Source organism: Kangiella shandongensis, assembly GCF_020005365.1.
Lineage (GTDB): Bacteria > Pseudomonadota > Gammaproteobacteria > Enterobacterales > Kangiellaceae > Kangiella > Kangiella shandongensis.
This window is the reverse complement of record NZ_JACNML010000003.1, coordinates 173015-230685: the sequence shown is the minus strand read 5'-3', so window position 1 is coordinate 230685 and position 57671 is coordinate 173015. Positions and strand designations below refer to the sequence as shown.

Sequence of the window (57671 nt, the reverse complement as noted above, 5' to 3'; positions counted from 1 at the left end):
ATGTGAAACGATAGCTCCAGTACTTAAAAGAGGTGATTTGATTATTTTAGAATCTACTTCTCCAGTAGGGGCTACGGAACAAGTATCACACTGGCTAGCCGAATATAGGACTGATTTATCCTTTCCTCATCAAATAGGAGAAGAAACAGATATATTCGTTGCACATTGTCCAGAGAGGGTGCTACCAGGCCAAGTTGTTAGAGAGTTAGTTGAAAATGATAGAGTTATTGGTGGTTTAACACCTAAGTGTTCAGAAAAAGCCGTAGAACTCTATAAAGTTTTTGTTCAAGGTGACTGTATTGTCACCAATGCTAGAACAGCTGAAATGGCTAAACTAACAGAAAATAGTTTCCGTGATGTGAACATTGCTTTTGCGAACGAGTTATCAATAATATGTGATAAGTTAGATATTGATGTGTGGGAGTTAATCAGTTTAGCTAATAGGCATCCACGGGTTAATATTTTACAGCCAGGACCTGGGGTAGGGGGGCACTGCATTGCTGTAGATCCTTGGTTTATAGTGTCTAAAACTCCTAGTGAAGCAAAGCTTATCAAAATGGCTCGGGATATAAATGACTATAAACCTGACTGGGTAATTGAAAAAGTTAAATCAAAAGTGGCTGACCACCTGTCAAATAATCCAGATATCAGTATAAAAGACATATCTATAGCTTGTTACGGAATTACTTTTAAGCCAGATATCGACGATTTAAGGGAAAGCCCTTCTCTTGATATAGCGAGAGAGTTAACAGACTGGCACAAAGGGGATGTATTAATTGTTGAGCCTAATATTAAGGAGCTCCCCTCCAGCTTTAAAGGCGGGACTCTTGTTAGTCAGGAAGAGGCAGTTAAAACTGCTGATATCCATTTAATCCTCGTAGACCATAAAGAGTTCGACATGTTGGCAAGCAGCCAAATCCCTATATCAAAAATAATTGACACTAAGGGGTTGCTAAACCAGTAAATTAATTATAGCTTCACCTAACCTAGATGGAAGCGATACAACTTTATGATTGGAATAAACAATGATTGCAGAGTATACAGTTCAACCTAGACATAGCCGCTTAAAAAGGTTTATACCAAATAAACAAAAGAAACTTTATTCTTCTCTTATTAATGTACAGGTAGGCAATGGGGTTGATTCAAAGGTATGGAATAATTGGTACTCGCTGTTAACCAATAAAAGTGATGTAGCTGTTAACTATAAAGAAAAGACAATCATTGATAAGAGTGACAGTAAAATCAACTATTATATTGTTGCTAACGGTAGTGAGCGAGATTTTTACAATATCTCTATGGTTAACGGGATTGCTGCCGAGTCTAAATCTATAGAGATAGAAGTCTCATGTGAAATGCATGGTTCAACTAAAGTAGAGGTTGGAGTTCTCGAGTTTGGCGCTGATTTAAAGCGTATAAACCTAATCCAAAAGAGTCAACTTCAAGGTTTTATTTATACACCATCGGAAAGGTGCCGTCGCTATTTACCATTTGTTAAAATATCTGGAACTGGCCGTTGTGTCATTAACGCTATATACGTTAATGAAGTTGTAACAGATAATAAGCCAATAGCTGAAGGTAATAGTAAGGAGGCTATTAAAACTACCACTGTACCCATAACTAATACAGAGCCTACAGCTCCCTCAGCTGTAAAAAGTAATTTAACCATGGATATTGCTTCTAAACTAGCTTCAAATCTGGATACGTCGAATGGAGTGAAGTTATATAAAAAGCAACCTTACTCAGTGGGTATAGTTACTGATGAATACATGTATAACTATTACAAAGATGTATTTGAGGAAGTCTTTTATTTGAGTCCCAGTAATTATAAGACTGTCCTAAGTGAAAATAAATTAGATATTATTATTTATGTAACTTGCTGGAAAGGACTTAACGAGGAAGAATGGAGGGGTGTTAAGTTTAGGGAGTCTCCGCAAAGCGCTTTAGATAATATACTTATCCATGCTAGAGAAACTGGCGCTAAAACTATTTTTCAATCAATTGAGGACCCAAGTAATTTTGAATACTTCTTACCCATAGCTAAAAAGTTTGATGCAATCTTTACTTCAGACATAGATATGGTCGATAAGTACAAGAAAGAGTGTCAGCATGAAGAGGTTTATTACGGTGAGTATGGTGTAAATACTGAGTTAAACAACCCGATTGATTGTAGGAAATATGTTTTTAACCATCCATTTTTTGCGGGGTCTTATGCAAGGCGATATGAAGAGCGCTGCAATGACGCTGACATCATTCTTGACTCAATAGTGGACTCAAATGTTGAGCCTGTTATTTTAGACCGAAATTACGGGCTTAATGCTAAAGAGTTACAGTTTCCTGATAGGTTTAAAAGCTATTTATATAAGCCTGTATCACATGAAGTCCTTCAGAAGCTTCATAAACTTTTCCGATTTAGTATTAATCTTAATTCGATCAAACATAGTCCAACAATGTGTGCGATGCGTGTATATGAACTGCAGGCGCAGTGCACTAATATAATTTCGAACTATGCAAAATCAACTTTAAATAATTTTCCTAATGTCAGGATTTTGCCTACTTTGCAAAACCTAGAGTATGACTTTGATACGAGTGAAGCAAGAGAGTTTAACGAATATCAGTTATCTAATGACGCAGCACGAAATATAATAAGCAATAAGTGCAGTTATAAGATTGTAGGGAAGATGCTAAGCGCTCTTGGATTTGAAGATAACTCTGATGATATTGGTAATATTGCTATCTTTTACGACTCTGAAGATATGCTACAGCAAATAGAATTACAGAGTTTGAATAATGTTGTTCCAATGTCTATGAGTTTAATCCAGGACTACAAGACTGTTTTTAAAGATAAAGATATCCGCTATTTTACTTTCTTTAAAAATGGGGTTTTCTATAAGCCTGACTATTTAGAGAATTTGTTAAACGGATTTGCATACACGAATTCGCAATTTACTACCAAACCTGAAATTAAAGGTAATGAGACATTAGCTGAAGTTTCGAAGTTGGGACATTACTATGTTAATCAGGCTGCATCCAAGTACTTAACACTTTTTAGTTATGATTTTATTGCTCCAGTTCAGGTTGATGAACTAGAGGACAGTGGCGGTGTAACTGGTTCTGGGTATATGGTTGATCCGTTTAGTTACAATGAGGACTACTTTACAAGCCTGCTTAAAGAGAGCATTTCCCACAAAGAGCCCATCTATAGCATTATTGTACCAACTTACAATAATGGGAAGTATCTGGTAAATAAATGTTTGGCCTCACTTAGGAGGCATGCCAACTGGGAAAAGATGGAAGTTATCTTTGTAGATGATGGTTCAACAGATGGTATTACTAAAGAAATCATTACCGAACTAGCAAGCCAATATAACAATATTAAAGCTTGTCTACTTGATGCTCCGGCAAGTGGCAGTGCATCAAGAGCTCGTAATAAAGGTGTAGTGCTAGCGAGTACAGAGTATATCGGCTTCCTCGACCCAGATAATGAAATAAGTCCTGGTGGTTACGACATTCTCTACAATTATTTACAGGATGAGAAATATAAAGACTTAGATTTTATCTCTGGGTATCATGCAAAAATACATAGTGAGGTAGGTATTATCGGTAAACATACCTCATCAGAAATCTATGTTATTGACGATCCTATGGCTAGTTACTTTGAACAGGGAAAATTCCCTGTGGTTGCTACGCAGCCAGCCTTGATTAAGAGAGGTTTTCTTCTGAGCAATAATATCAAATATGTTGAAGGTGCTGCAGGACAAGACACTTTATATGGCTGGGAAGTTCTGATTAATTCTAAAATGTGTGCATTTACAAGTAAGGTTCACCTTATCTATTATGCGCAAAGAAGCGACTCAATTACGAATGTCATAGACAAGTCATACTTTGACAAAAAGCTAGTTATGGAAAAGGCTCAAGTAAACTTCTTAAAAGACCATGAACTTTTGGATTTATATAAACAACATCATTTTGATAACTTTATGAATAATTGGTATTTGCCGAAAGTAGAGATGTGTGAAGACAAGGCACATGCTGAAAATACTATTGAAGCTATTACTGATCTCTATAATCCTTAATGGCTTGTTAGATGATAGGTAAGAAATTTGCAATTAACTTAGGCTTTGCTCGTTCAGGGACTACAACGCTGCATAGACATTTCACCAATAATGATATGTGCTGCGTTCCAGAGGAAGAAAAAGAAATCAAGGCCTTCATGGATGATTCAATTACCTTGGATAAGTACCTAAGCAAGTTTAATCATGACGGTAAGCGAGTTATTTTTGAGTCCTCTCCACCTTATTGCCACACAGGTATACAAGGCTACACTAAGGTGCTTCAAAATATAAAGTCTATACTTGGAGAGCAAGACTTAATACTTATTTTTAATATTAGAGAACCAATTGAGAGAGCCTTTTCGCATTATTGGTATAATATAGGTAAGCACCATTCTATATTTGGTAAAAGATGGAATGTGAAGTCTTACGATCACGAAAGACGGTTTAAAGATGTTTTTGATAGTTCTTTTTATGATTGCTTAAAAATCCAAAAACAAAGAGAGGGCTTATTTCCACCTTATCACCTGATAATAAGATATGCGGTCGAGTTATTGGGAGTTGATAGAGTTAAAATTATCCATGTTAATGAACTCAATCAAGCTGTTCCTGAGATCTTCAAAGAACTGGGTGTCCCCTATGATGGTGATCCGGCCCTGAAAGTTAATCAATATGTTCAACCAAGTTACTACCACTCTAAAAATAACAATATTTTTGAGGTTACAACCATTAATAACAAATACCTCATTAAAATTCCGTCCAACAAACTACTGATACTTTCAGGAGTTGGGGCAGAGTTACTGGACGGAGAACAGTATGACTTATGGAAAATAGCTGGTGCAGCAAATCATTGGACACGAACCTTAGATTCACGGTTGGTTCAAAAGCGGCTGATTAAATACTATAAAAAACTATATGAAGGATTCTCTAAGATCGAAGACTCCTGTTTTGTGGGCGACAGTAAGGCACTTTTTCTTGAGTCATTGTTCACTCATAAGGTTCACAAGTCAAAAACTGGCTCCTTTAATCACAAAATAGAAGACATTGATGGCATCGAGATTATGCACAAGGTCTGATGAGGTCGTATGACTGTATCAGGTATTGTCTGAATAGAGCGGCAGGAGACTTCTGCCGGTCATTAAACGCTTATTGTAAATTGTATTTATGCTCCAAGAGGAAATAATGGTAAAAGAATTAATAGAACCGCTAATAATGAACCCTACCAAGAGAGCCGTGTATTATCGCTTTACCCATGTGGTATTAAAGTTATTAGAAAAGCATAATATCGAATATTTCGCACACTCAGGAACATTGCTAGGTATAGCCCGACATAATGGTTTTATACCTTGGGATGATGATGTTGATGTCATGGTACCTGAAGACTTCGAGGAGAATTTGGAAGCGTTTTTAGCTGACATAGAAAATTACGGCCTTAAGCTAGGCACCTCTAAAACTTTTGAGTCGGGATTGATTCAACTGGTTCCTAATAGCGATATGATTTTTGATAACGGTTATCCATACTTTATGGGCTTTGACATATTTATTGGTGTCAGAGAGGAGATTAAGGGTTTTGACTGTTACTTCTATAAATCAAAAGATTTCAGACGTTGGTTTAAGAAAAATTGGTTCCCATACGAGGAGATATATCCTTTACAGGAGTATAAGTTTGGGCCTTTAAAAATGATGGGGCCGAAAAAGTTTGATAGATATTTCAAAAACTCCGGTTTTAAGCTGGATGAGGCCATTATCAAGGTACATAATGCAACTAAAGAGTTAGCTAAAGATATTGTCTCAGACTTAGAAGATAAGAAACTATATCCAATAACCGATAAAGCAGTTCTGAATATGGAAGCTCCCTATGACGACATTATTTTACATGATCTTGAATATTATAGGGTAAAGAGTACTAGTTCAGGAACCGGCGGATTACTTGACAAGCTTAGGCTGTATTTGAAAAAAACATTTGGAAAGCAGAGCTCCCTGTAGAAATTTAGATATAAACTCTGAGGTTTAAGTGAAAATTATAATCCATTGCGGTGCATATAAAACGGGCTCATCAAGTATCCAGAACTTTTTCCACACTCGGAAAAATTATATTCTGGATAATCACCGCGGCTTTTACCCAACAGCAGGTCTGTTTTTTAGCAAAGAAATTGGTTACAGGCATACCAAATTATTCTATTCTCTAGGCAAACCAGACTGGGACAAGCATACCAATGACATGAAAACACAGCTGCTTGAGGCCAAAAAGCAGGGTGTAGAGTTTGCTATTATATCTTCAGAAGCACTGTCAAACCCGATTATTCAGAGGGCATTGAGAGAGTTTATAGTCTTGCTAAAGCAGTGGGGTTTTGAGGATATAAGAGGTATTGCTTATATCCGTAATTTATATGGCTATATCTTAAGGCACTACCGAGAGTTTACGTTAAGGCACAAAAACCAAAAAAAAATTAATGGTTGGATAAAAAAAAACCAACATGTCTTTGATTATCCGCAAGCATTTTGCGCCCTACATGAAATTTTCAAGGGACGGTTCGAATTAGCAATATATGAAGAATGCAGCTCTACCTTAGACGATTTTTGTCAAAGGATTGGTATGAGCAACATAGATTATTCTGAGCCTAAAAGAGTGAACAGTGGTATAAATGCCCTTGATATTGAAATAAACCGGCTGGTTAATACTAAGGCTATAAAACATAAGGGGCTAAGATTCGCCAGTAACCTTGAGTCTCAGCTTGGTATAACCTTTACTGATAAAGTGTCTGAGTTTCCAGCTCTTTTGAAAAATGATGACTGGATTGGAGTGCAAAACTGGCCGCAGTTCCAAAATACATTTAACTTTTCGGATGAACAAATAACAACTTTAACAAAAAGACCCGATATTACGGATAGTTTTAATGTGTACGAGCTGAGTAAATCCTTGGCAACCTTTATTGATCACTTGGTGGCTTGAATGAAAACAGTTATAACATATGGAACTTTTGATTTATTTCACGTTGGTCATGTGAAGTTGTTACAGCGGTTAAGTGATATGGGGAGTAAGTTAGTAGTGGGGTGCTCTACTGATAGTTTTAATCAACTAAAGGGTAAGCGTACAGTTTACCCTTACCAACAAAGAAAACTTCTGCTCGAATCCTGCCGCTATGTAGATAAAGTTTTCCCAGAAGAGAATTGGGAGCAGAAAAGGGAAGATATTATACGAGAGAGTGCCTCACTGTTTGTTATGGGAGATGACTGGGCAGGTAAGTTTGATAGTTTATCTGATATTGTTGAAGTGTTTTATATACCAAGAACGCCCGATATTTCAACTACAGAGATAAAAACATATTTAAGTGTTAGAAACGAAGAGAAAGATCAGGAGATTAGAAACTTATTAACACGTGCATTAGGCTTGATGGAATCTAAATAGTGACAAACGCAACCTTGAACGTTTTAAAAGTGTATTTGAGAGTAGAATGAATAACAACGATAAAAACTCAGTAAATCTACCAGTTGATGAGTATAAAGAGTTAATTAACCAGCATCTTGCTTTGAAGGCTCAAGTTAAAGAGCTACGTTCATCAGTATCTTATAGGTTAGGTTCAGCTCTTATAGGGGCCCTTAAATCTTGGCGTTCTGCTCTAATTCTTCCAAAGACAATTTACGAGATTTATGTTGATGTTAGAGATAAAAAAGGTAGTAAGAGTGTCTATAACAGCTATCTATTTAGAGCACCAATAAGAGAAGGGTTAGCCGCCCCTAAACATAATATTGCGCAAAAAAATTTACCTAAGATAGAGAAGCTATTTGGAGACAGAGTCAAGGGTCGAAAACTGAGAATTGCAGCAATAATGGATGACTTTTCTTTGAACTGCTTTTCTCCAGACTGTGACATATTGGAAGTTACACCAAGTGGGTATAAGCGTGAGCTGGAAGCTTTTAAGCCAGACTTTTTATTTATTGAGTCCGCTTGGTTAGGTAAGGATAAGCTCTGGAGCAAAAAAGTTAGCAACTGCTCCTTGGAAGTTGTTGGTTGTATCGACTGGTGCTTTGAAAACAATACCCCTACAATCTTTTGGAATAAAGAAGATCCCCTACACCACAATACTTTTTTGCCTATTGCTAAGCATGTTGATTATGTATTTACGACAGACATTGATAGCATTTCAAAATACCAAGAGTCATTAGGGCATAAGAGAGTATATACCTTACCATTTGCTGCACAACCAAAATATCATAACCCAATTGAGAAGTACGAAAGGAAAGACCGTTTTTGTTTTGCAGGCTCCTACTACACAAGGTTCCCGGAGAGGAAGGTTGATCTTTCTAGGCTTCTCAGGCTAGCAAAATCATACAAAGGTATTGATATCTATGATAGAAACCATAAGAAGCCGCATCCTCACTATAACTTTCCAGTTGAGTTTGAAAATTATATTCTTGGAGGGTTGAGTTTTTCTGAAATTGACAAAGCCTACAAAGGTTATCGTTACGGAATAAATATTAATACCATTAAACAGTCGCAAAGTATGTTTGCACGTCGGGTTTTTGAGCTTCTAGCATCAAATACGATAACGGTAAGTAATTACTCGAGAGGAATGAGGCTACTTTTTGGAGATCTAGTTTTAGCTTCTGATAATCCTAAAACATTAATAGATAAGCTAGACGATACTTTAGCTAGTGAATTGTTCTATAAGAAATACAGATTACAGGGATTGAGGAAAGTCTTGTCTCAGCACACATACAGTAACAGACTAGATTATATTCGTTCAAAACTATCAGGTACCACTTTAAAAGAACGAGTACGAGGAATTCATATCTTTGCTTTGGCGAATAACAATAAAGAGCTAGATTCAATAGTTAAATCTTTTAAAAGACAGAATCACAAAAGTAAGTTTCTTTATGTAAATAGCCCTCTGGATAAGCCCGAAGAGTTCAACTCTAATATCATTTATTATAATAGTAGGGAGGCATGGTTGAGTAAGTATAAGTCCCTAAAGGGAACTGACGTGTGTGCCTTTTTTAGTCCAAGCGCATATTATGGGAAAAACTACTTAACTGATCTTTATCTTGCCTTGTCCTATTCAGAAGTTCCAGTTATCACAAAAGCAACCTACTACGAATATAATGATAATGGTTTTCAACTTATAGAAAACGGTAATGAATATCGGTATGTTGATAAAGCCTCGGTTTTTTCAACTTTAGTAGAAAAAGATAGGTTAGACCTTAGTGCCATTACACAACTATGGAAGAGTCAAGCTAGACAATACATTGCAGTTAAAGCTCTGTCTATTGACGCCTTCAATTACTGTGAGGTTCAGGTTGATGACCAAGTTGACTACTCTCTAGTGAATGATCTTAATTCTCTGGATTTGGGGTTAGATTCCATTTATCAGTACGAACTTTCTGAAAATATTGGTGACTTTTCTGCTCAGACAACATCAGATGGTAATATAATTTCAATAAGTGCAAAAGAGCTATATGAAATTGTTCCCGAAGATACTGAAGGTCTATATTTCAAGATAGAAGATGGGAAACTCCTTGTAAAATCTAATAAACCAGCTCAAGAATTTTCAGCCATATATTTCAACAAGAAGTACAGCCGCGAGGATGTGAATCTATTATTTAATAATCAATACTTTGTAGAGTCTGGTATAACATTTGAGGGTGCTTTCATACTTTTCGGTTATTATGATAAAAACCATAATAAACTATCAACATCTGAAGACCCGGTAAATGGCTCCTTTAATGCTTTAGATATTCCATTTAATTGTCGATATATTAAGGTGGGGATTAAACTCAAAGGGGCTGGTGAGTTGGCATTAAACCAAATATTAGTCGGTGAGATGTTTGAGGTACCTACTGCTATTACGGGTAAGTCAGAAAACTTAGTAGTCACTCCACAATACCCTGCTTATGATAATTTATATAGGTTTGGTTTTTTACACTCAAGAGTAAAAGCATATAAAAAAGCAGGTATGTCAGTTGATGTGTTCAGGGTCACGGAGGAGTCATGTAAGCCATTCAGAGAGTTTGAAGATATTGATGTCAGTGAAGGGAGTCTAAAGTTACTTGAAAGAACTTTATCATCAGGGTGCTATAAGAATATTATTGTACACTTTCTCAATGACAAAATATGGAGTGTCTTAGAGAAGTATCTGGAGAATACTAAAATAACCGTGTGGACACATGGGGCAGATATCCAGTACTGGAAAAGAAGGGCGGTTCAGTTTGACTCATCTATAGAGAGAGCCGTGCTAAAGAAAGTTGGCATAAATACAAAAGCATTTTGGGAAAAAATATTAAATAACTCACATCCAAATTTGAAAATAGTATTTGTATCGGAGTATTTTAGAAACGAAGTTTTTGAGGATTACGATGTATCCATTCCTAATGGACAAGTAAGAGTGATACATAACTTTATTAATACAAAGCTGTTTAATTTCTCTAAGAAAAATCCAGAGCAAAGAAAAAAGATACTGTCCATAAGACCATATGCTAATGCAATCTATGCTAATGACTTAACTGTCAAAGCAATATTAGAATTGGCTAAAAGACCGTTCTTTAACGATCTTGAATTTTGTTTAGTAGGTGATGGCCCTCAGTTTGAATCATTAACACAACCGCTAAAAGACTTTGAGAATGTCATTTTACGAAAAGGCTTTTTAACTCACGAGGAAATAGCAAAAGTCCATAAGGATTATGGTGTCTTTCTATGCCCCACCAGGATGGATACTCAAGGGGTTTCCCGAGGAGAAGCTATGTCATCAGGGTTAGTTCCTATTACAACGAGGATTGCAGCTGTACCGGAGTTTGTTGATGAAATGTCTGGCTTGCTTACTGAGCCAGAAGACCATATCGCATTAGCAAATGCAATAGAGAAAATTTATCGTGATCCAGAGCTGTTTGAGAGCCTCTCTCGTAATGCTTCGGAACGTGCCGAGATTCAATGCGGCTACGATAGTACAATTGACAGAGAGATTAATTTACTAAAAGAATAAGACAATGCGTAATAGAGCAAACCATTATCAAATTACTATCGATGGCATTGATATTTCCTACCTTTATATCCGAAAGAATGCATGCACCTCATGGAAGCAGGTTTTTGTTAATGAGTCACAATATCAATTTGAGAGTGACACCAACCCTATAACTTTCATGAGAAAATATCATTATGTATCACCGCAAAAGGCAAAGTTATCCAAGTATAGAATTGTTGTGATTAGAGAGCCCTTAGAAAGGGTCGTTTCGGCTTACTTGAATCAATTTGTTACAAGGCTTAACAGAAAAACTGAATTCCATGAAAAGGTTGAAAAGTATCTTGCTTGTAAATCAGAACAAGTAACTTTTAGACGTTTTGTTAATGACTATGTAATGGAGGCTGGAAGTAAAGACTTGGATAGTCATCTGTGGTCACAGAAAAGCCACTTAAGTAACATTAATTATAATAAAATTATTAAACTTGAAGACCTCCACAAAGATACTTCAGAACTCTTCGGCGAAACCTTTGCTAATAAATACTTTAAAAAGAAATTAAATGCCACTTCAAAATTAAGAAGATATGCTACCGAGGCCGCTGATTTGACAGCTCAAGAAATTATCGATTCACAAAAAGCTAAAATGGGCCTCCCTTCAGTAGATTCTTTTCTAAACGATAAGGATATACATAGCACATTAGAAGAAGCATACAGGGGTGATGTCGAACTATACGCTAATCACTTTGTAAAGAGGGTTTGTGTTGTTTTAAATGGTTCATTTGAAAGCGTTTTTTTTGAAAATGAGTTGGATAAATTTAGCAATATTGAAGCTGTTGTTACTGTATTTATAATTGACGGGATTAATATGAGCAGGTGGGATAGTCTTCATAGTAAAGGTGGGGTTAAAGTTATACCAATTAACAAAGATATTAAATCAAAAATACTGTTTAATTTATCTGCCTCCGTCAGACTTGCTAATTCATTAATAAAAGAGAACCCTTCAAAAATATACGTTTATAATAAAGCAGCTTTGCCATCAAGTTGGCTTACAAGTAAGTTGCTCAGAGCAGATTTGTCCTTTAGGTAAATTTCTGAACCACCTCGGTTGTTAGAAGGTAATCTGAAAATGCAATTACTTTGGCTTTAAATCTTCTTATTTAGTTTATCTTTCTTTGCATCGGTAGCAGCTTTGAAGTCTATAACTTCGGCAGATTGAGACATCAGCTTACCTTCAAATCGGTATACAAGCTTAACATAGATATATAATGTTAATAAGAAAATAGTATAAAGACCTATTGAGCCAAATTTGAAGTAGTGCAACGAGGTGCCGAGAGATAAAGCTAGCAGACTAATACAGTAAATTAATAAAACTGTCTGTCTCACACTTAAGTTGTGACTGAGTAAAATATGATGAATATGATCCCTGCCCGCTAAAAAGGGTGATCTACCAGCCTTGACACGTTTAATAAGAACGGTTGTAATATCCCATAGGGGGAGAGCGAATAACCATAAAAGGTAGGCCGGCTCTAGAGCTATGGTTGTTTTGCTTGGGAGTGTTAAATTTATAGCTATGTATGGGAGCGCAAAACCTAGGAGAATTGTTCCTGAGTCACCCATGAAAACGCTCGCTCTAGTTCTCCATGGAAATCTATAGTTATAGAGCCAAAAACCTAGAGTTGCCCCTAATAATGTACTGGACAATGTTATTATGGAGCTCTGGCTTTCAATGGAGAAGCCAAGTATAAAAAATAGGGTAAGAGCGACAACTCCTGATGCTAAACCGTCTAATCCGTCGAGCATATTAATTGCATTGATAACGCCTAACACTGAGAGCACCGTTATCGGATATTTTAAAATGCCTAGCTCAAATTGTGTTCCGGTGTAGCTTCCTATTGACTCAAGCCATATTCCATCCATGCTTAACGCAACAGAAACAATCACTGCCTGAGCAACAAACCGAAGTTCTGCACCTAGATCATGTCTATCGTCGAGTAATCCTATAACGAAAAGAGAGGTTATACCAGTAGTGAACCCCGGGTATTGTAAGTAGAGGTCGCCGTCAAGTAAGACAATAAGTAAGGCGATAAATACAGCTACGCCGCCAACCAAGGGTGTTGGCGTGCATTGTCTTTTTCTACCACCGGGATGATCTACTAAACCGAGCTTTGGAGCAAAACGTCTTAAAATGGGTATCGTAGCTAAAACTACTACTAAAGCTACAAATCCTTCTGCTTGTAATAATGCGTGGTTTGGTATGTCCATAAGATGATGAAAGTTAAATTATTATTGGCGGTTTCGCGAGCGGATTATAGCATGTATAATTCTAACTGAAAGTGTACTAGGTCAAAAAAAGCTATTATCTAGATAAAGTATACTTTGAACAGCAACTAAGTACTGTTTATGGAAGAAGAAGTAAACTATCAAAATGCTTCGGTTCACTTAAAAGAGGAGCGTTAGCCCAGAATTTTGCTCAACCGGGCAAACTAGCTATAAAAGTTTCCTGTTAAAGCCCCAAATATAATATAAAGGGCAGATAATTTTCACTGTTAGTAACGCCTAAGAGGTTAAGCGTGCCGGATAATACAAACACGTGTCAGGTAGGGGGGCTTCCTGTCACACCCTTCAAAAGTATGACTGAGGCTGTCAAAACCATTGGCAGTAAGCCTGGCTTTGCTGTCGCCATTAATGCTGAGAAAGCCTTAATGACCATTGATAATGACGAGTTTCATAATATCCTAAGGTCTGCGACTATTTTATATGCAGATGGAATAGCCATAGTTAAGACCTTGAAAAAAAAGGGTGTTAATAGCGCTAGAATTCCAGGTTGTGACTTATGGGTGGAGTTAATGCACGATGCGGCTCGAACGGACAAGCATGTATATTTGCTTGGTGCTAAGGAAGAGGTAAATAGGAAAGCGGCTGAAAAACTACGTGGGGAGTTTAACTTAAAAAAGTTAAACCGGAAGAATGGATACTTTAAGGAAGAGTCAGAAATAGCACGGGATTTACAGAATTTAAGACCTGATATAGTAACTGTTGCTATGGGCTCTCCTCAGCAGGAGAAGTTAATCGCTCGATTAAGGGAGGTTTACCCCGAAGCTTTTTATATGGGTGTTGGTGGGTCATACGATGTGTTTGTTGGTGAGGCTAAGAGAGCTCCGGAAGTATTTCAAAGGCTAAATTTGGAATGGTTATATCGATTACTGTCTGAGCCTAAACGAATATTTAGGCAGTTTATCTTAGTTAAGTATGCCTATATGCACTTAACCAACCGACTTTAGGCAGAATATGCAAAATCAGAATAAAAAAGAACTAATTTAACTATCAAGATGGCGTGGTTTTTACTAAAATTGTCACCTTTACAAGAGAAGTTTCAGTACCCTTAATAATTTAGGTTTTATCATGAGTAATCAAGCTTTAACCCACTTAAAGCAGTTAGAGTACGAGTCCATTCAAATCATGCGAGAAGTCATCGCTGAGTTTGATAAACCCGTAATGCTTTACTCTGTGGGTAAGGATTCGTCTGTATTATTACACTTGGCGCGGAAGGCGTTTGCGCCTGGAAAAATTCCTTTCCCTTTGCTCCACGTTGATACAACGTGGAAGTTCAAGGAAATGATTGCCTTCCGTGATCAAATGGCGAAAGACTATGGTTTTGAGCTTTTGGTACATAAAAACCCAGATGGCTTGGAAATGAATATTAGTCCGTTTGAGCATGGTAGTGCGACTCATACGGATATTATGAAAACACAAGGTCTAAAGCAGGCCTTGGATCATTACCAGTTTGATGCGGCTTTTGGTGGGGCGCGTCGCGATGAGGAAAAGACCCGAGCCAAAGAGCGGGTTTATTCTTTCCGTGACAAAAAACACCGCTGGGATCCGAAAAACCAACGCCCGGAATTGTGGAATATCTTTAACGGTAAGGTACATAAAGGTGAGAGTATTCGTGTTTTCCCTTTGTCGAACTGGACAGAACTGGATATTTGGCAATATATCTATTTGGAAAAAATACCGATTCCAGATCTTTACTTTGCTAAAGAGCGCCCAGTGGTGGAGCGTGACGGCACTTTAATCATGGTTGATGATGAGCGTATGCCGCTGGAGGACGGTGAGAAACCGATGATGAAGAAGGTTCGCTTCCGTACTTTAGGCTGCTACCCGTTGACGGGGGCAGTCGAGTCTGATGCAGATACTCTTCCTGCGATTATTCAGGAAATGCTTTTGACTAAAACATCAGAGCGTCAAGGCCGTGTGATTGACCACGATAGCGCGGGTTCCATGGAGAAAAAGAAAATCGAGGGGTACTTCTAATGTCGCACGCATCACCTCTAATTGAAAACGATATTCTGGCTTATTTAGAGCAGCACGAGAATAAAGAGTTATTAAGGTTCATCACCTGCGGTAGCGTGGATGATGGGAAAAGTACTCTGATTGGTCGTTTATTGCACGACAGTAAGATGATCTTTGAAGATCAGTTGGCTGCGGTTACTGAAGATAGTAAAAAGTCTGGTACAACAGGCGATAAAGTCGACCTGGCGCTGTTAGTCGATGGCTTGCAGTCTGAGCGTGAGCAGGGGATTACGATTGATGTAGCCTATCGCTACTTCTCTACCGATAAACGAAAATTTATTATCGCCGATACGCCGGGACATGAGCAGTATACGCGTAACATGGTGACAGGTGCGTCCACGTCTGACTTAGCAATCATATTGGTTGATGCTCGTCATGGCGTACAAACACAGACCCGCCGTCACAGCTTTTTGTGCTCATTACTGGGCATTAAGCACGTTATCGTGGCGGTGAATAAAATGGATCTGGTGGATTACTCGCAAGAAACCTACAAAAACATTCAAGATCAGTATCTTGAGTTGGCCGGCTCGCTGGATATTCCTGATATCCGCTTTGTCCCTATTTCAGCTTTAGATGGTGATAATGTGGTTAACCCGAGTGAGAACATGAAGTGGTTCCGTGGTTCGCCATTAATGCATTATCTGGAAACGACGGAGATCGCCAGCGATATTAATCTGACCGATTTTCGCTTCCCGGTGCAGTATGTCAATCGCCCACACTTGGATTTCCGTGGCTTTGCCGGAACCATTGCTTCAGGCACTATCGCTAAAGGCGATACCATTCGTGCAATGCCTTCGGGCAAGCTGGCTAAGATTGAGTCGATAGTGACTTTTGATGGCGAGCTTGAGGAGGCGTCTGCTCCGGCTGCTGTGACCCTGACTTTAAATGATGAGATTGATATCAGCCGCGGTGACATGATCGTTAAGAAGGACAACTTGCCACATGTGTCCAATCGTATGCGCGCCAAAGTGGTCTGGATGCACGAGAAACCATTAACAGCACATCGCGAATATTACGTGAAATTTAATAGTAAGCTGACGACGGCTGAGTTTGATGAAATCCATCACCGTATTGATGTTAATACGATGGCGGAACACGCTGCCGGGCAATTAGAACTTAACGAGATTGGTTTGGTTGATCTGTCGGTTAACGAAAAGGTGATGTTTGATGACTATCGAACGAATCATAAGACGGGTGCTTTTATTGTTATCGACCGTTTAACCAATGTTACGGTTGGCGCTGGTATGATTGAAGAAGCGTTGACGGATTCGGCCGATGATGTATCGCCTCATGAGTACAGTGAGTTTGAGATTGAGTTTAACCAGCTTGTTCGTAAACACTTCCCACACTGGGGTGCAAAAGATATAACGAAAAGTTAACTGAATGGATCTGGCGCAACTTTATGTTGCAGCTGTGATATTAGCCATGCTTGGTGGGCTGATAATTAATATCGCTCGGCCCGCATGGCTTTTTTCATTAGCTGCCCTGGCTTTATACTTTCCCGGCTTTGTCAGTTCGGAGAGGATGTTTAGCCATGCCGTAAATCCGGCCGTATTAACGCTTGTTCTGCTTCTGGTTAGCTCGTTAGCACTGGAAAAAACACGCATTCTAGTATGGATCAGCCGCCACTTGTTCAGCCGCAGTCAGTTGGTCACTTTATTTAAAATGGGCGGTATGGTGGCTATCAGCTCTGCTTTCTTAAACAATACGGCTGTTGTTGCCTCGTTGATGAGTACCGTCCGAACAAATCGAAGTCACCCGGCTAAACGGTTGCTTATTCCACTATCTTTCTTCGCCATTCTCGGTGGGACATTGACCCTGATAGGGACTTCTACCAATCTTATTGTTAACAGTTTCCTGGTCGATTACGGTGAGAAAGGCTTTGGTTTCTTTGACTTTTTTCCTGTTGGTATATGCATTTTGTTTGTAGCAGGTATCGCTGTCATTATTTCCAGCTATTGGATCAGCGGTAGTTCAATACCGAATGAGATCAGTAAAGAATATTTCTTGGAAGCGAGTGTTGAAGAAGGGAGCGAGCTTGCTGGTTCGAGTTTGCAGCAGTCAGGGTTGTCCTCTTTAACTGGATTGTCATTAGTAGAAATTGTTCGAGCACACGATGTTTTATCCATGCCAGATCCTTCTGAGGTGTTACAGTCCGGTGATCAACTTATTTTTTCGGGTGATGTGACTCAAGCTAAACAATTAGCAAATATTAACGGACTATCTGTCTTCGCTGATAGTACTGGCTTACTGGATAAGCACCTGAAGGAAGTTATTGTCAGCCCAAATTCGACCTTAATTGGGCGAACTTTAAAGCAGAGCAGTTTCAGGGCTCACTTCGATGCTGCTGTGGTTGCCGTTGGTCGAAATGGTATGAGGTTGCCAGCCTCAATTTCTAATTTGGAGTTGAGAGCTGGGGATAAGCTGGTACTAGCAATTGGCCGAGATTTTTATAAACGCCCGAATATAGAAAGAAACTTTATTCTTTTAGACAAAAAAGCACTGGAGCCACAACTGGAAAAGAAAAAAGAGTTGTTGGCATTTGGTGGCTTTATCGGGGTTATCGTATTAGCGGCATTTAATGTCGTTAATCTACTAAGCGGTTTGCTGATCTATTTAATGGGCATGTTTGCAGCTAAAGTATTAACTCCCACGGAGGTCCGGCGACGTTTGCCACTGGAAATCTGGTTGGTTATTTCTGCGGCCTTGGCTATTGCCGATGTTTTTAATCAGGTCGGAGCGGCTCAGCTGCTATCAACGCTTGTACGGAGCTTATTGTCAGTCGATTCGGCACAAGATTATGTGGGTGTCTATTGGGCATTTATTATTTGTTATTTGCTAACCTGGTTAATTACTGAGATTGTAACGAATAATGCGGCGGCAGCCCTAATGTTCCCCCTGGCTTATGGTATAGCGGAGTCACTCGGTGTTAGCTATATGCCATTTGTCATGGCAGTAGCTTACGGTGCTTCGGCCAGTTTTATCAGTCCTTTTGGTTATCAGACCAACCTGATGGTGATGAATGCTGGGCATATGAAGTTTTCAGATTTTGCTAAAGTAGGTTGGTTGGTTTCACTCTGTTTTTCAGTGGTGGCCTTAATTATGATACCGATAGTGTTTCCTTTTATAACTTAATTACAGGAAGAGGTGAGTGTGAGCGAAAATATCGTTTGGCATCAGCATCAAGTCAGTCATCAGGATCGTTGTCAGCAAAAACAACAAAAACCTTGCGTCTTATGGTTCACAGGGCTGTCGGGTTCGGGAAAGTCAACGGTAGCTAATGCCGTTGAAAGCCTTTTGTTTGAGAATAATAACCACAGTTATTTATTGGATGGCGATAATGTCAGGCATGGCTTAAATAAGGATCTGACTTTTAATGATTCTGATCGAGTAGAGAATATTCGACGAATCGGAGAGGTGGCGAAGCTATTTACAGATTCAGGACTTATCGTTCTGTCTGCATTTATCTCGCCGTTTCGAGCGGATAGGCAGCAAGTTCGTGACTTGTTCCAAGATGGGCAGTTTGTCGAAGTTTTTGTGGATACGCCACTAGAAGTCTGCGAGCAGCGGGATCCTAAAGGGTTATATAAAAAAGCTCGCTTAGGTGAAATTAAGAATTTTACTGGTCTGGACTCGCCCTATGAGAAGCCGGACAAGGCAGAAATTCATCTAAGGACTGATGGAAAACCTGTAGAAATTTTGGCCGAAGAAGTGATAGGTTATTTGCGGCAGAGTAAGTTCATTAGATAAGTCTGCTTCTGTCGTTTAAGAACTCAGATTAATAAGAAAATTACTCTAGTACCTTATCAAATGTATGTGACACCTATATACTTTGTTGTATAAATAACCGACAACCTAGTCTGGCACTGTGGGAGCCGAAACCCAGGAGCGGTAGCTTACCTGTCATCAGCTCAGATTGGATATATTTGCTCTAAATTCAATTAGTCGTGTCGATAATAGCGAGGAACAACAAAAGTATTTATGTCCAATGTAAGTACGCTGACCCTAAGGAAGAGGCCGATTCAGAAGGTATATGGCCCTACAACAAGCTGTGTAATCAATGAAGAAGATTCTGTAGTTTGAGTAAATCTGTCTCCCTTCTTTTAAAAGCCATACCGACTGGACTTAGTAAAGCTATTGCTATGTCCGGAGCAATAGTACTACAGTGGGTTTTGGCGCAACACCTAACTCTTGCTGAGGTTGGCAACTTTGTCACTTTACTGGTTCTGCTGGCAGGGCTATCGGTAGTCTTCCGCTACGGGGCTGATCAACTATTGTTACGGGAGGGTGGCTATTATTACAGTCAGGCTGATTTCCGTAGTCTGTCGGGCATTTTTTCACATCTTTTTAAATACGTCCTCAAAAGAGGGCTCCTTCTCACTGTAGTCTTAAGTCCCATTCTTATTTATTTTTTAGTTCCTGCTCTGGAGCTGTTAACAATTCAGGCCTCGTCAGTCTTTATATTGATAGCACCTTTTTATGGTTTACTGATGCTAATAGCAGCTTTACATAGAGCATCAGAGCGGCATTTAATAGCACCTCTTTGGGAGCAGGGAGGTGTATCGCTAGTTACAACGCTAATACTCATACTGCTTTGGCCATTTGGTGTGATATCTTTTAACGTAGCCCTCGTTATTTTATTATCGATCATATTAGCTTTAGTGGTTCCTTACGGTTTTAAGGCTTTTAAGAATATTGATGGCAACACTGATATTGATAAAAATGTCAAAAGAGATTTCGGCTGGATTCAAATGTCTTCCTTTATTACTCAGTGGGGAGTTGTCCTGGTCCTGGGCGCGCTAGGCGAAAGCGAAGAAGTGGGTTTGTTAACAACCAGTTTACGTATAGCAATGCTGGTAAATTTTATACTAATAGTATTTAACAGTTTTTTAGGCCCGAAGTTTGCAAGCTATAGTTATACTAACCAAATGAAAAAATTGAAGATGTTGGCAAAAAAATCCTCGTTAATGATGTTCCTGATAGCATTAATACCATCTTCGATTTTATTTTTTGCTTCTACTCAGGTTCTAGCTTTATTTGGAGAAGAATACATTGCTGGTGCTTTAATGCTGAAAGTATTCGTTATAGGCCAGTTATTTAACGTATTCACAGGATCAGTCCTAGTTTCCTTGAATATGACGGGAAATCAAAATTATGTCAGGAAGCTAGTGATGAGCACAGGTGCGGTAACCTTAGTTTTAATCATACCTGTTGTGGTTTATGGGGGAGGTTTGGGGGCCGCGATTTTTATAGCGGCGGTTAATATCGCATCAAACCTTATTGGACTAATAATTGCCAAGCGTAAGCTTGGTTTCACTACATTGCCAGTATAGGGTGTTACTGTGAGCCTGAAAGATTATATTAAAAGCAAGTCAAGTCAGAGACAGTTGGCCCTTCTCAGAGCGGGCAAGAGTTTTATACGAGATAGAATTGATCCGTATCCCTATAGACGATATACCTCGCGACATAAGTGTATCTTTATCCATATTCCGAAGGTTGCTGGAACTTCCATTTTAAGGGCTTTGGGACATAATGGTTCTCGGGATCATGCTACATATAGGGAATATAAAGTGGCGAATTCTAGTAAGTTTGAAAAGTATTTTAAGTTTACTTTCGTTAGAAACCCGGTAACAAGGTTTGAATCTGCTTTCCGCTATTACAAGAGTGGTGGGAATCAGAGAAGCACCGACGAGTACTTTTTCAATATTATTAACCAATATAAAATGTCTGCTGACGACTTCTGCGAGTTTATAGCTGATAAGCAGCATTATATTTACACCCCTATGTTTTGGCCGCAAACCCTGTATTTTTTAGAAGTTGGGGAAAGCTGCCAAGTAGATTTTATAGGCAGGTTTGAGTCTATAGGTGAAGACTTTAATTCTGTGCTAACAAAACTTGGGGTAAAAGGTAAGTTAGAACGAATTAACCAGTCTGGAAGCGATATTAGTGGCAAGGTAGTGTTGAGTAAAAACTCAGAGTCAATAATACGTGATATCTACCAGCATGATTATGAATTTTTAAATTATGAATGATACTTGTTTTACCGGGCAATCCCTACTCGTATGAAAATTTTAGTGTTGTGTGAGCAATATAGCTCAGAAGGTGACGTTTATCGTATGGCTTGGGCTCATACCAGGAATAGGGAGTACTTAAAGCGTGGTTGCACTGTCGATGTACTGAACTTTAATGCAAAAAGTGATTACAGCTATCAAGGCATCAACGTATATACAAAGAGCAGCGCTGGTTATAATTTATTACAGTATGACCTTGTCATAAGTCATGCTCCAAATATCAAGAATCACTATTTCTATATACTGAAAGCCAAGTTCAAAAAAATCGTATTCTTTTTTCATGGTCATGAGGTACTCTATACTGAAAAGGATTATCCTAAGCCATATTATTATCGAAGCGCCAGTTGGTTACGCCGATTATCAAAAACTATTTATGACTGGACAAAGATAAAGCTTGTTAAGAGACTCATTCACAAGGTCATAGGAGATAAGTCACACCTGATCTTTGTCAGTGAGTGGATGAAGGATCAATATGAGAAGAATATCGGCGTTAAGCTATTACCAAGTAAGTACAACTGCATACCTAACCCCGTGTGGCATGATTTTGTTGATAACCGTCATAGACCTCCTGTATTCGGCAATAAAATTAAAGTAGTCACGTTACGAAAGCTTGATGAGTCTAAATATGCGGTTGATTTGGTGGTTCGTATAGCAGAGCAAAACCCAAATGTTGAGTTTCATATATTTGGCAAAGGTCAGTTCTTTAAACATTTCGATAAACCGGATAATGTCATCCATACACCTCAACTTGTTGAGCAGCATAAACTGGCTGATTTTTTCAATAATTATCATTTGGCATTATTACCAACTCGGTACGACGCTCAAGGTGTTCTAGCTTGTGAAGCGGCAACTTACAATATGCCACTGATAAGCTCTGATATAAGCGTAGTTAAAGAGATGCTTGCCAGGTTTCCCCATGTCTATTTAATGAATAATGACAGACCTGAGGATATAAATATTAAGAGTATTTACGACAAACTTAAAAATAATGTCATGTCTGGTTTTTACTTCGCTCCGGAGAATACGGTAAGTCGTGAGCTCGAGGTATTTGAAAGGTTTACCCATGAGTAGAGTGTTTATTGTCGGGGTTGGACGTTCCGGGACATCTTTGTTGCAAAGTATCATAGCATCCCACCCTGGTGTTGTGGCAATACCGGAGACAGGCTTCTTGAGAAGGTTCATATACATGAAAGGTGGCGAACCTATTAACTTCAAAGATGATAAGAACTTACAGCGCTGTCCCAGGTTTATGGAGGAGTTAGGTGATATTGATAATCACCAAGGTAATATTCAGCTATTACAAGCCTATAAAAGATTTACCAATGCCGATACCGGTAAGGTAGTATTAGATAAAGATCCCCGCCTGGTTGAATGTGTCTCGCTTCTTAAAAGAGACTTTCCAGACGCTAAAATTATTAATATATATAGAGATCCGAGAGATGTTATTGCCTCTAAGAAAAAAGCATCCTGGTCCTCAGGCCGAAGCCTTTTAAACTATTTAGTATCATCTCGAGTTCAATTGGGTGATGCAAAAAAAGCAGATAAGATGGAGTGGCAATATTCAATTAAGTATGAGGATTTAATTTCAAAGCCCGAGATGCATATAAAACAGATTTGCAACTATCTTGGGTTGGACTATTCTGCTGATATGCTGGATCACACGAAGGCTGCAAAAATGCTAGTGCAAGAAGATGAGGTGAACTGGAAAAAAGAAACATTGAAGCCTATCAATCGATCAAATACATCAAAATGGCTACATAGTCTGACGCCTCTTGAAGCTCTTTGCTCAACTTATAATGACCATCAGTTTATAAAAAAGCATGATTACAATGCTAAAGTTCCAAACGCTACTATGAAGCAAAAGCTATTCGCGTTTTTTATTGTTTCAGTGAGTATTGTTGCTGCAGGTTCATACAGGCTGATCAGGAATTATAAATATTGGAAAGCGAGAAAATAAAGTGGGCTTTGACAGTTTATTATCACCTATAGAAGGCAAAGTTGTCTTGATAGACGGTAGAAAGTTATACCGCGGAATAGCTGATAGAGTTGAAGTTTCTGATGACAATGGTAAGACATGGACTGTATTCGCTAAATTTAAGACTTCGCCTCCAAAAAATATATTAGTAAGGAGCCATTTTGCTAGTAGGCTCCTAAGGCTGGGGTTGCAGCACTTTGTAGCTACTGATGATGGTTACTTCTATGCGATTTTTAATCGACAACTCTACAAGTTTAACCAAGATGGTATCGTTATTTCCGGTCCTGAAGACATTCAGGGGGGAAGGCCCTTATGCGTTGCTGTACAGGATAACAAATTAATATATGGCGCTTACTCTTCCAATGGCGATCGTCAGCCGATGGACTTATTCTGCTACGACGGTAATGAGCATTATAGCCTATATAAGTTTCAAGGAGTCAGGCATATCCATGGTGTTTTTAATGACCCTTATACAGGAGCGCTTTTCATTACTACGGGGGATTATGGTGATGAGGCGGGTATATGGAAGTACACCAATCGAGAGTTAAGTAAAGTTATCGGAGGAAACCAGCAGGCTCGAGCGGTTCAATTACTATTCGATGAGCAGTATATATATTATTCGACTGACACTCCGCTCGAAAGTAATCATATCTATCGTATATCAAGAAATGATTCGTCCGTATCCCTGCTGGCTGATGTCGATTCATCTGTTTTTTATGGATGCAAACTAGGATCTTATAAGTTTTTTTCCACTGTTGCGGAGCCCAGTGAAGTTAATACTTCTAGCTATATTCAGCTTTGGGGGTGTCTCAATGACGCTCCTTGGGGATTGTTAACTCATTACAAGAAAGATATTTTATCTATGAAGTATTTCCAGTATGGTCAGTTAATGTTTCCCCACGTAAAGAAAGAGGGGCAATTTCTTGTTTTTTATAAGCTGGGCGTCGTCGGTTCTGGTCGAAGTTATATCATAGCGCTTGATGCTCTAAAAGAGCACTTGGAGCCGTAAAGGTTTACAAGCATTCTTAACTAGATCAGACAAAATCTTATGAAGCGTTTCTTACTTTATTACCACACTATCAAGCACTTAAAGTTGAAGCAAATTTTGTTTCAACTAAAGTATCGATTGATTAAACCAAAAATAAAATCATGCAGCCGTGGTAAGGTGCTTCGACGTAACCTACAATTATCTTTTCCTGTCAGGGGAAAAGCTAGCTGGAACTCAGAGTATAATGCCAGTTTTTTAAATCAAACCAAACTTGTTAATACAGAAAAAAAGTGGGACGTTAATGCGTCAGCATTATGGCTGTACAATTTACATTATTTTGATGATTTAAATGTTGCTGAATCAGCTAAAACCGTCCCCTTTTATTCAAGATTGATAGATAACTGGATATTAACTGTCAGCCATGACTCTCACTCGGTAGCTTTAGATCCCTATCCAAGCTCATTAAGATTAGTTAATTGGTGTAAGTACATTTGGCGACATAACATTAAAAATGAAAACTGGAACCGGTCGATTTATGAGCAGTCAAACCTGCTAGCCAGAAAGTTAGAGTATCACTTGCTTGCTAACCATTTGTTTGCAAATGGCAAGGCATTGATTTTTGTCGGTGTATTCTTAGAAGAAAAGCTTGGTCGTAAATTGCTTGGTTTAGGGCTCAACATCATAAAACAGCAGGTAGCAGAACAGTTTTTACCTGATGGTGGCCATTTTGAGCGCTCCCCGATGTATCACAATATACTGCTATGGGACTTATTGGACTTAATCTTTTTAGCAAAAAAGTCGCAAGGTTTAATAACGGAGTCACATATAAACATATGGCAAGAAACTGCCGTTAAAGCTCTAAACTGGATGGATGCTATGGAGCATCCGGACGGTGGGATCGCTTTTTTTAACGACTCAACACTAAGTGTGGCTCCAACCGGTGAAGAAATCAAGAGTTTTGCTAAACTTTTAGGGTTAGAAGCTAATTGGGGAAAGAATGCACCTGATAACGTATTTTATCTTAAAAACTCAGGATTCATTTCTGTTGTCAAACCACTCTATAAACTGATTGCTGATATTGGTGATGTATCCCCCAGATATCAGCCGGGACATTCTCATGCAGAAACTTTGTCGTTTGAACTTTCAGTGAGGGGGAAAAGGGTATTTGTTAACAGCGGGATTTCGCAATACGGAAACGATGCTAAACGACAGCTTCAAAGAGCTACAAAGAGTCATAATACTCTCATTCCTAATAATTCTAATTCATCCCAGGTCTGGGGAGGTTTTCGGGTTGCAAAGGCATCTAAGGTTGAACAGGTGTCAGTAAATTCTGAGGAAAGTGTGATTGATTGTACTATCCGTGGCTTTTGGGATTTAAATAGAAAAGGGAACAGCCATAACAGAAGGTTTAGTATGCATGAAGATGGCTTTTCTATTTATGACAAGATTTCAGAGGATGGTTTGAGTTGTGTTGTTATTTTTAAACTCCACCCGGATATTAAAGTATTAAAAAACTCCGAGGATTCAGTATTGTTATCCGTCGATGAACATGCTGAAATTAGTATGAGTACAGAGGGCGGTAAAATCAAAATCATTGACTCCACCTGGTATCCTTCCTTTGGTCATGAAGTGCCAACAAAAACAGTTTTAATTAATGTTGACGCCCAGAATCTAGAAACCAATATCAGAATTAATAATGCCAGAAACCAATAATCAAGAAGTCGCTTTTGTTACAAGCTATCCACTTAGCTGTGAACCAGTAGTTAAGAATCGATTGGCACCCTATATCGCTTACATGAAGTCACAAAATTTCAAGGTGTCATTATTTTCAACAGATAACGAGGATCTGTCGGGAGCGCTTGGCGTTAAACATATCAGAGTCAGTAGAGCAAAAAGGAGCAGACGATTCATAAAGCGGGCATTTCAGGAGTTTGTAGAAGCTAGCAGATTATTAAAGAAAGTGAAACAATCAAAAATAAACACTTGTGTCGTTACTATCCCGTCGATGTTTCTGCTATTTCGTCTGAGTATAATCAAGGACAACACCATTTACCTGGATATTAGAGACCTAACTTGGGAGTATTTGAGTAACTCATCTCTAATACAAAGGCTATTTAAGCTATTGGCGCGCTATATAACAAAAATTAAGATTAGTATGATTGATGGTGTCGCTGTTACAAATAACACTGAATATCAATACGTTAGGAATAAACTGAAAGTTGATGAGAGTAAAGTTTGTTTTGTCCCAAACGGAGTTGGTCGCGAGCAATTCACTGTATTAAATAAAGCTTGTGCTGTTGATAGTGATGATACTGTAGTTTCTTACATCGGTAATATTGGTATTGCTCAAAACCTTACAGTGCTTATCGATGCCGCGTACCTGTTGCCCCATGTTGATTTTTTGATAGTCGGAGATGGAACCGACAGGGAGCGAGTGCAGACATATTGTGATAGTAAAGGTATAAAAAACGTTACCTTTACTGGAAGAGTGCCGTGGGAAAAGGCCATTGATTACTATAGCAATACGCACATTTTATATGCCCAATTAGATGAAAAGTTTTCTGGAGCAATTCCTTCTAAGCTATATGAATACCTTTCAACAGGAAAATACGTACTGTATGGTGGGAAAGGGGAGGCGAAAGAAGTTTTAACCGGCTTTGAAAATAACACTGTTATCGAACCGAATAACGTCAATGAAGTTGTTAAGGCTATCAACCATATCACTAAGCTAAGTCTGCATAGTGTCCGCTCTGACAAGAATAAAGAGATGATCAAAAAACATTATATAAGAGAAGATAATGTAGAAAGTTTTCTTAAGAGAGTGGCTGTTGGAAGGGAAAACGGACTAGAGGATATGTGAGTGTATTTAAATATGCAAGAGTCTGAGCTTCAATTATTAAGCACGAAAAAGGTTCTTATTACTGGTGCTCGTGGGTTTGTAGGACGCCATCTCTTAAAGGTTCTTGATCGTTTTTCGGTTGATTATAAATTTATAGTTCATGAGCGTACCGCTGGTAAAGGTCATGAGAGAATGATCGAAAGGGACAGTGTTATCAGTGAGCACTTTGATTGTATTATTCACTTAGCTGGCATGGCTCACATCCAAAGCTCAAATAATCAATCCGCCTATGAAAAGTTTTATGAAGCAAACGTAGCTTATGCTAAAGAGATGTTTGATAAGGCCCAAGAGGCTAACATATCTCGTTATATTTATATCAGTACAATTGGTGTTTACGGTGTATATAGTTCGCAAGAGATGATTACAGAGGAGCATGAGTTACACCCTGCTGTAGCTTATGCAAAAAGTAAGCTGGAAGGTGAAAGGTTAATCAAAGAGCTTTGCTTAGAGAATAATATAGACTTTGTCATCCTTAGACCATCACTGGTGTATGGTGAGGGGGCTCCGGGTAACTTACAGAGATTACAAAGAATATGCAGTAAAAAGTTGCCGCTCCCTTTTGGTTTAGCTAATGAAAAGAGAACGATGGTTAGTGTTAACAACCTGGTTTCTGCTATTTTAAGATGTTTACACCATTCTGCAGCCAAAAATAAAATCTTTAATGTCGCAGATGATATCGGAGTCTCTACGAGAGAGGTCTGTAATTACTATCGAAGCCAGTCAGGCAAAAAGTGCTATCTTATTCCGGTACCGAAGCTGGTTACTAAAGTCCTCTTATCACTATTTGGTCAAAGAATGCTATATAATCAGGTTTTTGGCCCACTGAGTATCAGTAATAAAAAAATTAAGGACGAGCTTCAGTGGGTACCACCGGATAGACCTTCGGACTTTTTTCTACGTTAACGATACTTACTGGTAATATAAAAGCTCCATTATGACTACAGGCCCTATATTCGTGATTCGATGCATTGATATTATTTTATCTATACTTGGTCTTGTTTTACTGAGTCCAGTACTGTTGTTCATTGTACTGATCGGTTTTTTTGATACAGGCTCTCCAGTATTTAAACAGGAAAGGGTCGGCAGATATAAAAAACGATTTACCTTGTTGAAGTTCCGAACAATGAGCCCCGGAGCTCCGTCTGTGGCAAGTCACCTTGCCCAGTCCAGCTTAATAACACCTTTTGGTTCCTTCCTGCGTAAAACAAAGCTGGATGAAGTGCCACAGCTTATCAATGTACTGCAAGGAGATATGAGCCTCGTTGGACCGCGACCCTGTTTATTTAATCAGCAGGAATTAATAAATGAACGAGATCGGCTCGGAGTGTTCGAGTATCGTCCAGGGATCACCGGCTTAGGACAAATTAACGGCATAGACATGTCTACACCAAAGAAACTAGCGGAAGTTGATGCTAGAATGCTTACAAGCTTAAATATTCGGGCTTACTTTAAATATATAGTGTTTACGGCTCTAGGGAAGGGGCAGGGGGATAGAGTTATAAATGATTGAATGGATAAGCAAAAAAATGTTTGCGTTAGGTCGTGTATAAAGGCGGAGTGGTATGAGGATCTTAATTGAGTCGATGTTTGATAAAGCCCTTACTTTGGAGCGCTCAACCAAAAAATTTATCCTTTTTTTCTTAGATGTGATTTTAATATCTATTTCCTATTACCTTTCTGTGGGCTTATCGCGAAATAACATTATATTTGACCTTGGTATTCTGAATATTTTCCATTATGCAGCGGTGCTGCTTAGTACTATTGTTCTGTTATATATTTTTAACTTGTACCGAGAAGTAACACGTTTCGTCAGTTTAAATGTTCTAATAACCACAGCAATAAGCTCCCTCCTTGCGGGTGTGTTGTGTTTTGTTAGTGGCTTAATTTTATCCACGACATATGCCGGCGTTGCTACATCAATCATTTTCGCACTCTTACTTTGTACAACTTTGGGTGGACTCAGGCTTATTATAACCTCTTATTTTAGTAGTCGATTAAATATACATAAAAAGCGCGTTCTTATTTATGGTGCAGGCTCTGCTGGTCGACAACTGGCAACTTCATTGATGAGTGGAGGTGAGTATTTCCCTATGGCATTCATTGATGATGACAAAAGTCTCGAGGGTGCTTCTATCCAGGGCATAAAAATTTTTGATTCGTCAAAATTAAAAGAGCTGGTCTCTGATAAGAGTATTGATAAGGTATTACTAGCGGTTCCAAGTATTTCAAGAGCAGAAAGAAAAAATATTATTAGTAAAATTGAAAGAGCTGGAGTAGCTGTCCAGACCATCCCTGGTATGGCAGATATCGTATCCGGGAAAATGAAAATTGACGAATTTCAGAATGTTGATATCGAAGACTTATTAGGGAGAGACCCTGTTCCTCCTATTTCGGAATTACTTGAGAAAGATATAAGTAGCAATGTTGTAATGGTAACTGGAGCAGGAGGCTCTATTGGTTCTGAGTTATGTCGTCAGATAGTAAACTTAGAGCCTTTAGTTTTAATTCTATATGAAGTATCAGAATATAGTCTTTATGCAATTGAGGAAGAGCTTCATACCTTTTGTGATAATAACTGTTTGAGTGTGCAGATTAAGCCGATCCTTGGCTCCGTTTGCGATAGATTTCGTCTTCAATCCGTTATGAGCCACTTCAAGGTAGATACAATTTACCATGCTGCCGCTTACAAACATGTCCCCATGGTTGAACTAAATGTTCTAGAGGGCATCAACAACAATATTTTTGGCACCCTCAATACCGCAATGGCAGCAGTTGAGGCCGGCGTAAATAGTTTTGTACTAATATCTACAGATAAAGCAGTTCGGCCTACTAACGTTATGGGGGCGACTAAAAGAGTTGCTGAATTAGTGCTTCAAGGTTTAGCCTCGAAAGAAAGAGACATTTGTTTCTCTATCGTGCGGTTTGGAAATGTCCTTGGCTCATCGGGCTCGGTTGTTCCCTTATTCAAAAAGCAAATTAGGAACGGTGGTCCACTAACGGTGACTCATCCCGGTATAACACGCTATTTTATGACAATACCAGAAGCTGCACAGCTCGTGATCCAGGCAGGTGCAATGGCTAAAGGAGGAGATGTATTCGTCCTAGATATGGGGGAGCCTGTGAAAATTGTTGAACTTGCTGAAAAGCTAATACTGCTAATGGGGCTTGAGTTAAAAACTGAAGAAAACCCAGATGGTGAAATCAGTATCAAATTTACCGGATTAAGACCTGGAGAAAAGTTATACGAAGAGCTATTGGTCGGTTCTAATGTTGAAGGTACGGTTCATCCGCGAGTTATGACGGCTAGAGAGAGGTTTTTACCTTGGGAAGAACTCGACAAGTACCTGATTAAGTTAAAAATTGCTTGTCAAAATAAAGATTACCAGGTTATCCGAGAGATTCTTGGAGCTTTACCAACTGACTTTAGCCCCACTGAGAAATTCTCCGATTTGCTTTGTGATAAGGCGTCGGTGAACGATGAAACTATTATAGCTATGAAAAAAGGTAACGATCTTTGATCGCGTTTTTAATACCAGTTCAGGCATCATTCCAATTTTATACTTAGCAAACTTTGCTTCGTACATGATTCATCTACACAGTTATTCTGATTTCATACTGAAAAAGTTTCGCTTTTTTTTGAGAAGAAAGTGCTGCAAACTACTATAAGGGGCATACTCTATATTATAAGAATTTCTACTTGCAAGACGATAAGGTTGTGGTAGAATTCCCGCACTCAAAATAGTCGCGTAGCTCAGTTGGTTAGAGCACCACCTTGACATGGTGGGGGTCGGTGGTTCGAATCCACTCGCGACTACCAAATATCTAAAAAGCCGTGCTTGTCACGGCTTTTTTGTATTTGATATATACGGATGAGAACCACCGAAGGTGGTTTAACAAAGTGCGAAGCACTTTGAGCAGACTTCAGTCTGACCCGAAGGGCGAGAGCTGACAGCCCGGGTCATCCACTTGCGACCACTATGGTTGGTGGGAGTGTAAGAAAGGCAGGAGCATTTTTGTCAACTACCAGATTTAAAAGAATGCCGCTTTATGTGGCATTCTTTGTATCTGTAATCAGTAAAAAGCCCGCGTAGAGCGGGCCTTATCGAAAGTTTACTTAGTTAACTTTAATTGATAATAACCGGAGCCGGAGTAGGAGTAGACTCTTACTCTATAGTAGCCGGCGTTAGCAGTGTAGTTGATAGATTCTTCTGAGCTGTAGGATTGAGAGATACCAACCAGAACCCAGTCGTAGCCATCCCATTGCTCTAGTCGCATATCAAAGTCGGCATTGCTGGGGCCCGACAGCTCAAGGCCAATGGTTCCTCCATCATAGTAGAACCAACTGCCATCAGGTTGGATCTGAACTTCGTGATGATAAAGGTAGCCGGAATAGTACTCTTCAATAGCTACTTCATCACCAGCCTGGAAGCTGGCCGTTAAACCTAAGGCATTGATTTCCTTAATCGATAAGCCTGAATGGCTACCATCTGACCACCTGGAGTTAGTCCCTGCGGCTGTGTCGCTGTTAGGTGTTGTATCGTCAAAACTGCCTGATTCAAATAAGTCGGTATTGTCGCCATGGTTTAACTTATTTTCAGGATCTCGGTTACCATCGGCGTGCTCCAGCTGTACGAAAGGAAGCCATTCATTGTTATTATTACCATCAGGGTCGATATGCCAGATGGCTAGACCTGAATCAGGCTGGTATTCGTTTTGACCGCTTTGGTGGATATTTTCAATATAGAAAGCTTCATTTTGACGTTGTGGGTTAGACCAGCGATATAAACTATGACTCTCAGAGGTATGACTCAATTCACCTTGGGGGGCTTCTGCATTAAGTTCAGGATTAAGTTCAATCACTGAGTCCCAGCCTGCAAGATAACGAAAGAAACCATTAGGCGGTACAGGCTTGGTTATCGTGTGCTCACCAACAGAGCCCACACCCATTAGACCAAAACCAGCAACTGAGCCATTGGAAGAACCGTCATAATCATATAAATCAGGCCAACGAGCTAACAGGTGACCGGTTTCATGAGCAAAGACGCCAATCTTCAGTTCATTCCCCATATTTGATATCTGGTATCGATCAGTGCAAACATTGTCAGCACAGAAGCCAGGCTCTAATCGTGCCATATGGGGCCACAGCCCTCGTGACCAGGCGCTATCTGTTTCACCTGCATAAAGGACATTCAGTCCCATGATACGGCCGTTGTCATCGGTGGTCAGCGTTGAAAAGTCGAAACCTTCTGTATTCTCCAGCCAGTTCAGGGCTTCCAGAGTTAATTCACGCCCTCGTATGTGTGACTGGTAGTTATCATCCGTATAGTAAGACTTCTCATGTTTTGCGGTGTAGTAACGAGTTACCGTATTGGTGTAATCCAGTTTGCCACCAGAAACAGCCTGGAAATAGCCTCGAATGGATGAATCGTTGCCAAACTCTGTGTAGTTTAGATCGTTAAGAAAGCTATCGACCTGAGATTGTGTCATGCTGCCAGCTTCGTCCGGGAACTGGACTATAATGGTCAGGCCGCGAACAGCTCCGGAAGCTAAAGAGGCTCTTTGCTTTGCCTGCTCCATGGGGGACAGTAAGCTAACGCTTTTCTGCTCGGTTTCCGAGCCAAGTTTTGTATCCTTGCTTTCGCTGGACTCTTCTTCTTTTGACTCGGTTGACATGCCGCGACGTCGGATATAACGGTTACCGAAAGGGTCATAGTCACTGGACTTTACCAGCTCCCCCGTTGATATCAGCTTGGTTCGTGCTTCATTAACCGTGGCGTATACCATACCACCAGCGGTTTCGTCGTACATCACCAGTTCGCCGGTTAAAGCGTGCTGCTCTGCGAAATAGTCATCCCCGTTAGCGATAATAGTAACAACATCACCGTTAGGCTGAGTGTATTGATATTGATATTCAATGTAGGGCCTGCTTGCTAATGCTCCCTGACTCCATATCAGGAAGGCTACCCCCAGTAGCATTTTTTTCATCATTATGATTGCACCTTAATTTTTGAGCTTTCCTTTTAAAGCGAGAATTGACCGTCATTATTTGATAAGGATTTACTAACTTTTTGCTTACGAAGTATGCAGAAAAAGCACGGTCAATTAATGCGAAATTAGTCACATACCGCGCCCGAGTATAACAAAACAGGGGGAAATATCACTTTTTGATCAAATTTTAGCCAAGAGATAAGAGCAGTTCTTTAATTCTGTTAATCACTGGTTTTATCTTTATATTCACACAAGTCTTCAATGATACAGGAGCCGCAGCGAGGTTTCCGTGCTGTACAGGTATAACGTCCATGCAGAATCAGCCAGTGGTGTGCATCAAGCAAAAACTCTTTAGGGACGAATTTAAGCAGGGCATCTTCAACCTTGCGAACGGTTTTACCTGGGGCGATTTTAGTTCGGTTTGAAACGCGAAAGATATGTGTATCGACAGCCATGGCGGGTTGTCTGAAGGCTGTGTTGAGCACCACATTAGCAGTTTTTCGACCGACGCCGGCTAAGGCTTCCAGCTCTTTTCGATTATCCGGCACGACCGAGTTATGTTTTTCAATTAAATCCTTGCAGCAGGAAATGACGTTTTTGGCTTTGCTGTTAAAGAGGCCAATGGTTTTGATGTATTCCTTTAAACCCTCTTCACCCAGGTCGTAGATAGCCTCCGGCGTATTGGCCACTGGATATAGTTTTCGAGTGGCTTTATTCACGCCAACATCCGTCGCCTGCGCGGACAGTATGACCGCGATTAACAGTTCAAACGTTGAGTTGTACTCCAGTTCAGTTTGTGGATTTGGGTTGTGTTCTCTTAAACGCTCAAAGATTTCTTGCCGCTTAGCTTGATTCATTGGTAACAGTATCCCCACTGATATTTTGACTATTGGTTCGTTGTTTTGTTTTTTCTGCGGCTCTAGAGTCTATCGTATTTTTCAGTGCAATCAATATACCCAGTGCAACAAAGGCTCCGGGCGGCAGGATCGCAAAGAGGAACTTAGCGTCCGTTAAATAAAATGATACTTCAAGAGAGGAGGCCCAGTCGCCTAGTAATTGTTCGGCTCCTGAGAAAAGTGTGCCTTGACCAATTACTTCTCGAAGAGCTCCCAAGGTGCATAGCACCGCGGTAAAGCCGAGTCCCTGCATTAGCCCGTCCAGTAGGGATGGGAAGAAGGTATTTTTTGAAGCAAAAGCTTCGGCGCGGCCGATAATGGCACAATTCGTCACAATCAGCGGGATAAAAATTCCCAGTGTGAGATACAGATCGTAAGTAAAAGCATGCATCAACAGGCCAATATTGGTCACAAAGCTGGCAATCATCATGACAAATATCGGTATGCGGATATCTTTAGGGATAAAGTGACGCACTAAAGACACTGAAGCGTTAGAGCCGGCCAGAACCAAGAGTGTGGCGAGCCCTAATCCTAGCCCGTTAATAAAGGTATTACTGACGGCCAGTAAAGGACACAGACCCAGCAACTGGACCAGAGCGGGGTTATTATCCCACAGACCGTTCTTTATGATAGTTTTATTTTCTATATCACTCATAAGGTTGACTCAGCTTCGGGATTTGCAGTTTCAACGCCGCAATTAGTAGATGAGCTGAACAGGGTTGCTTTGTGTTGCTCAAAATATTGTAACGTTTTAGCGACCTGTTCGACTACGGCTCGGGGAGTAATAGTTGCGCCGGTAAAGGCATCGAATACACCACCATCTTTTTTGACCTGCCACTGCTCAACGGGAGGGGTACCCAGCGACAATCCTTCGAAGCTTAAAACCCAGTCACTTTTGTTAACGTCAACTTTGTCGCCTAAGCCTGGCGTTTCTTTATGATCCGTTGCGCGGACACCGGCCAGGGTGCCGTTATGATAAATACCAACGACGAGACTGATGTTACCGCTATAGCCGTTTGGCGCGACAGTTTCCATTACTACCGCTACAGGCTGTTGCTCCTTGCGCATGCGATATACCTCAAGTGGAGTCTGGTTGCCCAGTTCGGAGCCGGTTGGGATAAGTGTACAGTCATGATGCACATCATTATCATAGGCGGATGCAGGCACCAGTTGATCTAAGGTGCGTGCCAGTGCTGCTTTCATTTCGCTGGCAATAGTGTCTCGAGTAATAAAGTAAGTAACCGCAATTAACCCCACGCAAACCGCCGCGAAGATTGCCAGGATCAGGCCGTTTTTGCTAATGACTTTGGCTAACATCAGCGAAGCTCCTTAGCTTTATTGGCATGTCCGTAAGTGCGGGTTTTGGTGTAGTAATCAATCATCGGTACCGCCATGTTCATCAGGAGAACGGCAAATGCTATGGCATCAGGATAACCACCGAAAGTTCTGATAAGGATCGTAATAGCACCTATTCCGAGTCCGAAAATCCAGCGACCTTTAGGTGTGGTAGATGCCGTGACTGGGTCCGTTGCGATAAAGAATGCTCCTAACATCGTTGCCCCGGCGAAGCCATGGAACATCGGGAATAGGTACTGATCACTGTTAGCAAAAAACAGTGGCAGGGAAACGATGCCCATACCGAGTAAGACGGAGAGAGGGATCTGCCAGCCAATGACCTTCTTCAGGATTAATGCCAGGCCACCGAGTAAAAAGGTGAGATTAACCCATTGCCAGCCAACACCAGATAACCCTTCAATAATTGGGGCTGACTCAGCTTCAGGAAGACGGTAGCCTTGCGCCAGTTGCGTTTTGATATGGTCCAGAGGCGTCGCCATGGTGTAGCCATCGACTCCTTGTTTGAGCATATCAACTGTCGCCGCATTTGAAGCTTGTCCGGAAAATATAATACTGATGGTATCGGCGACACCAACCGGGTTGGCAGCTAATTCCTGTGGTGGTAACCAGGTGGTCATTTCCAGCGGAAATGAAATAAGCAACAGAACATAACCGACCATTGCAGGGTTAAAGATATTATTACCCAGACCACCGTAGACATGCTTGGCAAAAACGATGGCAAAAGCAGTGCCTAACACCGTCATCCACCAAGGTAACAAAGGCGGCAAAGCAAGCGCTAATAACCAGGCGGTAACAAAAGCGCTGCCATCCCACAGGATGGGGGCGACAGGGCGTTGGCGGAGCCGGAGAATGAGGCTTTCTGTGGCTAAAGCCGTTGTACAGGCGATCATGATATTGGCGATAACGCCAATTCCAAAAAAATAGACCAGGGCAAACACACCGGGTAGCGTGGCTCCAACAACCCAGAGCATCATCTGGGTGACCGAGTTAGTCTTTTTATCGTATGGTGATGATAATGCTTTCATGCATAAACCCTTATGATTCTTCCCCGGAAGCTGAGTCGTCTTTGTCATCAGCCTGCTGCGCTTTTTTCTTCGCCTGCACGCGAGCTAAAGCCGCCTGTACGGCAGCTTTCTTCTCATCTTTCTTGCCCGCTGCCTCAGCCGCTTTTTTGCGAGCTTCGGCTGCCTTACGATGTTTTTCAGCCTTTTCACGTTTAACACGCTCCAGTCGTTCCTGGCGAGCTTCGTGTCTCTGTCGGGCCTTTTCCGCTTTGGTTTTTTCTATCTTGTTATTTCGAATCGTCGACTTGGCGTAGCGGTAATACTGTACCAGAGGAATATGGCTTGGGCAGACGTAGGCACAGGCACCACACTCTATGCAGTCAAACAGATCATACTCTTCAGTTTTATCAAACTCATCGGCTTGCGCGTGCCAGAATAGCTGCTGAGGCAGCAGCGAGGCGGGACAGGCATCCATACAGGCACCGCAGCGGATGCAGGGCAGGGCTGGCTCGCTTATCCCCAGTTCGCCTTCTGCTGACATGATAATACAGTTAGTGGCTTTAACGATGCCAACATTTGGGCCCGGTAATTCGAAGCCCATCATGGGGCCACCCATGATGATATGTTTGGGTGACTGTGCATCGGTTTGAGTGATTAGGTGCTCGACCGGAGTGCCAAAGGGAACCCAGTAGTTCCCAGGCTTTTGGCAGGCGTCGCCAGTCAGAGTCACGAGCCTCTGGATTAGCGGTTTGCCCTGATAAAAAGCCTCGTAAATTGCAAAGCAGGTACCAACATTGTGCATCACCAGTCCCAGATCGGCGGGTAATTTACCGTGCGGAACTTCCTTGCCAGTTAATAACTGGATTAACTGCTTTTCGCCGCCACTTGGATACTTGGTCGGTACTACGGCAATTTTTATGTTACTCAGGCTTAAGCTCTCGCGGGCCGCTGCTAAAGCATCTATGGCAGCCGGTTTGTTATCCTCAATGCCAATGACAATATTAATGTCGGCATACAGTTTGCTGATGATCTCCGTCCCCTTGAGAACTTCTTCAGCATGTTCCTGTAATAGTTTATCGTCACAAGTGATATACGGTTCACATTCGGCCGCGTTTATAATCAGGGTATGGATTCCATTTTCGCGTTTTAACTTAACGTGGCTCGGAAAAGAGGCCCCGCCTAAACCAACAATACCGCTTTCAAATATCCGGGCCAGCATGGCCTCACGATCAAGTGAGTCAATGTTGGTTTGTGGGCTGAGTTCGCGCCACTGGTCTTCGCCATCGGGCTGAATCACGATACAGCGATCGCTCAAGCCTGACGGGTGGGCGATAGTACGATCTTCGATAGCCGTTACGGTGCCTGAAGTCGGGGCGTGTTGATAGCTACTGAAAATACCGTCGCATTCGGCGATCATCTGCCCTTTGAGAACCTTATCACCAACCTCGACCACGGGAATGGAGCGGTTGCCGGCTTGCCCCTTAAGGTTAATAATCAGCTCACCGGCCAGGGGAAGTGTGCGGATTGCCGCCTGATTGGAGCGAGTTTTATGCTCAGTGGGGTGAATACCACCCGGTATTTCATGGATCGGTATCTCAGAGGCAAAGTTTGAACGTTCCACTAGTTAGCCTCCACCTGTTTCACCGGAATCATCTGTTCGGGCTGTTGCCACTTCCAGCTAGCCACGGTTTGCGGTAATTCGATCATATCAATGCAATCCACTGGACAGGGTTCGACGCATAGGTCGCAACCGGTGCATTCATCAATAATGACGGTATGCATTAGTTTGGGAGCGCCGAGGATCGCATCTACCGGACAGGCCTGGATGCATTTAGTACAACCAATACACTCGTCCTCGCGGATATAGGCGACACTTGGAGGCTTTTCTTCGCCACGTTCTTCATCCAGTGGGATCACTTCGCGGCCCAGAAGCTCTGCCAGGGCTTTGACTCCGGCTTCGCCACCGGGTGGGCACTTGTTGATTTCATCGCCGTTGGCAATTGCTTCTGCGTATGGTTTACAGCCCGGGTAGCCGCATTGACCGCATTGAGTTTGGGGCAAAATATCGTCAATCTGCTCAACGATGGGATCGCCTTCGACTTTAAATTTGATTGAGGCAAAGCCCAGTATGGCTCCAAAGACCAAGCCGAGAGCTGCCAGTATGATTACCGCGGTAATTAAATCCATAGGATAACCTTACAGCTTGACCAGGCCAGAAAAGCCCATAAAGGCTAACGACATAAGACCGGCGGTAATCATGGCGATTGACGCACCTTTAAATGGTAGCGGAACGTCGGCTGCAGCAAGCCGTTCGCGCATCGCGGCAAAAAGAACCAGTACCAGTGAAAAACCAACCGCTGCACCGAAACCGTATATTACGGACTCGATAAAGTTATGCTGTTCGTTGACGTTTAACAGGGCAACGCCGAGGACCGCACAGTTGGTGGTAATCAAGGGCAAGAAAATCCCCAGTAGTCGATACAAAATAGGGCTGGTTTTATGAATAATCATTTCGGTCAGCTGCACCATGACGGCAATGACCAGAATAAACGATAGCGTCTGTAAATACTCCATGCCCATGGGAGCCAGAATATAGGTATTCACGATGTAGCTCAGTGCCGATGCCAGGGTCAGAACAAAGGTGGTGGCGACGGACATGCCAATCGCGGTTTCCAGTTTTCCGGACACGCCCATAAAGGGGCACAGTCCCAAAAACTTCACCAACACAAAGTTGTTGACTAATACGGTACCAATAAAGAGCAGTAAATAATCGCCCATGAACAATAAACGCCTTAACGGTTTGTTTTCGTTAGACTTTTGAAAAATCTAAATAGGTCTCTATAGTTCCTATATTATGCTAGATAGCTCGGGTTGAAACAACCTCGGATAAAAGCGTCCCCCGCTTTATTGGTAATCAATGATCCAGGTCATGCGTTTTATTTCAAAGGCTTTGCTACTATTCATTTTATTTCAGTAAATAAATTGCCATGAATTCATCGAAGCCAATGGCCGTGCCAACGAGGCTGGCACAGTCCATTACTCAACAGCTGATCAGTCCATCTAACCTTGGACGTCTGGTGACTGCAGTGCCTAAGATCATCAGTATCAAGTTAACCGAATGGGTGTTAAATAGCCGCTTACAACAGCAGTTAACCGACGGTGAGTTTCAATATCTCGAAGGCAGGACGCTGGGCATTGAAATAAAGGATGCCAAGGTTATGCTGTTAATTGGCTACGACTCATCGAGGCTTTACTGTTATGACATCATTTGCTGCGAACAGGAAACTGAAAGTCAGCTTGACGCTGCACTGGCTATTGATTCACTGAGTGCTATCGAATTAATGCAACAAATGGTGGACCCCGATACCTTATTCTTTCAAAGAAAACTCAGTATTCGTGGTGATACAGAACTGGCACATCGTGTAAAAAACACTCTGGATACACTCCCGCCAGAAACCATCCCTAAGATTGCACGTCAGTTAATGGCGATTTACGCCAGAACGTCCAATCAAACTCAGGAGAGTTAGTTGGTTCGGCGGGTGTTGGCTTTTATTTTTTTGCATCTAAGTAGCATCGACCAGCTCTAAACCAGCTAACTGAAACCAGTAGCCGTTACAATATTCGCGGTTAGTTTTTCCACTGCCTGTATCCTCAAAACCGGTTTCTTTCGAGTTCTGGCGAATGGCCTGTGTCAGACTACGAATAACCTCTAGTGTGGTTTCTGGAGTTACCGGTACAATACGGGCAATGTCGATACCGGATTGGTGAAGTCGCTGCCAGTGATCGAGCAGGTGGGTCACTTTGGCGGACTGGGTTTGAATACCATTGATTTGAGCAAAACTATCGCTTTCACGAGTGTTCACTAAAATACCCTCAATATCTTCCGAGCATTTAAATTGGCAGTTATCCTTGGGTAAACCATGATGCCGTGCGGTAAAGCATCTTGCGGAATAGGCGAGCGGCATTCTACCGAAGATTTGATATTCGAGTTCTATATTCAGTTCCTTAGCGGTAGGCACTATGGGAACTATATCTTCCTGTCCCAGCTCGACTGGAATATTCCATCGAGTCATCCCCAGTCCATGGAGTCGCTTTAAGGTTTGGCTGTTATAAATATTAATGGGGTTGCCTGCAGCAAAGGGGCGCTTTGCTTCGTATGCCATCTGAATGGCCGACATATCATTGGCTTCAATTAGCAAGTCGCTTTGCTTGATGAGGTTACGCAAATAGTTTAATTCTGATTCTGCTTCGAGCAGTGTCATCGTAGAAAGCACGACTTCTTTACCGGAACTCGTGAGTGTCTCGGCAACATCAAGCCAGTCCTTGAGTTTCATGCTTCGGCGCTTTGAGCAGACGGTTTCACCAAGGTAAACCGTGTCGATATCAGTTTGAGTCACATCGGCGTAAAAGGCCTGATACTGGTCTTTGCTCCAGAAATAAGGAACAGCAGCAAGCGAGGTCTTCATAGGCATTTCCTGTCTATTGCCAGCTGCGCTCGTAAGCGCCAATGGTGGTTTGCCTGCCCTCAGACAGGCTGGCGAGTTTATGACGATCGGCTGACGTTGGGGATGCTGTCTTATCTTGGACTGCATCCATTGCGCGTCGCCAGATATCTGTTACTGTGGCGATGTATGCGGGGCTGCGTTGTCTTCCTTCAATTTTTACGGCAGCGACTCCTGCTGCGGTAAGCTCGGGTAAAATATCCATGGTATTCAAGCTCGTCGGCTCTTCCAGCGCATACTCGACATTCCCATCGACCTCAAACCTGCCTTTGCACAGCGTCGGGTAACCGGCATTTTCGTGTGGTTCATACTGGTCTATCAGTAAGTTGTTCAGGCGTGACTGTAATACACCGTCCTGCTCTTCCCAGCGTACGTGAGAAGAAGGGGAGCAGACGCCCTGGGTGTTGGGTGATTCGCCGGTTAAATAAGAGGATAAATAGCAACGGCCTTCGGCCATAATGCACAGACTCCCAAAACCAAATACTTCGATCTCGACCGGAGACTGTTGCGCCAGCTGAGTGACCTGAGCCAGCGATAGCACTCGCGGCAGAACGGCGCGCCGAATGCCGAAGTTTTGATGATAAAAGTTTAATGATTCGAGGTTGGTCGCTGACGCCTGTACCGAAAGGTGAATGGGAAAGCTATCCGACTTTTGCCGGATGTAATCCATTACGCCACAATCGGCTACAATAAGACTATCTATCCCAAGAGCCATCGCTTGATCAACTGCTTGAGCCCATAGCTTCCAGTTTTTCTGTCGGGGATAGGTATTGATGGCGCAGTAAACGTTACACTTGTTATTATGAGCGTACTTAATACCCTGGCTAATGTCTTTAGGTGAAAAGTTAAGACCTGCAAAATGCCGGGCATTGGTGGCATTCTTCATGCCGATATAAACCGCATTAGCACCATTATCGACGGCTTTTTTTAATGACTGGAAGTTACCAGCCGGACAGACAAGATCCATGCTAATCCTCTGTTGGTTGTCTCAGGCGATGCTGAAGGATGATGCTGGCTTTAAAAATTGATTTATAAATCGAGCAGATTTCAGCAGTGTTATAGAGAGATTTATTATCACTTTGTATACGATTCAAAATATCGTGCTCACGTTTTGCATCGTAAGCTTGTTGTTTTGCTGCCTGCTTTATCTGGTTCAGCTTATCAATTTCAATTGCTCGCTTTCTTAGTACTTCCAGTAGCTCAAGGTCGAGTTTATCTATCTGTTGACGGATGGCTTCAAGCGCTTGCATGGTATTGGGTCAGTTATTCTGGATGTTGCTTATTTTATGGGTTTCACTTGGGTGAACCATTGATGTGAGTCAATTTGAATTTAATCTGGTACACCTTTTACTGAGCATCAATGACGGGTAGACTGTCTTCATTCTTTTATAACAACTACCAAAGTTATGAAACTATTAACCAGTATTGTCAGTACCGCTCTTATTGCTTTAGGCTCCGGCGTTTCTTCGCTAAATGCCAAAGAAGGCCCAGCCATTATTGACTATGAAAGTATCCACCACCCTGTGGTCGCTAAGCATGGCATGGTGGCTTCGCAGCAACATCTTGCCAGTGATGTTGGAGTGAGTATTTTGAAGCAGGGTGGTAATGCGGTCGATGCCGCAGTAGCTACGGGGTTAGTCTTGGCAGTTGTTCTTCCGCGAGCCGGGAATCTCGGTGGTGGTGGCTTTATGTTGGTCCATCTGGCAGAAGAAAATAAAACCGTCGCAATTGATTACCGCGAAGTTGCACCGCAGGCGGCGCATCGAGAGTTGTTTTTGGGTAGCGACGGTACCGTTGATAAACAAAAAGCGCGCTTTAGCCGACTATCGGCAGGCGTTCCCGGCACGGTTGCTGGTTTATATCTAGCGCAACAACAGTATGGCACGATGGAGTGGTCTGAAGTTATTGAGCCTGCGATTCGTCTGGCGGAGGAAGGCTTTGTTGTGAATTGGGACTTGGCGAACCAGCTGAGTCGCCGCAGCACTTATATGGGAAAGATCCCTGCGACCAGCAAAATCTTTTATAAAGAGGGTGGTGATCATTATCAAGCTGGTGACGTGTTAAAACAAAACGATTTAGCATGGTCATTGAAACTACTTCAAAAAGAAGGCGCTAAGGCTTTTTATCAGGGTGAGATTGCAAAAAAAATAGTCGCGGATATGGAAAAGAATGGCGGAATTATAACCGCTGAGGACTTGGCTAACTATAAGCCAGTTATTCGTCAACCTCTGAGCGGAGAATATCGCGATCACACTGTCGTAACCATGCCTCCTGCCAGCTCTGGCGGAGTTCACCTGCTCCAGATGTTAAATGTGTTGGAACACTTCCCATTATCAGATTTCGGTGTTGCCACCGCAGATAGTATCAACCTTATGTCTGAGGCAATGAAATATGCTTACGCAGATAGAAGCAAGCACCTGGGTGACACTAACTTTTATGATGTCCCGATTGATTGGCTGACGAGTAAAAGCTATGCTAAAAAAATCGCTGAGAAAATCAGTGTTGGGCAAGTAACAGCCTCAAGTGAAATCAATGCAGGAACAGCTCCAAAATATGAAAGCCCCGATACGACCCACTTCTCAGTAGTCGATCATTGGGGGAATGCGGTTTCCAATACCTATACCCTGAACTTTTCGTATGGTTCTGGCATTGTTGCTGAAGGTACTGGTATTTTATTGAATAATGAAATGGATGACTTTTCTGCGAAACCTGGCACGCCAAACGCCTATGGTTTGATCGGTGGTGAAGCGAATGCTATTGAACCTGGAAAGCGCCCGTTAAGCTCGATGACTCCAACCATGGTGTTTAAGGAGGGTGATTTAAAGCTGGTAACCGGAAGCCCGGGCGGTAGCCGTATTATCACGACCGTATTGCAAATGGTGGTTAACTTTGTTGACCATGGCATGAACGTGGCCGAAGCAACCCATACCCCCAGGTTCCATCACCAGTGGTTACCGGATCGTATTTTCGTCGAACCTGCGATTAACCAGGATACTCGGGAATTGCTCGAAGAAAGAGGTTATGAGTTGTATGATTCGAGAACCATGGGTAGCACTCAATCGATCCAGATAGAAGACTATATTTATGGTAGCTCTGACCCAAGACGGCCCAATGCAAAGGCTGCGGGCTACTAGCTTCCCAGTATCGTTTCGACATTCATCGAGTTCCTTTCTTTTATTTGTGCAAGGGAAAGGAACCAAAGAGAATCGAGCCCGATATTGAGGTTACGTCTAAGCCAGTCCTAAAATATATTCCACACCAGAGTTTACAGCGCGTCTTCCGGAAGGGACCGATGGTCACAACTTTGACTATGTATTGTTGGATCAGATTAGCTCAATCTAAGGGGACAGTTGGCGCTAACCAATGGGTTAGAGTTTTGACACGCCCAGTAGAAGCACGATCTATAGTGAGGAGTTGACCTATACATCATCGCCAATGGTTGGCTCAACAGGTGTAGCACCACGGGCAGGGCCTCCCTCCTTGTGGGGACTCCCTTCGGTCGCCATCAATTTTTCTTCTTTTGAACTTTTGTCTGGCTTTTCTGAATTATTATGAGGCTTCTCTCCATTACCGTTATTTTTACGCAAGTAACGAATCAGTAGCCATATTGATGTGCCAAATAAAAATAGGATACCCCAGATCATGGCAATAAATTTAATGTCACTGAAGAACTGGGCTTTATTACCATCGAACAGCTCGACCATGGTATTAAGAATCAGTGGGGAGTAGGTCTCGACGTTCTCGGCGGGATGACCGAAACACAGGGCTCCAGCCAGCACAATCGAGGTTAAAAGCCACTTCAGCAGGAAGTGTTGCTTACGGAAACTCAACCATACCAGACCTGCCAACAAAAGCGTTAAGCCAATATACAAGCCCCACGCCTCACCATAGTTCTCAAAGGTGGTAATGACGGTTTCAGCCTCAAGCTTCATCGGTTCTGTGGAGTCATTAATCATGGTTTCGCAGCTCTTGTATTAATGTTATAGGTCTTATGGTTAGACAGAGTATCTTAAGCGATACTCTGTCTTTTGTGTAGTTGAACTTATTTTACACGCATGCCGGGTTGTGCGCCTTCATCTGGATTCATAATCCATAGATCCTTGCCGCCAGGGCCTGCTGCCAGCACCATGCCTTCGGAAAGGCCGAAGCGCATTTTGCGTGGAGCCAGGTTCGCTACCATCACGGTTAGCTTGCCTTCCAGATCTTCTGGGTTATAGGCAGATTTAATACCAGCAAAAACCTGCTTGGTTACGCCCTGGCCTAAGTCCAACTGAAGTTTTAACAGCTTATCAGCTCCTTCAACGTGCTCAGCCTTTGCGATCTTAGCGATTCGCAAATCAATCTTGTCGAAGTCGCCGAACTGAATTTCGTCTTTAATTGGCTCGTCCAGCTGTGGCTCGTCCAGTTTAGCCTCTTCCTGCAAATCTTCTTTAGAGTCTTCAATCATGGCTTCAACCTGTTTCATGTCGATGCGCTGCATCAGCGGTTTGAATTTATTGATTTCATGGCCTGTGAGTACTGCTTGCGAGCTGGCCCAGTTTAGGTTATCCAGTTTCAGGAAGTCCTGAACCTTGCCTGCTAATTGCGGCAGGATCGGTGCTAAATAAGCGGTGAGCACCTTAAACATGTTAATACCGAGACTACACACCTGATGTGCCCGCTCTCTGGTATCGTCATTTTTAACCAGCTTCCAGGGCTCTTCATTGGCAATATAGGCGTTGGCTTTATCGGCCAGTGCCATGATCTGCTTTACAGCACGACCAAACTCACGGTTTTCATAATGCTGAGCCAGTTCTGCAGAAGCATTGGTAAATTCGTTCATTAACTCAGGCTCAATGACGGAGTCACTCAGCTTGCTATCAAATTGCTTGGTAATAAAGCCTGAGCAGCGGCTGGCTATATTAACCAGTTTACCCACTAAGTCGGAATTCACACGCTGAACAAAGTCTTCCAGATTTAAATCGAAGTCATCAATGCGGCTTGATAATTTCGCAGCATAATAATAACGCAGGAATTCTGGACGGAAGTGCTCAAGGTAAGTTCTAGCCTTGATGAAGGTGCCTTTGGACTTTGACATTTTGTTGCCGTTGACGGTAACAAAGCCGTGTGCCCATACCGCGCTAGGAGTACGGTAACCTGCGCCACTCAGCACCGATGGCCAGAACAGGGTATGGAAATAGATAATGTCTTTACCAATAAAGTGATAAACCTCGGCATCACTATCCTTACCCCAGAAATCCTCAAAGTTTAGATCATCGCGCTTGTCGCAAAGGTTTTTGAAACTGGCCATATAGCCAATCGGCGCGTCGAGCCATACATAGAAGTATTTACCTTCTTCACCGGGAATTTCCCAGCCAAAGTAGGGTGCGTCGCGTGAAATGTCCCACTGACGTAAATCGCCCAGCCATTCGTTCATTTTATTTTGAACTTCAGGTTGCACATGAGAAACGCTTTCTCGCGTTCCTGAGCTTAACCAGTCGCGTAAGAACCCTTCGAATTCTTTTAAGTCAAAGAAAAAGTGTTCTGATTCTTTAGTGATAGGGGTAGCGCCGGATACTGCAGACTTTGGGTTTTTAAGCTCTGCTGGGGTATATGTTGCACCACAGTTATCGCAGTTGTCGCCGTACTGATCTTCTGAGCCGCACTTCGGGCAGGTACCTTTAACAAAGCGATCCGGCAGGAACATATTCTTTTCTGGATCATACAGCTGATTAATCGTTTTCGAGCTGATATGACCATTCTCTTTCAGTTTCAGGTAAATACCCTGAGTTAATTCCTTCGACTCGTCGCTGTGCGTGCTGTAGAAATTATCGAAACCAATCAAAGCGTCCGCAAAGTCTTTGTCATGAGCAGCGTGACTTTCCTGAATGAACTCTTCGGGAGTTTTGCCTTCTTTCTGTGCTCGCAGCATGACTGGTGTACCATGAGTGTCGTCGGCACAGACATAAATACATTGATGACCACGCGATTTCTGAAAGCGTACCCAGATATCGGTTTGCACATACTCCAGGAGGTGGCCAATGTGAATATCACCATTGGCATATGGTAGTGCACTGGTGACTAAGATTTTACGTTGCTCGTTTTGGTTTTCAGCAGTCATGAACGGTTCTTCGTCGATTCAAATCATTAATTACAGTTGTAGCGGTGAATCTTACTGGTTTTAGGCTGATTTTTCATTAATTAATTGGTTAGAATCTTAACCAAAACGGTGTACCTGACATCAACATTTTTGAATGAAGCCACTAACCGGCCCCATTTATCGAACAAAAGTGAAAAACAACAACAAATAAGCTCTGTGGCCTTGGTTTTATCCCGTAAAAGACTTAGACTTTGGGACACTTAAGAAATTTATCGACTACCGGAATTTATGGCTACTGAACAGCAAATCCGCGAATACCTTTCTCAATACCGGGACCCGTTATTAAACGAAGACTTAGTTGAGTCTAAGGCCTTGAAAAATATAGAACTCTCTGATAACACAGCACGGGTTTCCATTAAGTTGGGCTTTCCACTGGGTCAATACCAGCAGCAGTTAGAACGTGACCTGGCTGATTACTTAAAGCAACAGGATGATTCAGTGACTTATGAACTGAATATCAGTTGGCGCGTGGATGCCCACGTTCATCCGGCTAAAGTCCAGGCAATGCCCAACGTTAAGAATATTATTGCAGTTGCATCGGGTAAAGGCGGTGTCGGCAAATCGACCACTTCCGTTAATCTCGCGCTGGCTTTAAGGGCTCTGGGAGCCAATGTTGGTGTGTTAGATGCGGATATTTACGGTCCAAGCATGCCAATTATGTTGGGAACCCAGGGTAAGAATCCGGAAACACTGGATAAGAAGACAATAATGCCGATTGAAAGTCATGGCCTACAGTCGATGTCAATTGGTTATCTGGTGAAGCCAGAGCAGGCCATGGTATGGCGTGGCCCGATGGCGAGCGGCGCCCTGCAGCAGCTCATTAACGATACCCAATGGAACGATTTGGATTACTTAATTATTGATTTACCGCCAGGAACCGGCGATATTCAGCTGACTATGGCGCAGAAGATTCCCGTGACAGCAGCAGTGGTGGTGACAACACCGCAAGATATCGCCCTGTCGGATGCGCGTAAAGCCGTGACCATGTTTAATAAAGTCTCCGTTCCGGTGCTGGGTGTGGTAGAAAATATGGCAACGCATACCTGCTCTAACTGTGGTCATGAGGAACATATTTTCGGTCATGGTGGTGGCGATGCCTTAGCTAAAGAGATTGGTGTTGAGCTCTTGGGTAGTTTACCTCTGTCGCTGAATATTCGTGAACAGACGGACGCAGGAGAGCCGACAGTGGTGAAAGAGCCAGAGTCGGAGGTAACTCAACGTTATCTTGATATTGCGCAACGCATGACAGCGAAACTGTCGTTAGAATCGAAGGATTATAAGGCGAGCTTTCCATCAATAAGTATTGAAAATACCTAACAAAATGGCCTTTTTGCGCTATAGTTTTGTCAGCTTTGCGTACTCGAGCAGTCGTATTTAGTATATATTCCTGCTCTCCGTGCGTCGCTTTCATATTCTAGAGCAAAAATTCACATTTTGATGCAAGACATTGTAGAAAGATAAAATTAAAAATAGAGTAAATACACTATGAGCATAAAATCAGATAAGTGGATCCGTCGTATGGCGGAAAATGAGGGGATGATTGAGCCATACGAGCCGGGCCAGGTTCGTCATGTCAACGATCAAAAGATTGTGTCTTACGGAACATCAAGTTACGGCTACGATGTGCGTTGTTCCGATCACTTTAAAATCTTTACCAACGTTCACTCCAGCGTCGTCGATCCAAAGAGTTTCGATGAGAACAGTTTTGTCGATGTTAAGAGTGATGTCTGCATTATTCCGCCGAACTCTTTTGCTCTGGCGAGCACCGTTGAGTATTTCCGTATTCCACGCAGCGTATTGACAGTGTGTCTTGGGAAGTCGACTTATGCCCGATGCGGTATTATCGTTAACGTCACGCCGTTAGAGCCTGAGTGGGAAGGGCACGTCACGCTTGAGTTCTCAAATACCACGCCGCTACCTGCAAAAATCTACGCCAATGAAGGCGTGGCGCAAATGTTATTCTACGAATCAGACGAAGTGTGCGAAACCTCCTACAAAGATCGCGGCGGTAAATACCAGGGCCAGCGCGGAGTTACATTACCGAAGACTTAAGGTGTTCTGACAAGAAGCTGGAGCCCGTCCAGCTTCCCATACTCCTAATGGCGTGTATAAACTTTCAGTATAGGGTATTTGCTGGCAGCAAAACTTAACGTCAATGTTTGAGTCTCTTTTCCTTTAAAGCTAATTCGTTCTTCATGTGCTACACGGCGAGAGCCATTGGCATATAACGCCATGACTTGGTCGTTAGTGAAAATTCGGTTGCCTGTTGAGGTGTTTTGTAAGGTGATGACGACTTTACGTTCGCCGTACTCATTGCTCATAGTGACGTAGTTCAGTACTGCAAAGTCACTTATTTCTGGTTGGATACTGTCATCATTGGGGAATTGAAACTCGAGATCCTGCTCGACAGTTTTATCCACCGTGAGGGCGTCTCTGTCGTAACTACCTGCGTAAGCTGCACCGGTAACAGCCATTGCCATTATGATGGTAAGTATCTTATTCATAAAAGCTCCTTTTGATTGTTTCAATTAATCACCAGTCCACGGCAATCAGTTTAGCTTGCTCTTCACCTTCTTTGATACGTTGTACCTGCATTGGCAGCATATCGTGCTCCAGAGCGAACCAGAAGTTGGTTTGACGTTCGCGCTTGGTTTCGTTGAGCTGAACCTTTGCGGTTTCGACGGGGCCTTTATCCGTTTGAATAGTCTCCTGCCCCAGAACTTTGAATTCGTGGTGGCGGATGCTGCCACGGTAGCTGATATCTATCGCTGGGATCGGTTTCTGCGTTAAGAGGTGTTCACGGATTAATAGCATCTGAGTGAGCTGATCCAGGTAGCCCGGCTTCAACGGCTGAGTCCACTGGTCACCCTGATATGAGCCTTGCTCAATCATGTTGTCCCAGTCAAAGTTTTGCACAATATTCCTGTCAGAACGCAAGCTGGTTTCCGCCAGACGTTGGTAGACGATAGGAAAAACCTGACCATCCTGAACTTCAAAGCGACTACTTTCTTTGCGTTCGTCAGACAAAAAGTAGTAGCTGATGTCTGACTCCATAGCTATTTGCCATTGCCCGTTAGTCAGTTCGGTTAACTTGCGGGAGGCGGTACCGACTTCGTCGCCATCGTGCACAACTTTATATTGAATAGAGTAGGGTTTTAGAGCCGTTAGTGAGGTTTCTGCGGCTTTGGCTGGAGCTGTAATTAGAGTTGCTGCAATGACAGCAATAAATGACAGTAGACTAAAGCGCTTCACCGTCAAAGAAGGCTTGCCCGTTCTTATACTCAAGGCGTTTGCTGCAGAACCAGGCGACCACTTCCGGGTAGAGCTGATGTTCCTGCTGGCGAACTTTTTCTTGTAAACTTTGCTCTGTATCACTGTTTTCCACCTTAACTTTACGTTGTGCGATGACTGGGCCTCCATCAAGCTCGGCAGTCACAAAATGCACGCTCACTCCGTGTTCCTTGTCACCATTTTCCAATGCCCGCCTATGAGTATGCAAGCCTTTATACTTCGGTAATAAGGATGGATGGATATTCAGCATCTTACCTTCGTATGGCTGAACGAACTCTGAATTCAAAATACGCATAAAGCCGGCAAGAACAATTAGATCGGGGGAAAAGCTATTAATAGTTTTACTAAGCTCAGCTTCGAATGCTGCGCGACCATCGTAGTCACGATGGTCGATGACAACGGCAGGTATCTCTGCTTTCTTTGCCCTGTCCAGACCATAAACGCCAGGTTTATTGCTGATAACCGCTGCAATTTCACCATTGATGGCGCCCATATCGACGGCATCGATCAGTGCCTGTAAGTTGGAGCCACTTCCTGAAATAAGGACAACGATACGTGCAGAGTTAGACTCTACGGATGTTGATTGTATCAAAGCTTTGCCTATTTAGCTTAAAGAACAACGGCTTCTTCGTCTTCAGAACGAGCTTCCACGCGACCTATGGTGTATACTTTCTCACCCATCATCTGCAGCATATCTTTAGCACGTTCGGCGTCGTCTTTGCCAACAACCAGCACCATACCGATACCACAGTTAAATGTGCGGTACATTTCCAAACGGTCAACGTTGCCTTCTTGCTGTAACCATTGGAATACCTTCGGCATACTCCAGGCATTGGTATTGATAACCGCTTTACTCTTCTTTGGGAGTACACGAGGCAGGTTTTCCTGTAAACCACCGCCAGTAATATGAGATAGTGCTTTGACTTCGACTTCTTTGAACAGGCGTAGCAGTGGCTTTACATAAATGCGGGTTGGCTCAAGAAGGGTTTCGCCCAGCGTTTTCCCATCTTCAAATTCTGCATTAATATCAGTCTCACTGACTTCAAGAATTTTACGGATCAATGAATAACCGTTAGAGTGAGGACCGCTTGAAGCCAGACCTAGCAACACATCGCCAGACTTTACTTTACCGCCATCAATAATTTTCTTTTTATCAACGATACCAACACAGAAGCCAGCAAGGTCATAATCATCACCTTCGTACATGCCTGGCATTTCAGCCGTTTCACCGCCAATCAGAGAGCAGCCCGACTGCTGACAGCCTTCTGCAATACCGGTGACTACGTCAGAAGCAACGTCGACATCCAGTTTGCCGGTAGCGTAATAGTCGAGGAAGAATAACGGCTCAGCCCCTTGTACGATCAGGTCATTAACACACATAGCTACGAGGTCGATGCCGACCGTGTCGTGTTTGTTTAAGTCGAGCGCTAAACGTAATTTCGTACCAACGCCATCAGTACCAGCAACCAATGCAGGCTCTTCGTAGCCGCGAGGAAGATCAAACAGAGCACCGAAGCCGCCAATATTACCCAGTACTTCTGGACGATGGGTCTTTTTACATACGTCTTTGATACGGTCGACCAATGCATTTCCAGCATCAATATCCACACCGGCGTCTTTATAACTTAGTGACTTTTTGTCGCTCATTGAAAATCCTAAAACTGATGGCTTGAAATTAAAGGAGCAATTTTACTAGAAGCGGGCGTTGATAGAAAGCAACAAGCGATAAAAAAGCGGCCGAAGCCGCTTTTCTTGCTAAAAGGGAAAAGCTTTTAACGTGGTTCCTGTGGAATAATGGTTAGCTCCACTCGGCGGTTCTGTGCCCGACCTTGGGCGGTTTCGTTTGGCGCGATAGGGTAGCGCTCACCAAAACCTTTAACGTGCAGGCGACCAGCCTGAATTTCACGTTGACGCAGGTAGCTGGCAACGCTAGATGCACGTTTCTCTGAAAGTTCCTGGTTGTACGCATCAGCACCCACAGAATCTGTGAAACCGGCGACTTCCAGGTCTGTATCAACGTACTTATAAAGTACTTTTGCAACAGAGTCTAAGACCGGGTAAAAGTCAGCACTAACATCGTGACGATCGGTATCAAAGGTGATATCACCCGGCATAATTAGCTGAATTCTATCGCCGTCTCGTTGGATACCAACGCCAGTACCTGCAAGTTCTTCGCGCAGTTCTGCTTCCTGATGGTCCATGTAGGCACCAACACCAGCACCAATCGCACCACAGCCTAAAGCAGCATTTCGAGCATATTTACTGTTTTTTGTCGCACCAATCAAGCCACAAACAACAGCGCCAGCAGCACCATATTTTACTGCTTTACTGGTCTTTTCTTCACCAGTGTACGGATCGAGAACGGTACAACCTGAAGCTACAAGAGCAGCTAAAGTCGCAACGGTTAAACTTTTTTTGATAGAGGTAAACTGTCTCATTTGTAATATCCTCGTGTTTCCCCAAAATGTAGATTCAGTATAAACAGGTTAAGTGAATCAAAACTGAATTTAATATTAGCAACTGCAATTCACTATTGCTTAGATTGTAAGAGTTTTATGTGACGTAAGCCTCAAAAAGCTAACAGAATTTACACAATTTCAAGGTGTTAGGACTTAAGAGCGTAAATTGCCGGCAAGTTTCTCCATAGGCCCTTATAGTCCATTCCACAGCCAAAAATGTAGCGATCTTCAACATCAAGACCAATAAAGTCCGGCTTAAAGCCGCTGACTGGTTTGCGCTTATGCTGCTTGTCGGTGAGTACTGCTGAATTAACCGAAAGGGCTCCTAAATGGCGACATTCTGTATCTATCGCTTCGAGGGTCAGACCTTCATCGAAAATATCGTCTAACAGCAAGACATGCTGACCTTTGGTATCTTTTTCTGTTGGTGTTTTAAACCAGTTTAGCGTTGAGCCTCGGGTTTTATCGCCGTAGCGAGTGGCATGCAGATAATCAACTTTCAGTGGGAAAGTGAGGTGCTTTAAGAGCTGTCCTGAGAAATATAAGCCGCCGTTCATGATGCAGAAGACGGTTATGACACTATTTTGATAGGGGGCGCTGCTGTAACGGTGATTAAGGGCGTCAGCTAACTGAAGGATTGCTCTTTCAATGGTGGCTTCACCGATAACAACTTCAGCATCGGTGAGAATACTGGTGCTTGATAAAGTGTCAGGTTGTTGTTCTGGTTGGTTCATGTATGCTTCTGCATAACCGTTTAACTGAGGCTATAGTATAAATAACTTGGCAGGAAGCTTCGAGCCATTTCTGAAAATATAGACACAAGCGTAATAAACTTTAATATTTGCCACTATTTCTAGCGTCAATTAAAAAAGCTGATAAAATACTGACAACTCATTCATAAATCATGAGTTTATTGTGTTTTTGAAATAGTAAGCACAGAACTACAGCTGGATATAGGATACGTTTCATATCAGCAAATAAACTCACGATAATTGAAATACTCAGGATTGAAAGGATATGGCTCAACCCTTAAAGCTCGTTCTCGTTGCATTGCTTGCTTTTGCTTTATTTAACCAGACAAGTCAAGCCGAGAAAGTTTACGGTTTATACACTGCGGTCTGGCCTGTTGAGAGCCAGTCATCGGCCATTCGCGCGCAGGCGATAAAAAAGAGTTTTGAGCAAGCTCTAATCCGAGTGAGTGGCAGTCGAGAGGTGTTACGCTCTCCATCGATCAAAAATGTTGTGGCGAATGCGGAGCAATACCTTCGTCGATACTCTTACCAGAAATTATCCGCGGCAGAACAGATGATTTATGAAAAGCCGCTTTTATTGAAGGGAACGTTTGATAAAGCGGCGATATTGAGAGCTCTAAAACAGGCATCACAGCCAATTTGGGGGGAAGAGCGTCCATCTGGTATTTTTTGGGTTGCTTATGAAAGTAATGGACAAAGACGTATTGCCAGCGAGGAAACGGCTTTTATCAGTGCGGGGCTGGAAATAGCGGCTGACAGTCGAGGGTTACCTGTTTCCTTGCCTTTGATGGACATTGATGATCAAGCCGCTTTGGAAGTCACCGATGTTTGGGGACGCTTTGAAGAGCCTATCGAATCGGCAAGTGAGCGTTATGCGCGTGATTACTGGGTCGCCGGGCAGTTATCGAAAAGTAATGGGCAGTGGCAGGGCAGTTGGCTGATCAGTATTCAGGGGCGCAGCGAGCGCTTCTCAACGGTTGGAATGACGTCTTATGAAGCAATGAATGCTGCTGTAAATCGTGTGGCTGATACTCTATCCTCAAAGCTCGCTGTCGTATTATCTGAACATGCTCAGGAAGTGTTGATATCGGTGGAGAATCTGAGAGATTTTGAGTCTTTTGCCGGTTTGCAGAAGTTTCTTAACTCCTTAGCCATGGTTAAATCCGCCAGTGCAGTGGAAGTTGCTGGCGACACGGTCCTGTTTAAAGTAGAATCACTAACTGCTCCACAAAACTTGATCGAAGCGATAACATTAGGAAATAATTTACAACGTCCGGATTTCGGCTTTGAGTCAACTGACAGTTTAAGAGGTGACTTCCATTTTATTTGGGGAATGCCTTAAAATAAAAATAAGTTAACAAAAACATGGGTTTAAACTTACTTCCAAACATTATTACACTATTGCGAGTGGTATTGATTATACCATTTGCCTATTTTACTTGGCACCAGGACTATACTGCAGCAGTAATAATTTTCCTTATTGCTGGTGTTTCTGACGGTTTGGACGGTTTGCTGGCCAAGCGTTTTAATTGGCAAAGTCGCTTTGGCTCTATTACTGATCCTCTGGCGGACAAGATATTGTTGTTTGTCGCTCTACTACTGCTGGTCATGAAAGGCCACATTTCCTGGACATTATTTTGGATTTCTACTGGCCGGGACATCCTGATCGTTGGCGGAGCTACGAGCTATCATTATTTGGTTGGGCCTTACGAAATGAGGCCAAGTATTATTTCAAAGTGGAATACAGCCTTACTTATCCTACTGGTGCTTCTGGAGCTGGTTCATTTGGGGTGGTTTGGGCTGCCTGAGATGTTGCTAAGTGGCTTGGAAGTTGCAGTAATTGTCACCTGTGTAGTCAGTGGCGTACATTATTTATGGCTGGGTTTTTCTCACTACCGAAACCGAAACGCTGAAGGCTCTGCAAAAGGATATAAAACCGATAATCAGAGTAAAAAACAGGCCATCGAGAAAAGCTGAGCAATAAGCCGTCAGAATAATCATTATGCAGCAGTTACCTCTCGATATAGAAATTAAAGCAGATGCTACGTTTGGAAACTTTGTAGCCGGAGCAGGTGAGCCTAATCAACAGTTAATCTCATTGCTAGAAACGGTGGCGTCGGGTAATAATGAGTTTGTTTACCTCTATGGTGAGCCTGGCACAGGCCGTACTCATTTATTACAAGCTTTTACTCATCGCTATTCGGAGTTATTTCCACAGCGTCTGGTGGCTTACTTACCCTTGGATAATATCCAGTTAGTACCGGCGATGGTTGACGGTCTGGCCAGCTTTGACGCTATCTGTCTCGATGGCATTGAGCATTGCTTAGGGGACAAAGCCTGGGAAACGGCTTTCTTTAATCTCTACAATCAGCTGAAAGAGCACGATAAAACACTCATCATAGCCGGACGCTTGCCACCGCAACAACTCGACGTCAGTTTACAGGACTTAAAGTCGCGACTCAGCGCGATGCTGATCCATGCGATTCAGCCTTTACCGGATGACGACAAGCGTGTACTGCTACAGAAGAAAGCCGAAGAAAGAGGGCTTGAGTTAACGGAAGAGGTGGCAAACTTTCTTTTATCGCGGCAACAGCGCGATCTTCCATACCTTCTGGACATGCTGGAAAAGCTCGATCACGCATCATTGCAGGCTAAGCGTCGCCTAACGATTCCGTTCGTTAAGCAGGTACTGGATTTATAATTGTTAGCTCTGGTTAGATTGCTCCTGCTCTTCAAACAGGAACTCTAAACTGCTTTTTGCGTGTCGCAGATGAGGAATAACGATGGAGCCTCCGACCAGCATCGCAACACCCATGGCTTCGTCCAGTTGCTCCTTTGACCAGCCCTGTTTGACGGATTGTTCGAGGTGATAGTCAATGCAGTCATTGCAACGCAAAACCATTGATGCGACTAAGCCAAGTAGTTCTTTGGTGGCGCTGTCCAGTTGGCCCTCTCCATATGCGGTTTTATCCAAGCCAAAAAAGCGTTTAATCAATAAGCTGTCGGTATCCAGCGCTTTCTCATTTCCCGCCTCGCGTTCTGCTCTGAATTGTTCAAAAGGGTGCTCAAATTGGTCTGCCATAATCATAATCCAAAATGTAAAAAAGTCATTGTACAAACCTGATTTATAAGCACAAGTAAAAGCAGCTCTCATGCTGTTTTAAGATACATATCTGTGGTATAAAGGGAAGTGGTCTGGGGAGCTGTGAGGAATGTTGCTCAATGAGTGAAGCGAATAGTAAACTCTATAAAATATTAGTACAAGGTGCTGACGCGTGGAACCGCTGGCGCAAAGAAAACTCAAAAGAAGATGTTGTTTTTGATGGTCTGGATCTGCGTGGCTTGGATTTATCTGACTGTGATTTATCAGAGGCGAGCTTTGTCGGTACCAATATCGCTTATGCGGATTTAAAAAATGCGGTATTAATCGCCAGTAATTTAACCAACGCCAACCTGTGTTATTGTAATTTATCCAATGCTAAGTTAATTGCTGCCAACCTAAAGCAGGCCAATTTAAGTCATGCCAACCTATTGCATGCTAATTTGTTGACGGCGATCTGTTATCGGACCGATTTGTCGAATGTGGATTTGCGTGACCACGACTTACGTGGACAGGATTTACGTGAAGCAAACTTAAGTGGCGCCGATCTGCGTGGGCAAAATCTGGAAGGGTTGGATATGCAGGGTGCAAAACTGATTGGTGCCAAGATGGAGCGCGTCAACCTGCGAGATACCAATCTGACTGCTGCAAATTTATCAGACGTCGATTTATCGAACTGTAATATTGATGGTGTCTTATTAAAAAAATCGAACCTCAGTAATGTTAATCTTGCTTCACAAAACCTGGCTGGATTTAATTTATCTAAAGTTAATTTACAAGGGGCAGACCTACGCAGTGCAAATTTGTGTAAGGCTAAGTTGGATGGGGCGAAGCTGAGCTCCAGCAAGTTATGGCAGGTTCAAACTAAAGGCTGGTCGATACGTAATATTGAATGTTCA

General features: G+C 42.3%; 52 protein-coding genes and 1 tRNA gene (2 of these 53 running past the window's edge). 32 read left to right on the top strand and 21 right to left on the bottom strand.

Annotated features, from left to right (window positions below; all coding sequences use genetic code 11):
- The 8 genes from wecC to H7708_RS04460 form a co-directional block, all read left to right on the top strand.
- Window positions 1-964, top strand: the 3' portion of a protein-coding gene (gene wecC, locus H7708_RS04495; RefSeq protein WP_223669277.1) for a UDP-N-acetyl-D-mannosamine dehydrogenase. Its footprint begins 302 nt before the window's first position; the window shows 964 of its 1266 coding nt (coding positions 303-1266); the start codon falls outside the window, past its left edge; the stop codon is at window positions 962-964.
- Between the two features lie 61 nt (window positions 965-1025).
- Window positions 1026-4073, top strand: a complete 3048-nt coding sequence (locus H7708_RS04490; RefSeq protein WP_223669276.1) for a glycosyltransferase — start codon at window positions 1026-1028, stop codon at window positions 4071-4073.
- Window positions 4074-4084: 11 nt separating this feature from the next.
- Complete coding sequence (locus H7708_RS04485) at window positions 4085-5125, top strand: hypothetical protein (protein WP_223669275.1); 1041 nt, start codon at window positions 4085-4087, stop codon at window positions 5123-5125.
- Between the two features lie 106 nt (window positions 5126-5231).
- The gene (locus H7708_RS04480; RefSeq protein WP_223669274.1) at window positions 5232-6035 is read left to right on the top strand and encodes a LicD family protein; all 804 of its coding nucleotides are present in this window, start codon (window positions 5232-5234) and stop codon (window positions 6033-6035) included.
- Between the two features lie 28 nt (window positions 6036-6063).
- Window positions 6064-7002 carry a hypothetical protein gene (locus H7708_RS04475; protein WP_223669273.1) on the top strand — a complete coding sequence of 313 codons (939 nt, stop codon included), beginning with the start codon at window positions 6064-6066 and terminating at the stop codon, window positions 7000-7002.
- Window positions 7003-7458, top strand: a complete 456-nt coding sequence (locus H7708_RS04470) for an adenylyltransferase/cytidyltransferase family protein (protein WP_223669272.1) — start codon at window positions 7003-7005, stop codon at window positions 7456-7458. It begins immediately after the preceding gene.
- Window positions 7459-7504: 46 nt separating this feature from the next.
- Window positions 7505-11026: a glycosyltransferase gene (locus H7708_RS04465; protein WP_223669271.1), complete on the top strand. Its 3522-nt coding sequence runs from the start codon at window positions 7505-7507 to the stop codon at window positions 11024-11026.
- 4 nt (window positions 11027-11030) lie between these two features.
- Window positions 11031-12089, top strand: a complete 1059-nt coding sequence (locus tag H7708_RS04460) for a sulfotransferase family 2 domain-containing protein (RefSeq protein WP_223669270.1) — start codon at window positions 11031-11033, stop codon at window positions 12087-12089.
- Window positions 12090-12145: 56 nt separating this feature from the next.
- On the opposite strand, the gene H7708_RS04455 is transcribed toward H7708_RS04460, so the two are convergent.
- Window positions 12146-13264 carry a glycosyltransferase family 4 protein gene (locus tag H7708_RS04455; protein ID WP_223669269.1) on the bottom strand — a complete coding sequence of 373 codons (1119 nt, stop codon included), beginning with the start codon at window positions 13262-13264 and terminating at the stop codon, window positions 12146-12148.
- 440 nt (window positions 13265-13704) lie between these two features.
- Between H7708_RS04455 and H7708_RS04450 the strand changes: the two genes are divergently transcribed.
- The 16 genes from H7708_RS04450 (at window position 13705) to H7708_RS04375 (ending at window position 31102) form a co-directional block, all read left to right on the top strand.
- On the top strand, window positions 13705-14283 hold the full coding sequence (locus H7708_RS04450; protein WP_223669268.1) for a WecB/TagA/CpsF family glycosyltransferase: 579 nt from the start codon (window positions 13705-13707) through the stop codon (window positions 14281-14283).
- Between the two features lie 121 nt (window positions 14284-14404).
- On the top strand, window positions 14405-15313 hold the full coding sequence (gene cysD / locus H7708_RS04445) for a sulfate adenylyltransferase subunit CysD (protein WP_223669267.1): 909 nt from the start codon (window positions 14405-14407) through the stop codon (window positions 15311-15313).
- Window positions 15313-16731, top strand: coding sequence for a sulfate adenylyltransferase subunit CysN (cysN, locus tag H7708_RS04440; protein ID WP_223669266.1), 1419 nt, complete (start codon window positions 15313-15315; stop codon window positions 16729-16731). Before cysD ends, cysN begins: the two co-directional genes overlap by 1 nt.
- Before the next feature lie 4 nt (window positions 16732-16735).
- A complete protein-coding gene (locus tag H7708_RS04435; RefSeq protein WP_223669265.1) occupies window positions 16736-18487 on the top strand; it encodes an SLC13 family permease in 1752 nt (583 codons plus the stop codon).
- 18 nt (window positions 18488-18505) lie between these two features.
- Window positions 18506-19102 carry an adenylyl-sulfate kinase gene (gene cysC / locus H7708_RS04430; RefSeq protein ID WP_223669264.1) on the top strand — a complete coding sequence of 199 codons (597 nt, stop codon included), beginning with the start codon at window positions 18506-18508 and terminating at the stop codon, window positions 19100-19102.
- Window positions 19103-19431: 329 nt separating this feature from the next.
- Window positions 19432-20685 carry a lipopolysaccharide biosynthesis protein gene (locus H7708_RS04425; protein WP_223669263.1) on the top strand — a complete coding sequence of 418 codons (1254 nt, stop codon included), beginning with the start codon at window positions 19432-19434 and terminating at the stop codon, window positions 20683-20685.
- 9 nt (window positions 20686-20694) lie between these two features.
- Window positions 20695-21384, top strand: a complete 690-nt coding sequence (locus H7708_RS04420; protein WP_223669262.1) for a sulfotransferase family 2 domain-containing protein — start codon at window positions 20695-20697, stop codon at window positions 21382-21384.
- A 30-nt stretch (window positions 21385-21414) separates the two neighbouring features.
- A complete protein-coding gene (locus tag H7708_RS04415) occupies window positions 21415-22494 on the top strand; it encodes a glycosyltransferase family 4 protein (protein ID WP_223669261.1) in 1080 nt (359 codons plus the stop codon).
- Window positions 22487-23380, top strand: a complete 894-nt coding sequence (locus H7708_RS04410) for a sulfotransferase family protein (RefSeq protein WP_223669260.1) — start codon at window positions 22487-22489, stop codon at window positions 23378-23380. Before H7708_RS04415 ends, H7708_RS04410 begins: the two co-directional genes overlap by 8 nt.
- A gap of 205 nt (window positions 23381-23585) precedes the next feature.
- Complete coding sequence (locus tag H7708_RS04405) at window positions 23586-24407, top strand: hypothetical protein (RefSeq protein ID WP_223669259.1); 822 nt, start codon at window positions 23586-23588, stop codon at window positions 24405-24407.
- A 39-nt stretch (window positions 24408-24446) separates the two neighbouring features.
- Window positions 24447-26099, top strand: coding sequence for an alginate lyase family protein (locus tag H7708_RS04400; protein WP_223669258.1), 1653 nt, complete (start codon window positions 24447-24449; stop codon window positions 26097-26099).
- Complete coding sequence (locus tag H7708_RS04395; protein WP_223669257.1) at window positions 26083-27246, top strand: glycosyltransferase; 1164 nt, start codon at window positions 26083-26085, stop codon at window positions 27244-27246. Before H7708_RS04400 ends, H7708_RS04395 begins: the two co-directional genes overlap by 17 nt.
- A complete protein-coding gene (locus tag H7708_RS04390) occupies window positions 27247-28188 on the top strand; it encodes an NAD-dependent epimerase/dehydratase family protein (RefSeq protein ID WP_223669256.1) in 942 nt (313 codons plus the stop codon).
- 31 nt (window positions 28189-28219) lie between these two features.
- Complete coding sequence (locus tag H7708_RS04385; RefSeq protein ID WP_223669255.1) at window positions 28220-28795, top strand: sugar transferase; 576 nt, start codon at window positions 28220-28222, stop codon at window positions 28793-28795.
- Window positions 28796-28868: 73 nt separating this feature from the next.
- Window positions 28869-30803, top strand: coding sequence for a polysaccharide biosynthesis protein (locus H7708_RS04380; RefSeq protein ID WP_223669254.1), 1935 nt, complete (start codon window positions 28869-28871; stop codon window positions 30801-30803).
- 222 nt (window positions 30804-31025) lie between these two features.
- Window positions 31026-31102 (top strand) — tRNA-Val (locus tag H7708_RS04375).
- A gap of 293 nt (window positions 31103-31395) precedes the next feature.
- Here the strand turns inward: H7708_RS04375 and H7708_RS04370 are convergent.
- The 8 genes from H7708_RS04370 to rsxA form a co-directional block, all read right to left on the bottom strand.
- Window positions 31396-33273 carry a M6 family metalloprotease domain-containing protein gene (locus tag H7708_RS04370; RefSeq protein ID WP_223669253.1) on the bottom strand — a complete coding sequence of 626 codons (1878 nt, stop codon included), beginning with the start codon at window positions 33271-33273 and terminating at the stop codon, window positions 31396-31398.
- Window positions 33274-33494: 221 nt separating this feature from the next.
- A complete protein-coding gene (gene nth, locus H7708_RS04365; protein ID WP_223669252.1) occupies window positions 33495-34130 on the bottom strand; it encodes an endonuclease III in 636 nt (211 codons plus the stop codon).
- A complete protein-coding gene (locus H7708_RS04360; RefSeq protein ID WP_223669251.1) occupies window positions 34117-34824 on the bottom strand; it encodes an electron transport complex subunit E in 708 nt (235 codons plus the stop codon). The genes nth and H7708_RS04360 overlap by 14 nt, the downstream gene beginning before the upstream one ends.
- Window positions 34821-35486, bottom strand: a complete 666-nt coding sequence (rsxG, locus tag H7708_RS04355; protein WP_223669250.1) for an electron transport complex subunit RsxG — start codon at window positions 35484-35486, stop codon at window positions 34821-34823. The genes H7708_RS04360 and rsxG overlap by 4 nt, the downstream gene beginning before the upstream one ends.
- Window positions 35486-36550, bottom strand: coding sequence for an electron transport complex subunit RsxD (gene rsxD / locus H7708_RS04350; protein ID WP_223669249.1), 1065 nt, complete (start codon window positions 36548-36550; stop codon window positions 35486-35488). Before rsxD ends, rsxG begins: the two co-directional genes overlap by 1 nt.
- A 10-nt stretch (window positions 36551-36560) precedes the next feature.
- Window positions 36561-38150 carry an electron transport complex subunit RsxC gene (gene rsxC, locus H7708_RS04345; protein WP_223669248.1) on the bottom strand — a complete coding sequence of 530 codons (1590 nt, stop codon included), beginning with the start codon at window positions 38148-38150 and terminating at the stop codon, window positions 36561-36563.
- Window positions 38150-38716: an electron transport complex subunit RsxB gene (rsxB, locus tag H7708_RS04340; RefSeq protein WP_223669247.1), complete on the bottom strand. Its 567-nt coding sequence runs from the start codon at window positions 38714-38716 to the stop codon at window positions 38150-38152. The genes rsxC and rsxB overlap by 1 nt, the downstream gene beginning before the upstream one ends.
- 9 nt (window positions 38717-38725) lie before the next feature.
- On the bottom strand, window positions 38726-39307 hold the full coding sequence (rsxA, locus tag H7708_RS04335; RefSeq protein ID WP_223669246.1) for an electron transport complex subunit RsxA: 582 nt from the start codon (window positions 39305-39307) through the stop codon (window positions 38726-38728).
- A 209-nt stretch (window positions 39308-39516) separates the two neighbouring features.
- On the opposite strand from rsxA, the gene ubiT reads away from it, so the two are divergent.
- Window positions 39517-40056 (top strand): ubiquinone anaerobic biosynthesis accessory factor UbiT, encoded by a 540-nt coding sequence (gene ubiT / locus H7708_RS04330; protein WP_223669245.1) that lies wholly within the window; start codon window positions 39517-39519, stop codon window positions 40054-40056.
- Window positions 40057-40092: 36 nt separating this feature from the next.
- On the opposite strand, the gene H7708_RS04325 is transcribed toward ubiT, so the two are convergent.
- Genes H7708_RS04325 through H7708_RS04315 form a run of 3 tightly spaced genes read right to left on the bottom strand, consistent with a single transcriptional unit; the run spans window position 40093 to window position 42281 of the window.
- A complete protein-coding gene (locus H7708_RS04325; RefSeq protein WP_223669244.1) occupies window positions 40093-40995 on the bottom strand; it encodes a U32 family peptidase in 903 nt (300 codons plus the stop codon).
- Between the two features lie 13 nt (window positions 40996-41008).
- The gene (gene ubiU, locus H7708_RS04320; protein ID WP_223669243.1) at window positions 41009-41998 is read right to left on the bottom strand and encodes a ubiquinone anaerobic biosynthesis protein UbiU; all 990 of its coding nucleotides are present in this window, start codon (window positions 41996-41998) and stop codon (window positions 41009-41011) included.
- A 1-nt stretch (window position 41999) separates the two neighbouring features.
- The gene (locus H7708_RS04315) at window positions 42000-42281 is read right to left on the bottom strand and encodes a chorismate mutase (protein ID WP_223669242.1); all 282 of its coding nucleotides are present in this window, start codon (window positions 42279-42281) and stop codon (window positions 42000-42002) included.
- Between the two features lie 156 nt (window positions 42282-42437).
- On the opposite strand from H7708_RS04315, the gene ggt reads away from it, so the two are divergent.
- Window positions 42438-44165, top strand: coding sequence for a gamma-glutamyltransferase (gene ggt, locus H7708_RS04310; RefSeq protein WP_223669241.1), 1728 nt, complete (start codon window positions 42438-42440; stop codon window positions 44163-44165).
- Window positions 44166-44450: 285 nt separating this feature from the next.
- Here the strand turns inward: ggt and H7708_RS04305 are convergent, their stop codons facing one another.
- Window positions 44451-44987, bottom strand: a complete 537-nt coding sequence (locus tag H7708_RS04305) for a hypothetical protein (protein WP_223669240.1) — start codon at window positions 44985-44987, stop codon at window positions 44451-44453.
- Window positions 44988-45073: 86 nt separating this feature from the next.
- Window positions 45074-47131 (bottom strand): methionine--tRNA ligase, encoded by a 2058-nt coding sequence (metG, locus tag H7708_RS04300; RefSeq protein ID WP_223669239.1) that lies wholly within the window; start codon window positions 47129-47131, stop codon window positions 45074-45076.
- Window positions 47132-47398: 267 nt separating this feature from the next.
- On the opposite strand from metG, the gene apbC reads away from it, so the two are divergent.
- Window positions 47399-48487 (top strand): iron-sulfur cluster carrier protein ApbC, encoded by a 1089-nt coding sequence (apbC, locus tag H7708_RS04295; protein ID WP_223669238.1) that lies wholly within the window; start codon window positions 47399-47401, stop codon window positions 48485-48487.
- A gap of 168 nt (window positions 48488-48655) precedes the next feature.
- A complete protein-coding gene (gene dcd / locus H7708_RS04290; protein WP_223669237.1) occupies window positions 48656-49222 on the top strand; it encodes a dCTP deaminase in 567 nt (188 codons plus the stop codon).
- Between the two features lie 44 nt (window positions 49223-49266).
- Here the strand turns inward: dcd and H7708_RS04285 are convergent, their stop codons facing one another.
- The 6 genes from H7708_RS04285 to H7708_RS04260 form a co-directional block, all read right to left on the bottom strand.
- Window positions 49267-49674: a hypothetical protein gene (locus H7708_RS04285; protein ID WP_223669236.1), complete on the bottom strand. Its 408-nt coding sequence runs from the start codon at window positions 49672-49674 to the stop codon at window positions 49267-49269.
- Between the two features lie 28 nt (window positions 49675-49702).
- Window positions 49703-50455 carry a DUF3108 domain-containing protein gene (locus H7708_RS04280; RefSeq protein WP_223669235.1) on the bottom strand — a complete coding sequence of 251 codons (753 nt, stop codon included), beginning with the start codon at window positions 50453-50455 and terminating at the stop codon, window positions 49703-49705.
- On the bottom strand, window positions 50409-51053 hold the full coding sequence (purN, locus tag H7708_RS04275) for a phosphoribosylglycinamide formyltransferase (protein WP_223669234.1): 645 nt from the start codon (window positions 51051-51053) through the stop codon (window positions 50409-50411). The genes H7708_RS04280 and purN overlap by 47 nt, the downstream gene beginning before the upstream one ends.
- A 17-nt stretch (window positions 51054-51070) precedes the next feature.
- A complete protein-coding gene (gene purM / locus H7708_RS04270) occupies window positions 51071-52108 on the bottom strand; it encodes a phosphoribosylformylglycinamidine cyclo-ligase (protein WP_223669233.1) in 1038 nt (345 codons plus the stop codon).
- Window positions 52109-52233: 125 nt separating this feature from the next.
- Window positions 52234-52899 carry an OmpA family protein gene (locus tag H7708_RS04265; protein ID WP_223669232.1) on the bottom strand — a complete coding sequence of 222 codons (666 nt, stop codon included), beginning with the start codon at window positions 52897-52899 and terminating at the stop codon, window positions 52234-52236.
- A 167-nt stretch (window positions 52900-53066) separates the two neighbouring features.
- The gene (locus H7708_RS04260; protein ID WP_223669231.1) at window positions 53067-53654 is read right to left on the bottom strand and encodes a hypoxanthine-guanine phosphoribosyltransferase; all 588 of its coding nucleotides are present in this window, start codon (window positions 53652-53654) and stop codon (window positions 53067-53069) included.
- Window positions 53655-53937: 283 nt separating this feature from the next.
- On the opposite strand from H7708_RS04260, the gene H7708_RS04255 reads away from it, so the two are divergent.
- From H7708_RS04255 to hda, 3 genes are read left to right on the top strand one after another with little or no spacing between them, the layout of a single operon-like run.
- On the top strand, window positions 53938-55014 hold the full coding sequence (locus tag H7708_RS04255) for a DUF2066 domain-containing protein (protein WP_223669230.1): 1077 nt from the start codon (window positions 53938-53940) through the stop codon (window positions 55012-55014).
- A 23-nt stretch (window positions 55015-55037) separates the two neighbouring features.
- Window positions 55038-55649 (top strand): CDP-alcohol phosphatidyltransferase family protein, encoded by a 612-nt coding sequence (locus tag H7708_RS04250; RefSeq protein ID WP_223669229.1) that lies wholly within the window; start codon window positions 55038-55040, stop codon window positions 55647-55649.
- A gap of 25 nt (window positions 55650-55674) precedes the next feature.
- Entirely contained in the window at window positions 55675-56373 is a 699-nt protein-coding gene (gene hda / locus H7708_RS04245; RefSeq protein WP_223669228.1) for a DnaA regulatory inactivator Hda, read from the top strand.
- A 3-nt stretch (window positions 56374-56376) separates the two neighbouring features.
- Here the strand turns inward: hda and H7708_RS04240 are convergent, their stop codons facing one another.
- The gene (locus H7708_RS04240) at window positions 56377-56754 is read right to left on the bottom strand and encodes a carboxymuconolactone decarboxylase family protein (RefSeq protein WP_223669227.1); all 378 of its coding nucleotides are present in this window, start codon (window positions 56752-56754) and stop codon (window positions 56377-56379) included.
- Between the two features lie 140 nt (window positions 56755-56894).
- Between H7708_RS04240 and H7708_RS04235 the strand changes: the two genes are divergently transcribed.
- A protein-coding gene (locus tag H7708_RS04235; RefSeq protein WP_223669226.1) for a pentapeptide repeat-containing protein crosses the window boundary here: on the top strand, window positions 56895-57671 show its start. The gene runs 951 nt beyond the window's last position; the window shows 777 of its 1728 coding nt (coding positions 1-777); it begins with the start codon at window positions 56895-56897; its stop codon lies off the right edge, out of view.

What these genes read in the sequence shown, in the direction of transcription:
- H7708_RS04490 (WP_223669276.1), top strand. Translation starts at nt 1,026, where the DNA reads ATGATTGCAGAGTATACAGTTCAACCTAGACATAGCCGCTTAAAAAGG.
- H7708_RS04485 (WP_223669275.1), top strand. Translation starts at nt 4,085, where the DNA reads ATGATAGGTAAGAAATTTGCAATTAACTTAGGCTTTGCTCGTTCAGGG.
- H7708_RS04480 (WP_223669274.1), top strand. Translation starts at nt 5,232, where the DNA reads ATGGTAAAAGAATTAATAGAACCGCTAATAATGAACCCTACCAAGAGA.
- H7708_RS04470 (WP_223669272.1), top strand. Translation starts at nt 7,003, where the DNA reads ATGAAAACAGTTATAACATATGGAACTTTTGATTTATTTCACGTTGGT.
- H7708_RS04465 (WP_223669271.1), top strand. Translation starts at nt 7,505, where the DNA reads ATGAATAACAACGATAAAAACTCAGTAAATCTACCAGTTGATGAGTAT.
- H7708_RS04460 (WP_223669270.1), top strand. Translation starts at nt 11,031, where the DNA reads ATGCGTAATAGAGCAAACCATTATCAAATTACTATCGATGGCATTGAT.
- H7708_RS04455 (WP_223669269.1), bottom strand. Translation starts at nt 13,264, where the DNA reads ATGGACATACCAAACCACGCATTATTACAAGCAGAAGGATTTGTAGCT.
- H7708_RS04450 (WP_223669268.1), top strand. Translation starts at nt 13,705, where the DNA reads ATGACCATTGATAATGACGAGTTTCATAATATCCTAAGGTCTGCGACT.
- cysD (WP_223669267.1), top strand. Translation starts at nt 14,405, where the DNA reads ATGAGTAATCAAGCTTTAACCCACTTAAAGCAGTTAGAGTACGAGTCC.
- cysN (WP_223669266.1), top strand. Translation starts at nt 15,313, where the DNA reads ATGTCGCACGCATCACCTCTAATTGAAAACGATATTCTGGCTTATTTA.
- H7708_RS04435 (WP_223669265.1), top strand. Translation starts at nt 16,736, where the DNA reads ATGGATCTGGCGCAACTTTATGTTGCAGCTGTGATATTAGCCATGCTT.
- H7708_RS04415 (WP_223669261.1), top strand. Translation starts at nt 21,415, where the DNA reads ATGAAAATTTTAGTGTTGTGTGAGCAATATAGCTCAGAAGGTGACGTT.
- H7708_RS04410 (WP_223669260.1), top strand. Translation starts at nt 22,487, where the DNA reads ATGAGTAGAGTGTTTATTGTCGGGGTTGGACGTTCCGGGACATCTTTG.
- H7708_RS04400 (WP_223669258.1), top strand. Translation starts at nt 24,447, where the DNA reads ATGAAGCGTTTCTTACTTTATTACCACACTATCAAGCACTTAAAGTTG.
- H7708_RS04395 (WP_223669257.1), top strand. Translation starts at nt 26,083, where the DNA reads ATGCCAGAAACCAATAATCAAGAAGTCGCTTTTGTTACAAGCTATCCA.
- H7708_RS04385 (WP_223669255.1), top strand. Translation starts at nt 28,220, where the DNA reads ATGACTACAGGCCCTATATTCGTGATTCGATGCATTGATATTATTTTA.
- H7708_RS04380 (WP_223669254.1), top strand. Translation starts at nt 28,869, where the DNA reads ATGTTTGATAAAGCCCTTACTTTGGAGCGCTCAACCAAAAAATTTATC.
- H7708_RS04370 (WP_223669253.1), bottom strand. Translation starts at nt 33,273, where the DNA reads ATGATGAAAAAAATGCTACTGGGGGTAGCCTTCCTGATATGGAGTCAG.
- nth (WP_223669252.1), bottom strand. Translation starts at nt 34,130, where the DNA reads ATGAATCAAGCTAAGCGGCAAGAAATCTTTGAGCGTTTAAGAGAACAC.
- H7708_RS04360 (WP_223669251.1), bottom strand. Translation starts at nt 34,824, where the DNA reads ATGAGTGATATAGAAAATAAAACTATCATAAAGAACGGTCTGTGGGAT.
- rsxG (WP_223669250.1), bottom strand. Translation starts at nt 35,486, where the DNA reads ATGTTAGCCAAAGTCATTAGCAAAAACGGCCTGATCCTGGCAATCTTC.
- rsxD (WP_223669249.1), bottom strand. Translation starts at nt 36,550, where the DNA reads ATGAAAGCATTATCATCACCATACGATAAAAAGACTAACTCGGTCACC.
- rsxB (WP_223669247.1), bottom strand. Translation starts at nt 38,716, where the DNA reads ATGGATTTAATTACCGCGGTAATCATACTGGCAGCTCTCGGCTTGGTC.
- rsxA (WP_223669246.1), bottom strand. Translation starts at nt 39,307, where the DNA reads ATGGGCGATTATTTACTGCTCTTTATTGGTACCGTATTAGTCAACAAC.
- ubiT (WP_223669245.1), top strand. Translation starts at nt 39,517, where the DNA reads ATGAATTCATCGAAGCCAATGGCCGTGCCAACGAGGCTGGCACAGTCC.
- H7708_RS04325 (WP_223669244.1), bottom strand. Translation starts at nt 40,995, where the DNA reads ATGAAGACCTCGCTTGCTGCTGTTCCTTATTTCTGGAGCAAAGACCAG.
- ubiU (WP_223669243.1), bottom strand. Translation starts at nt 41,998, where the DNA reads ATGGATCTTGTCTGTCCGGCTGGTAACTTCCAGTCATTAAAAAAAGCC.
- H7708_RS04315 (WP_223669242.1), bottom strand. Translation starts at nt 42,281, where the DNA reads ATGCAAGCGCTTGAAGCCATCCGTCAACAGATAGATAAACTCGACCTT.
- ggt (WP_223669241.1), top strand. Translation starts at nt 42,438, where the DNA reads ATGAAACTATTAACCAGTATTGTCAGTACCGCTCTTATTGCTTTAGGC.
- H7708_RS04305 (WP_223669240.1), bottom strand. Translation starts at nt 44,987, where the DNA reads ATGATTAATGACTCCACAGAACCGATGAAGCTTGAGGCTGAAACCGTC.
- metG (WP_223669239.1), bottom strand. Translation starts at nt 47,131, where the DNA reads ATGACTGCTGAAAACCAAAACGAGCAACGTAAAATCTTAGTCACCAGT.
- apbC (WP_223669238.1), top strand. Translation starts at nt 47,399, where the DNA reads ATGGCTACTGAACAGCAAATCCGCGAATACCTTTCTCAATACCGGGAC.
- dcd (WP_223669237.1), top strand. Translation starts at nt 48,656, where the DNA reads ATGAGCATAAAATCAGATAAGTGGATCCGTCGTATGGCGGAAAATGAG.
- H7708_RS04285 (WP_223669236.1), bottom strand. Translation starts at nt 49,674, where the DNA reads ATGAATAAGATACTTACCATCATAATGGCAATGGCTGTTACCGGTGCA.
- purM (WP_223669233.1), bottom strand. Translation starts at nt 52,108, where the DNA reads ATGAGCGACAAAAAGTCACTAAGTTATAAAGACGCCGGTGTGGATATT.
- H7708_RS04265 (WP_223669232.1), bottom strand. Translation starts at nt 52,899, where the DNA reads ATGAGACAGTTTACCTCTATCAAAAAAAGTTTAACCGTTGCGACTTTA.
- H7708_RS04260 (WP_223669231.1), bottom strand. Translation starts at nt 53,654, where the DNA reads ATGAACCAACCAGAACAACAACCTGACACTTTATCAAGCACCAGTATT.
- H7708_RS04255 (WP_223669230.1), top strand. Translation starts at nt 53,938, where the DNA reads ATGGCTCAACCCTTAAAGCTCGTTCTCGTTGCATTGCTTGCTTTTGCT.
- H7708_RS04250 (WP_223669229.1), top strand. Translation starts at nt 55,038, where the DNA reads ATGGGTTTAAACTTACTTCCAAACATTATTACACTATTGCGAGTGGTA.
- hda (WP_223669228.1), top strand. Translation starts at nt 55,675, where the DNA reads ATGCAGCAGTTACCTCTCGATATAGAAATTAAAGCAGATGCTACGTTT.
- H7708_RS04240 (WP_223669227.1), bottom strand. Translation starts at nt 56,754, where the DNA reads ATGGCAGACCAATTTGAGCACCCTTTTGAACAATTCAGAGCAGAACGC.